General features: G+C 61.4%; 37 protein-coding genes and 2 pseudogenes. 2 read left to right on the forward strand and 37 right to left on the reverse strand.

All coding sequences use genetic code 11. The annotated features are described in order from the left end of the window. The coding region (locus tag H3O04_RS06625; RefSeq protein ID WP_272929878.1) for an ESPR-type extended signal peptide-containing protein at positions 1-4960 on the reverse strand (4960 nt) is incomplete at its 3' end. Between the two features lie 433 nt (positions 4961-5393). Between H3O04_RS06625 and H3O04_RS06630 the strand changes: the two are divergent. After that, positions 5394-5930 (forward strand): annotated as a pseudogene (locus H3O04_RS06630) (DDE-type integrase/transposase/recombinase); the annotation flags it as partial. An 88-nt stretch (positions 5931-6018) separates the two neighbouring features. Here H3O04_RS06630 and H3O04_RS06635 read toward each other — a convergent pair. From H3O04_RS06635 to flgB, 21 genes are all read right to left on the reverse strand, one after another. Continuing rightward, complete coding sequence (locus H3O04_RS06635; RefSeq protein WP_202587356.1) at positions 6019-9381, reverse strand: ATP-binding response regulator; 3363 nt, start codon at positions 9379-9381, stop codon at positions 6019-6021. After that, a complete protein-coding gene (locus H3O04_RS06640) occupies positions 9378-10052 on the reverse strand; it encodes a response regulator transcription factor (protein WP_202587357.1) in 675 nt (224 codons plus the stop codon). Before H3O04_RS06640 ends, H3O04_RS06635 begins: the two co-directional genes overlap by 4 nt. A 1098-nt stretch (positions 10053-11150) precedes the next feature. After that, positions 11151-11927: a fimbrial biogenesis chaperone gene (locus H3O04_RS06645; RefSeq protein ID WP_202587358.1), complete on the reverse strand. Its 777-nt coding sequence runs from the start codon at positions 11925-11927 to the stop codon at positions 11151-11153. Between the two features lie 203 nt (positions 11928-12130). Next, on the reverse strand, positions 12131-13468 hold the full coding sequence (locus H3O04_RS06650) for a hypothetical protein (RefSeq protein WP_202587359.1): 1338 nt from the start codon (positions 13466-13468) through the stop codon (positions 12131-12133). Further along, positions 13431-15932, reverse strand: coding sequence for a TcfC E-set like domain-containing protein (locus H3O04_RS06655; RefSeq protein ID WP_202587360.1), 2502 nt, complete (start codon positions 15930-15932; stop codon positions 13431-13433). Before H3O04_RS06655 ends, H3O04_RS06650 begins: the two co-directional genes overlap by 38 nt. A gap of 466 nt (positions 15933-16398) precedes the next feature. Beyond that, positions 16399-16929 (reverse strand): hypothetical protein, encoded by a 531-nt coding sequence (locus H3O04_RS06660; protein WP_202587361.1) that lies wholly within the window; start codon positions 16927-16929, stop codon positions 16399-16401. Positions 16930-16940: 11 nt separating this feature from the next. Next, positions 16941-17456, reverse strand: a complete 516-nt coding sequence (locus H3O04_RS06665) for a CS1 type fimbrial major subunit (RefSeq protein ID WP_202587362.1) — start codon at positions 17454-17456, stop codon at positions 16941-16943. Between the two features lie 545 nt (positions 17457-18001). After that, complete coding sequence (locus H3O04_RS06670) at positions 18002-18523, reverse strand: hypothetical protein (protein ID WP_202587363.1); 522 nt, start codon at positions 18521-18523, stop codon at positions 18002-18004. Positions 18524-18534: 11 nt separating this feature from the next. Further along, positions 18535-19050, reverse strand: a complete 516-nt coding sequence (locus H3O04_RS06675) for a CS1 type fimbrial major subunit (RefSeq protein ID WP_202587364.1) — start codon at positions 19048-19050, stop codon at positions 18535-18537. A 1061-nt stretch (positions 19051-20111) separates the two neighbouring features. Further along, positions 20112-21191 carry a hypothetical protein gene (locus H3O04_RS06680; RefSeq protein WP_202587365.1) on the reverse strand — a complete coding sequence of 360 codons (1080 nt, stop codon included), beginning with the start codon at positions 21189-21191 and terminating at the stop codon, positions 20112-20114. A gap of 10 nt (positions 21192-21201) precedes the next feature. Beyond that, positions 21202-22116, reverse strand: coding sequence for a flagellar hook-associated protein FlgL (flgL, locus tag H3O04_RS06685; protein ID WP_202587366.1), 915 nt, complete (start codon positions 22114-22116; stop codon positions 21202-21204). 407 nt (positions 22117-22523) lie between these two features. Next, positions 22524-23864 carry a flagellar hook-associated protein FlgK gene (gene flgK, locus H3O04_RS06690; RefSeq protein WP_202587367.1) on the reverse strand — a complete coding sequence of 447 codons (1341 nt, stop codon included), beginning with the start codon at positions 23862-23864 and terminating at the stop codon, positions 22524-22526. A 46-nt stretch (positions 23865-23910) separates the two neighbouring features. Further along, positions 23911-24246 (reverse strand): flagellar biosynthesis protein FlgJ, encoded by a 336-nt coding sequence (locus H3O04_RS06695; RefSeq protein ID WP_202587368.1) that lies wholly within the window; start codon positions 24244-24246, stop codon positions 23911-23913. Between the two features lie 11 nt (positions 24247-24257). After that, positions 24258-25382: a flagellar basal body P-ring protein FlgI gene (locus H3O04_RS06700; protein ID WP_202587369.1), complete on the reverse strand. Its 1125-nt coding sequence runs from the start codon at positions 25380-25382 to the stop codon at positions 24258-24260. A gap of 59 nt (positions 25383-25441) precedes the next feature. Continuing rightward, entirely contained in the window at positions 25442-26107 is a 666-nt protein-coding gene (gene flgH / locus H3O04_RS06705; RefSeq protein WP_201317437.1) for a flagellar basal body L-ring protein FlgH, read from the reverse strand. After that, complete coding sequence (flgG, locus tag H3O04_RS06710) at positions 26107-26892, reverse strand: flagellar basal-body rod protein FlgG (RefSeq protein WP_202587370.1); 786 nt, start codon at positions 26890-26892, stop codon at positions 26107-26109. Before flgG ends, flgH begins: the two co-directional genes overlap by 1 nt. Positions 26893-26943: 51 nt before the next feature. Then, positions 26944-27669, reverse strand: coding sequence for a flagellar basal body rod protein FlgF (locus H3O04_RS06715; RefSeq protein ID WP_202587371.1), 726 nt, complete (start codon positions 27667-27669; stop codon positions 26944-26946). A 4-nt stretch (positions 27670-27673) separates the two neighbouring features. After that, on the reverse strand, positions 27674-28843 hold the full coding sequence (locus H3O04_RS06720; protein WP_202587372.1) for a flagellar hook-basal body complex protein: 1170 nt from the start codon (positions 28841-28843) through the stop codon (positions 27674-27676). Further along, a complete protein-coding gene (locus tag H3O04_RS06725; protein ID WP_202587373.1) occupies positions 28840-29565 on the reverse strand; it encodes a flagellar hook capping FlgD N-terminal domain-containing protein in 726 nt (241 codons plus the stop codon). The genes H3O04_RS06720 and H3O04_RS06725 overlap by 4 nt, the downstream gene beginning before the upstream one ends. A 5-nt stretch (positions 29566-29570) precedes the next feature. Continuing rightward, the gene (flgC, locus tag H3O04_RS06730) at positions 29571-29969 is read right to left on the reverse strand and encodes a flagellar basal body rod protein FlgC (RefSeq protein WP_069620616.1); all 399 of its coding nucleotides are present in this window, start codon (positions 29967-29969) and stop codon (positions 29571-29573) included. Continuing rightward, entirely contained in the window at positions 29969-30337 is a 369-nt protein-coding gene (flgB, locus tag H3O04_RS06735) for a flagellar basal body rod protein FlgB (RefSeq protein WP_050017745.1), read from the reverse strand. Before flgB ends, flgC begins: the two co-directional genes overlap by 1 nt. 238 nt (positions 30338-30575) lie before the next feature. Between flgB and flgA the strand changes: the two genes are divergently transcribed. Then, entirely contained in the window at positions 30576-31292 is a 717-nt protein-coding gene (flgA, locus tag H3O04_RS06740; protein ID WP_202587374.1) for a flagellar basal body P-ring formation chaperone FlgA, read from the forward strand. A gap of 37 nt (positions 31293-31329) precedes the next feature. On the opposite strand, the gene H3O04_RS06745 is transcribed toward flgA, so the two are convergent. From H3O04_RS06745 to H3O04_RS06815, 15 genes and pseudogenes are all read right to left on the reverse strand, one after another. After that, positions 31330-31986 (reverse strand): glucosaminidase domain-containing protein, encoded by a 657-nt coding sequence (locus H3O04_RS06745; protein ID WP_237666202.1) that lies wholly within the window; start codon positions 31984-31986, stop codon positions 31330-31332. A gap of 91 nt (positions 31987-32077) precedes the next feature. Continuing rightward, positions 32078-32503 (reverse strand): hypothetical protein, encoded by a 426-nt coding sequence (locus H3O04_RS06750; protein WP_202587376.1) that lies wholly within the window; start codon positions 32501-32503, stop codon positions 32078-32080. Then, on the reverse strand, positions 32500-32787 hold the full coding sequence (locus tag H3O04_RS06755) for a flagellar biosynthesis anti-sigma factor FlgM (RefSeq protein ID WP_141723481.1): 288 nt from the start codon (positions 32785-32787) through the stop codon (positions 32500-32502). The genes H3O04_RS06750 and H3O04_RS06755 overlap by 4 nt, the downstream gene beginning before the upstream one ends. 79 nt (positions 32788-32866) lie before the next feature. Continuing rightward, entirely contained in the window at positions 32867-33886 is a 1020-nt protein-coding gene (locus H3O04_RS06760) for a flagellar motor protein MotB (RefSeq protein WP_202587377.1), read from the reverse strand. A 2-nt stretch (positions 33887-33888) separates the two neighbouring features. After that, entirely contained in the window at positions 33889-34761 is an 873-nt protein-coding gene (gene motA, locus H3O04_RS06765) for a flagellar motor stator protein MotA (RefSeq protein ID WP_202587378.1), read from the reverse strand. A gap of 55 nt (positions 34762-34816) precedes the next feature. After that, entirely contained in the window at positions 34817-35545 is a 729-nt protein-coding gene (locus H3O04_RS06770) for a FliA/WhiG family RNA polymerase sigma factor (protein ID WP_060312381.1), read from the reverse strand. Positions 35546-35819: 274 nt separating this feature from the next. Beyond that, positions 35820-37067 (reverse strand): flagellar hook-length control protein FliK, encoded by a 1248-nt coding sequence (locus tag H3O04_RS06775; protein WP_202587379.1) that lies wholly within the window; start codon positions 37065-37067, stop codon positions 35820-35822. Then, the gene (locus H3O04_RS06780; RefSeq protein ID WP_202587380.1) at positions 37064-37363 is read right to left on the reverse strand and encodes a hypothetical protein; all 300 of its coding nucleotides are present in this window, start codon (positions 37361-37363) and stop codon (positions 37064-37066) included. Before H3O04_RS06780 ends, H3O04_RS06775 begins: the two co-directional genes overlap by 4 nt. Positions 37364-37369: 6 nt before the next feature. After that, positions 37370-37759, reverse strand: coding sequence for a flagellar export chaperone FliS (fliS, locus tag H3O04_RS06785; protein ID WP_416360852.1), 390 nt, complete (start codon positions 37757-37759; stop codon positions 37370-37372). Next, complete coding sequence (gene fliD, locus H3O04_RS06790) at positions 37756-39093, reverse strand: flagellar filament capping protein FliD (RefSeq protein WP_202587381.1); 1338 nt, start codon at positions 39091-39093, stop codon at positions 37756-37758. The genes fliS and fliD overlap by 4 nt, the downstream gene beginning before the upstream one ends. 39 nt (positions 39094-39132) lie before the next feature. Then, entirely contained in the window at positions 39133-39597 is a 465-nt protein-coding gene (locus H3O04_RS06795; protein WP_202587382.1) for a hypothetical protein, read from the reverse strand. Further along, a complete protein-coding gene (locus H3O04_RS06800) occupies positions 39594-40901 on the reverse strand; it encodes a FliI/YscN family ATPase (protein ID WP_202587383.1) in 1308 nt (435 codons plus the stop codon). Before H3O04_RS06800 ends, H3O04_RS06795 begins: the two co-directional genes overlap by 4 nt. Continuing rightward, on the reverse strand, positions 40898-41575 hold the full coding sequence (locus tag H3O04_RS06805) for a FliH/SctL family protein (protein ID WP_202587384.1): 678 nt from the start codon (positions 41573-41575) through the stop codon (positions 40898-40900). Before H3O04_RS06805 ends, H3O04_RS06800 begins: the two co-directional genes overlap by 4 nt. Continuing rightward, positions 41572-42624 carry a flagellar motor switch protein FliG gene (locus H3O04_RS06810; RefSeq protein ID WP_237666203.1) on the reverse strand — a complete coding sequence of 351 codons (1053 nt, stop codon included), beginning with the start codon at positions 42622-42624 and terminating at the stop codon, positions 41572-41574. Before H3O04_RS06810 ends, H3O04_RS06805 begins: the two co-directional genes overlap by 4 nt. Continuing rightward, positions 42608-42831, reverse strand: a pseudogene (locus H3O04_RS06815) (flagellar basal-body MS-ring/collar protein FliF); the annotation flags it as partial. The gene H3O04_RS06810 and the pseudogene H3O04_RS06815, both read right to left, overlap by 17 nt.

Below are 42831 nucleotides of genomic sequence, written 5' to 3' on the forward strand. Positions count from 1 at the left end.
CGCTTCCGGCGTTACCGACCGAAACAGTATTGGCGCGCGTCGCCTTGGAACCGGTACCCAGTGCGACCGCACTATTCGCGCCTTTTTCGACGCTGGCATTTGCGCCCAGCGCCATCGAGTCGGCCACGTTGCGTGCAACACTCGCAGACGCGCCCAGCGCAATGCCATTGGTCGCCCCTGCTGCGGAGCTGGCCTTGTTACCGATCGCAATGGAATTCGCGCCGATGGCTGCCACGTTGTTATTACCGAGCGCGATCGCGTTGTCGCCGTTTGCCCGCGCCTGCGAACCCACGGCAAGCGCGCTTTCCCCATTGGTCGTCACATTCGACCCGATGGCCACCGCGTTCGCCTGGCCGGCACCCGTTTGGGCCATGTTACCGATGGCCACTGCGCCATCCGAGTACGCGTAGCTACGCACGCCGAGGGCGACCGCATTCGCGCCCGAGGCAATGGAACCTACACCGATCGCGGCGGCAGTGTCGCTCGCCGGATCGCCGCCGACGATGTTCGCGGTATTCTCCTGACTACCGTCCGCTCCCGCACCGGCAACTTGCAAGAATTTCGATGGGTCGGCCGATGCCAAGTCTGTCTTGGCTGCAAGGACGCTAGCCGTCAGCGAGCCATGCCGCGACCTGAGTTCCGACGACAGCTTGTCGGTCCGGTCGGACATCTTTTCGATCGCTTCGGTCAATTGATTCACGTTGACTGCGTCGGTATCTTCCGTACCGTCGGCTACATTCGAAATGCGACGTTCGCGACCGACGTCGCCAACCGATACCTGGTTCGCCTCCGTAGCAACCGAATTGAGACCGATCGCGACCGAGTTGAGCCCATTCGCGCGTGAACCCGTGCCCAAGGCCAGCGAGCCATTGCCGGTCGCGTTTGCGCCCGAGCCGATCGCGACGGTATTGGCTCCCATGGCGTTTGCAGCTTGCCCCGTTGCCTTGACCTTGATGTAGCGCATCGACAGGCTGCCGTCCGACAGCGAATCGCGAATCGACTGCGTTGCATCCGACAATTGGCCGACGTTCACTGCGTCGGTCGCGTCCACGCCGGCTGTGACGTTCTTCAACGTCGTGCCTTTCTCGCCAGCCAGCGTGATCGCGCCTTTGGTCTTGTCGTCATATGAGACCGCGTTCGGATTTGTACCGCCACTGCCGCCGGTTTCCGCCGCGGCCGTGATCGCGTCACCGACGTTGCCGTAGGTCTTGTCACCGACGTGGTATTTCGGTGCCGTCACGCTGCCATCGGCGCCGATGCCTGCGCCACCGCCCAGTACCGTGGTAACGCCTTTCAACTGGCTCACGTTTACTGCATCGGTGTCAGTCGTACCGACTGCAACGTTCTTCAACGCCACCGGCGCTGCCGCGCCCGCACCGCCAAGCGTCACCGAGCCGCGATTCGCCGTGCCGTCTTCCTTGCGGTCATATGTCAGCGCTGCAATCGCCTTGCCCGTGTCCTTGTCCATCAGACCGGATTCGGCTATATCGCCTTGCAGTTTCTCGACGTTCGTCGCGTTCGTCGTCGCACGGCCGTCCAGGTTCGACACCGCGTCGCCAACGTTTTGCGCGGTCGTCTTGCCGCCGTCCAGCGTGTAGGCCGGTGCCGTCAGCTTCCCGGCTGCGTCCGCCGTCGAACCGCCGCCCAGCGCGCTCGCCACACTTTGCGACGTGCCGTACAGCTGCGAACCGTTCATCGCTTCCAGGCTCGTCGCGTTCACCGCGCCGGCCGCGACGTTCTTCAGCGTCGTGCCTTGCTCGCCAGCCAACGTGACCGTGCTCTTCGCCGCATCGTCGTATGCAACCGCGTTCGGATCCGCACCGCCACCGCCGCCGGTTTCCGCCGCAGCCGTGATCGCGTCGCCCACGTTACCGTAGGTCTTGTCACCAACGTGGTACTTCGGCGCCGTCACGCTGCCATTGGCGCCGATGCCTGCACCGCCACCCAGCGCCGTAGTAACGCCTTTCAACTGGCTCACGTTCGCTGCGTCAGTGTCAACCGTACCGACTGCAACGTTCTTCAACGCCACCGGCGCTGCTGCGCCCGCACCGCCAAGCGTCACCGAGCCGCGATCCGCCGTGCCATCTGCCTTGCGGTCGTACGTCACCGCCGCGATTACGTGGTTCTTGTCCTTGTCCCACAGGCCGGAATCGGCGAGATTGTCTTGCAGTTTCTCGACGTTCGTCGCGTTCGTCGTCACGCGGCCGTCCAGGTTCGACACCGCGTCGCCAACGTTGTGCGCGGTCGTCTTGCCGCCGTCCAGCGTATACGCCGGTGCCGTCAGCTTGCCTGCTGCGTCCACCGTCGAACCGCCACCCAGTGCGCTTGCCACGCTCTGCGACGCGCCGTACAGCTGCGAGCCGTTCACCGCTTCCATGCTCGTCGCATTCACCGCGCCGGCCGCAACGTTCTTCAGCGTCGTGCCTTGCTCGCCAGCCAGCGTGACTGTGCTCTTCGCCGCATCGTCGTATGCAACCGCGTTCGGATCCGCACCGCCGCCGGTTTCCGCCGCAGCCGTAATCGCGTCACCCACGTTACCGTAGGTCTTGTCGCCGACGTGATACTGCGGTGCCGTCACGCTGCCATCGGCGCCGATGCCCGCACCGCCGCCCAGCGCAGTCGTTACGCCGCTCAGTTGGGTCACGTTCACCGCGTCGGTGCCTTGCGTGCCTGCTGCAACGTTCACGATCTGGCGCTGATTCTTCTCCGATCCAATTGATACTGTATTCCTGCGGTCTGCCACAGAGCCACTGCCCAGTGCGACACTGTCTATGGACGTGGCACTGGCATTGAAGCCAATGGCAGACGATTTGGCCGCCCAAACGTAGGCACCGTCACCAAGCGCTACCTGGTGCCATTCCGTAGACGTGAATGAGTTTGCGCCGATGGAGATATTGGTATCTCCCCCTTCCCCGGGTCCGTACGAGTATTTTGCGACTGCGTTATCGCCAATAGCAATGCTCCGAGCCCCGGTCGCTTGCGCCGCGGTCGTTCCCCTTGCTTTCATGTACTTATTGGAGTCCGACAGTTCGCCCTTCAAGCTCTCAATGTCGGATGCATTCGTTGTCACGCGGCCGTCAAGGTTCGACAGTGCGTCGCCAACGTTTTGAACAATGGCCTTGCCGCTGTCCAGCGTGTACGCCGGCGACGTCACGCTGCCATCGGCGCCGATGCTCGCACCACCACCCAGCGCCGTCGCTACGCTCTTCAACTGCGTCACGTTCACGACGTCGGTGTCCTGCGTACCCGCTGCAACGTTCACGATCTGACGCTGGGATTTGGCGTTCCCCACGGAGACCGTATCGGCTCGCTCAGCTGCCGAGCCGGTGCCAAGCGCCACTGCCCAAGTGGCATTCGTGCCTACACTGGCTTGGTCCCCTAACGCGACCCCATTACCTGGGCTGGACTGAGCACCGGGTCCAATGGCAACAGAAACCCCCTGCGCCTGCGCGCCTGCTCCGACTGCTACTGCACGCATCCAGCCGCCTTGCGAGCCATCGACCGCGCGCGCGCCGTCGCCAATCGCAATAGCCCCCGAATACCCCGGCCGACCGGCTGCTGCGTTAGCGCCAATAGCAATCACGCCCGCTCCCGCTCCCCCAGTATCCGCCTTCGCGCCCTCGCCTACCGCGACATTGTTACTGGTTGCGTACGCATCCTTCCCGATCGTGACCGGCTCTGTGTCAAGCCGGTCACTACTGGCCTTCGCAATTGCGGCATTCATCTGGTCCGACGTCACCGCCGCAGTCACTTTGCCCGTTTTCGCGTCCAGCAGCCCAGTATCAGCAAAGTTGCCTTGCAGTTTCTCGACGTTCGTCGCGTTCGTCGTCACACGGCCGTCCAGGTTCGACAACGCGTCGCCAACGTTTGTCGCACTAGTCTTGCCGCTGTCCAGCGTATACGTCGGCGCCGTCACGCTGCCGTCGGCGCCGATGCCCGCACCGCCGCCCAGCGCCATAGCTACGCCGTTAAGCTGCGTAATGTTCCCGGCGTCAGTGCCTTGCGTACCCGCCGCAACGTTTACGATCTGCCGCTCGCTGCCGGTATTCCCCACCGAGACGGTATTGGCGCGATTCGCCACCGAGTTTTTACCGAGTGCCACACTACTCCGGGCATTATCGACCTTCGCATGGGAACCGATCGCTACACCACCGTCCGTGTCGGCCGAGGTTACCAAGGCACCATAACCAATCGCCAATCGCCCAGCCCCTGCTTCGGTCCTCGAATTGGCACCAATGGCAATCGCGCCTTCGTCGTTAGGTTCAGAAGCACTAGCCGCATGAAAGATAGCTGCGTTAGAACCAATAGAGATTCCGTTATTGCCATAATTAAGAGCCGACATATTTCCATTTATGTCCAGCATATCGGCGGCGGGAATACCTAAGACACTCCCGACATTCATCTGTTCAAATTTCGTCGCCCCCGCATCCGAGGCACTCGCTGCAAGCAACCCGATCTCCGGCGTTGAAACGCTATCTGACGACAATGCCATGTTATTTACAGCGCCAGCGTCAGCTTGATCGCCTCCGCTTGCCCCGCTGCTATATACAGAGGGCTTGCGTACGCCATCCTCGGAATGGACCATTGCATCGCTGCTCGAACCGCACTTCCCCAATTCCGCACTATCATCGGAAACACAGTAAGCACTCCCACCATCGGCCGCCCCGATGTGCGTTTCAGCGACGGCAGACCCGACCATCCCGGCGCCGATAGAGAGTGCCAACACGACAGGTGCCTTGCGCATCCCAACGGTATTTTCACGCGCTGTCATGCGTACACTTTCGGCCGCATCCAGAATTGGACGATAGATCATCTCCCCAGCAGAAACACCATGAATCCGCTTGAGCTTCATCAGCGATTTTTTCGACGATTTTCCGCCGGCACGAGATTTCGCAATTTCAGAAGCCGCGGTCCATGTACCGCTGGATGCATTCCAAACCACCTTGTACGACTTATTCATATAACACTCTCTATCTCAACACAAAATAGCGTCCGTCCATCAGTGGAGGACCATTGCTATCGAACGAACAGCCGACCGAAATCCAGCGCCACATCGATTCGGGTAATGGCCATGAGACCCACCGGGCTTCATGCGCGCACCGATTGCTTTACGCTCATGGACGCAATGACGATCCGACTCCAAAGTCCATCGAATTATCGGCCCCACCCCGTGCCATGAAATATAGGAAGCGACGCAAAAAAGTCGCCCGATGTCCTATTTTTCGACGGAAACATAGGCCATTTCCTATTCGAGCGCTGGGGGACCACCTAAAGACGAGTCGATTTAATTAAAAAATCGAATTTATATTGGAGACTCTTATTGTTAGGTGAAAATAACGCGCACCTTCACGATCCACTTTTGAAATCGTGGATCAGGCATATCTAATTTTTCAGACGGCAAGGTGGCCGTCGCGCGCAGCAATCACCGATGGTGCTCGGGCGGCTTCGAATTCGGCGGCGACAACGGCGAGCCGCTGTGCGTAACGTTCGCACTGGATTGATGTGATCGTGCGGCGATGGGTTGGGCAGCCACGACGGCAAGCCATAGCCGCGACATCGTGCGAGACGTCATGCTCGCTGCAGTGGAAAATCGGTTCGGCGACGAACTGCATAAGCCATCGAAATCGAGTGGCTGAGCGACAACGGTGAGCTACATGGCCGACGACACGCGCCGGTTCGCGGTGGCCATCGGCCTGAAGCCATTGACCGCACTGGTGTGCAGCCCACAAAGCAATGGGATGGCCGAGCGCTTCGTGAGGACGACGAAACGCAACTACGTCGCCGTCATGCCGAAGCCGGACACAGCGACTGCTACACGCAACTTGGCCATCGCGTTCGAGCATTGCCACGAGAAGCATCCCCATAGCGCGCTGAAATACCGCTCGCCTCGCGAGTCCCGGCGTTCGATGGATTCGGTAACCTTAGCGTAATGCCGTGTCCGGTATTACGGGGTCATCTCCACCGGCGTGGGACCCTTGAAGGCTGTTGAGCGTGTATCTCGACCGCTGGCGCCACCTTTCAGGAATGCTTTTGGGCTGTAACATGCAGCGCCAGCCAAGACTCCACCGCATCGACAAACGATTGGCGATCTGCTTCCTCGACACATTTGGATTCCGCTATCTTCGCGGACCACTCTTCCAAGTGACTTACCAGTTCGCCCCTATCGAGAATCATCAGGGCGCCCTGGATCCGGTGCAATCGTTCCAGCACCTCGGATACGTGACCCGCCTGCACCATCAACCGGAGTGCTTCTTTGTCGGAAATCCACGATTCGATGAACAACGACAGAAGCCGGCTGACACCTGGTGTAGCCCGTGGCAGTTGCTGAACGTCGCCAGGCCCGAGCACGTTTTGCAGCACGAGAGAAAGGTCGCTCAAAGTCGACGGTTTTGTGATGAGCGCGTCGAACGGGGTGTTTGCCACTCCCGCGAGTGTCGCATCGGCAGTACACAAAACGACCGGCCACGATATCCCCGCTGCTCGCAAGTCGGACAACAGCTCCGCTCCGCCCTTGCCCGGCAAATTGGAATCGGTAACGACGAGATCGTAGATCCGGGACTGGCAACGTCGAATGCCATCCTCCGCGCTACCGACGACGTCCACATGTCCGATCCCGAGCATACGCAATTGATCGCACATCAACTGCGCACTGACTCGGTCGTCCTCAACCACCAGAACGCTGGCCTCACTCCACGCACCGCATGTGATCTCGCCGGAACTGTCAGTGCTACCCGCGCGGCCATCATCGTCCGCTCCAGAAAGGACCATTTCGATCGCGTCGAGAAGCAACTGGCCACTGTAGGCGCTAATGACGACAGCATGGCCTGCGGAGATCGGGACAAGCGGCCCGTCCAGGCCGATCGTAATGCGACGGTAGGCACCACTCGTTTTGGGCGAACCGTCATGTTCGAGCCAGTCGCGTGCATCGATGAAAACCGTGGATGCATACGCCTCATCCCGCCCGTCATCCTGACCACTCGTAACTCGGGCGGCCGGATACCACGCGCTAAGCTGGGCCGCCAGTTGCCCACGCCAACTGGGAATATCGCAATTCACGACGAAATCGATGCCATGGCCGGCGTTGCCGTCGATTCGCGCCGCTGAATCGTGACGAAGTGGCAACACGACGGTGAAAATCGATCCGACGCCAACCTCGCTTTCGACCGTGATACTTCCACCCATTCGTTCGGCGATCTTCTGGCAAAGAGACAAGCCGAGCCCGGTACCCGCTCGCGAACTTTTCGGCCCGGCCGAGCCTTGGACGTAAGGCATGAAAACCTTTTCAATCTCGTCCTCGGGAATACCCCTGCCGGAGTCAGCAACGCGAAGCCGCACCTGGCCGTCCTCGGTCGAGCCGAGTGAAACCGTGATCGCCCCGTGAGATGTAAACTTGACGGCGTTGCCAATGAGATTGGTGACTATTTGCGTGAACCGGTACCCGTCGCAAATCCACGTGCCCCGTAGCGCCGGATCGATCAGGCAGAGAAGCCGCACGCCGTTTTTCTGCGCGTCCACCGCAAACGTCCGGCTTGCCTGCTCGACGAGTTGATCAATATGTTGTGGCTGTTCCTGTAGCAGGAACTCGCCTGCCTCAATCCTGGACAGATCGAGCACGCCGTTGATCAACGAAAGGAGTGAGCCAAACGAGTCCTGCGCGATCAATAAGCGCGAGCGCTGCTCCTCGGTCAATCCCATCCGCGAAAGCAATTCAAGATTCCCCAATGCCCCGTGCAACGGTGTCCTGATTTCATGGCTCATCGTCGCCAAAAACATTCCCTTCTCGTGACTTTCGGCCTGAGCACGCGCTCGGGACTCTCGCAGCCGCCGTTCGATTTCCTTTCGCTTCGCCAGATCGACCATCCCGATCACGAAAACGTCGTCTCCGCGATACTTTGCCTGCGCATAGGCAACCTCGAGATCAGGCTCCATCTCAAACCGGCTTACCACGCCGGAGCGCTCAGCACTTCCCGCGTGAAACCGAACCAGTGCGCCGGCACGTGCAAGTACGTTGTCGGGGGTGGCGTCCTTTTCCCCTTGACTGGCAAAGGCCATCTGAAGGCTTTGCGCTTCCGCATTCTGCAACAGGATGGCACCGCTCCTCCTGGCCACGACGGTCAAGCTCACTGGCGCGACCTGGATGATGGACCGACTGAACGCCTCGCCCTCCAAAAGGCTATGCAGCCGCTCGCTGGACGGCCGAATCACCTCGCGATTCATCCAGAACGCGCCTCCGATGACCAGACCGCACCCACTCAGCGTCGCGAGTACAACAAGCAGCAGTTGCTGGGTGATTGCCCCCAGAAGGTCGCTCCAGGTATATGCATATACCGCGACCCACTGCGGGCCTGGCACACGCTGAATAACGAAGAAGCTGCCCTCCCGCCAGATGCGTTGGGGCCGTCCGTTCGCCGCCTGGTATACCCACGGATTTCTCGATATGATTTCCGCCCAATGCGCCTCTTGCGGATTCGTTTCGTCGATACCCAATAGTCGCTGCACCGCGCACGAGACAACAAAAAAATGCGGATCGCCTTCGTTGTGCAGAAAATACTGATTGAATCGATTACACGGAATTGACAATGCGATCGTTGCCTTGCGTTGCTCACCCTCGTAGACGGATGTCGCAAAATACGTGGTCGTCATGTCGTTGAGCGGATCCTTGGACCCGGTCACCCACACAACCTTGCCCCGAACCCCATTCCGGGCATCGCGCTGCATCTCCTCTTCGACAGCCTCCATGCGTTTCCCGATGAAGTCTTCCGCAGCCTTTTCAGTGTTCAGTCGGGCAATCTGGTCCGGTGCGAGTGGCGGAAGTGTTGCCAGAAATCGCTTATCCGGCGTATAGATAAACCCCTCCGATAGCGCTGGCGAGTTGTCCTGATGGGAAAGCGAAAATGTCGACGCATACCTTGCCAGATCGATCAAATTTGTCTGGCGAGCCGCGTCCGAGGGTGAAGTGAGTGTCGACACGACCGAGAATGCGCGGGTCGCCGCAGATCCGGGCACTGTCTGAGCTAACTGGTTCTTTCTAGGCAACAGAACCTTCCGCGCCTGCGAGTCGCCTGACTCCAGGTACTCCTTTGCAATCTGGTACGTCACGACCAACTGGCGAATGCGGGCCTCGCGCCTGTCGACCTCCTCCTTCAATGCCTCTCTCTGCGCGGAAAATTGCTGTGCAAATTCCTCGTGCTGGTGTGATATCAGGAGTTCGGTCACGCCCCCGGCGCATACCAGGATAAGGCACGTCAGCGTTATGGTCGAAACAATTAGCAGGCGCTTAGAGAACGTCAACCTGAGCGGGACGTAAGCTGGGGTTGCCGCCACGATTCCGTCGTCGGCCCCATCCGAAGCTTCCTCTGCGTTGCCGCGAGACTGGCTCATGAGCCGAAATGCTCCGTGTAGATGCGATAGAGGTCAGCTTCGGACCTTGCTCCCAGCTTGTGCATGGCCCTCATTTTCTGGTGGCTGATCGTCTTGATGCTGCGATTCGTATGCATCGCGATTTCCGTCACCGACATCCCGCGCCCAAGCATTCGAAATATTTCGAGCTCGCGCTCGCTGAGCGATTCGATCGAAGTCTGCGCCGCATGTCCGGCCTCGAGCAGGTCGACAGCCACGGCCGGATCAACGAACGTTTGCCCAGCATGCACGCGGCGCACGATTGCAGCCAAGCGTGCGAAATCTTGGCTGGATTTTCTCAGGAAGCCCGCAACGCCCGCATTCATGACGCGAGAGACGAGCAACGCGATATCCTGATGTGCAGTCAGCACAATAATCGCAACGTTCGGATGGCTACGCCTCAACCGCTTGAACAGTGCCACTCCGTCGGGCTCCTGATCGCCACTGAATGAATAATCGCAGATCAGGACATGACAAGGCTGCTGTTGCAACAACAGTAGCAACTCCGAAATTGTCGGTGCCACACCGACCACATTGATATCCATCTCGGCCGCCAGGATCGAGACAACGCCGGCAGAAACGACCGGATGGTCATCGGCCACGACGACATTGATTCCGCCTCGAGCGTTGCCACTATCAGTGGATACATTCATTAATATTTTCCCCAAAAACAGCGGTCTATCCTTCCGATGCTTGGTTACAACCCGAAGGATCGGCCTTCGGTTCGTTTGTCATTCTCAAACAAATTTCTAGTCAGATACCGATCAGGTGGAAATACTCGAACATGTCTCCACGAGGGGCCAGCATGCACATACCGCGATTCATGTTTCCCATGATAGAGCACGGAGTGAGAGCGTACCGCCATGTAACGGCATGCGCCAATCCGGCTTTCTCGACGTCTCGCCTCGAGCATGGATTTTTGCAATGCACAATGGCCGTAAGTCGATTTCAGCCATATGATTTGGCCCCAACTTTTCATGGGAATGGCTCAAAGAACCGGAATCCGGTGCATTCCCTTAAGCATGGCGGCATGTCTTTCACCGATGCCCGACTCAGCGATCGAGTTTCTCCATGTGGTTCAGCATGACGCTCCGGAAGGTGCCACCGTATGCGGACATCAGTCGGAAGCTCGTCAGATTGAGCGTCGACTCGGACATCTTGCTCGCATATTGCAGCCCCACGAAGCATTCGTTGACCTCCGTCGAAACCTAGACCGCGCGCGAATTGGTCGGGCTGACATCGCCGCACCCGACCAATAATTCGTAGAGGTCAAAGTCCTGACACGGAGCCAAAGCGTTCAAAGAGTATACGTGTGTTCTGCATCGCGATAGCGCGACGCGACTGCGTTGGAATACGCGGCGAGGTTGCCGGGGTTGTGGATGCGGACCGTCGAGCAGGCGCTTTGATCGCTCGCGGCACGCGTCGAAGTACGCGCCATCTCCACAGATCCCTGCAACAGTACGCGGCCTTGCCGAGAAACGCCACAAACGAGCGGCAGAGCGCTCCGCCAAGGCGTGTGAGAAGCTGCGCAAGCGGCCAGGGTACAGGCGGTGGCGGCCGTCCACAACCTTGGCACCGGCAAGATGCGCTGCAAAGGAGCACTCATCGAGGCTATCGGGGCCCCTCCTCGTGGAGCGCGCGACGGCCGTCGACTAACTGAGCTACCGCTCGCGAGTTGGCGGGCGGGCCAAGATCACGGCGGCCGTGCCACCAACTTTCCGGTGGAATACGTCAGCAGAGGAAGGTCATCTTCACGTCGCTGACGCGGCTTGCCCGGCCTCGACATGCATCCTCGTTCGCTTTTCGCCTTCGCGCAGTTCGAACTCGCACCGCGAGCCGGCTTCGCATGGCAGCTCCTTCGTTTTCCCCGGCCGGATGTAGTACGCCGTCGGTTCACCGCATGCACCGTTCTTCTCCTTGCACACGCGATAGGCCTCGAGCGTCACCATCGAACTTCCGTTGTTCTCGACGATGCTCTTGCCGCCCTCCACCTTGAACTCCGTCTGATAACGCTCATCGCCCGGATGCACGATCACCATGGCCCCGTATCCGGTCAGGACGTTGATGCCCGCGGACAGCGATTCCTTGTATTGCTCGATTTCGTCGTTGCTCAGCACAAAGTCGTCTTTCGACTTCGGCACCACCGGTACAAAGCGCACGCGATAGTAGCGCTCCGCGTCGCGCTTGCCGCGATAGAGCAGACGCACCGATTGGGCGCCCTCGGCCGGCACGATCAGGCGAGAGGGGCTCGCGATCAGCCCTTGCCCGTCTCGTTGGGTCAACAACGCGGGATCGAGCGGCACCTCTTCCTGCTTGCCGTCATCCTTGAACACCACCTCGCTCACCTCGACCCGTACGAATGCGGTCGCATCCCCCTTGTTCCGGATCCGCTTGAGGATCGATGACTGCTTTCCGCCCATGTACTCGAACATGGGGCCAATGTTGATCGACGGCGAGCCCGCGTGGGCCGAAAGCGAGCACATGGCCAGTAGGCCAGCAAACATACACTTCGCGAGATTGACTTTCATTCGACACTCCTTTTATCGGCACTGAATGCGATCTCGCCCGATGCTTCCGGGGCCCGTCTTTCGCTCATTGCATGTGTGCCAGTTCAAAAATATGCAGCGCTTGCGTGGACCGGCTGCATGTCAGAGATTCCATTTTCCGCACGCCAGGGTGCGGCGAATATCGGAATAGTCTGAAAGCGGCGGCCGCGGCCCTGTTCGCCGCGTCACTCGGCGATCGCATCAAATACAACGGAGGCCCTTCCCGTATAGGTCGTCCCCGGATGCCGGCCCATCTCCGAGACTCCCTGACCGTCAATGGCAACATGGGCGGTTGCCACGGCGTTGTCCAGATACCGGTCGACATCGAGCGCGGCGGGCGCCCGCGTGGTCAGTGGAATCCGACTAAACGGCGCTTGACGGTCAGTGGTCGCACCGGCCACCGTCAACGCAAGATCGACCGGTACGACCGAGCCATGGGTGTTGCGCATGACGCAGCGGCCGGCTGCGTCTTCACCGTCCTCGCACCGCAGGCTCACCCGCAGCGGCTCGCCCGTGGACAGCCCGTACGCGACGTCACGCTCGATCCTGGTAGAGGGCTTGCCTTCGGCTATCCAGTTCAACCAGCCCTGAGCAGGGGCGAGCTTGACATCGTTACCAGCGCCCGAGTCCGTGATCATGAATTTGTGGCGCACCTTCAGCACGAACGCGACATCGACGCTCGATCGCGCCACGTGAGCGTGCGCGCCGAAGTCGAAATCCTTGCCTGGTCCAACCGTGAAGGTGTGCACCCCTTGGTAAGTGCCATTGGGCAGCGATACGGGATCCGGCGCGACGAGTTCGTAGGCCACGGCAAGTGAACTTCCATCGAGGACGACTGCGCCCGCGGGAAGCGGCTGGCGAGGGGTCTTGAAACAGCCCCCACCGTCGCGGGGCAAACGCCAGCCGAACCGGTAGGCATTTGCCGTGGCCATAGGCTGGACGGAGAGCGCCGTACATCCTGCCGGCGGCTGTAGCCAGCCACCTCCATTCCAAAGGGCCGCATGCGCCGTTTCGGCGCTTCCTGCCGGCGTACCGGTCAGCTGGTACACATCGGGCCGGAGCGTGTATTGCCCGAACATGCCCACGACCCGGAACGTGACCGCAGTGACCCGGTTCGTGCGTTCGTCCCTGAGTTCGACACGAATCGGATTGGCCGGCGCCCGAAGATAGACGCCATCCTGCCCAGTCGCACCGCTATCGAGCGCACCGTAACTCACATCGCCCACCGGCAGATCGACAGTCGTCACGCCTGCACAGCCACCCGGATCGGCCGCACAAAAGCCTGCCGGCCTCGTGATATTGCGAAAGCCGTTTTCGCCTTGGGTCTGCGCACCGGGCAGATATTCAGCCTCGATCGACACATCGGCGGCACGCGCGACGGTTGCGCCGGCTAGCACCAACACCGAACCGGCCAGCCATCGCATGAGCACGATGAGCGCTCGGGCGGTGGATGCGCGCGCGCCGCGATTGGCGCTACCCTTCTGATTACCCCTGTTCATCACGGCTTTCCCCTGAATCGGCATTGGTCTGCTCCTGTTCACACTCCAACTCCCCGACAATCAGAGAGTCCCCTTCCATTTGATGGTCCTGCGGCTTCAGGTGAAGCGTGCAGAGCGGCTTGCCCCCTTTCTCGACCTTGACGACCGGCTTCGCGTGACTCACCTCGAGCGCGAAAAATCCGTCGGCCTCGGTGACCGACCGGCCCGCGGGGCTGGACAGATGAGCGGCTCGCACCGGGTTGCCTGCATGGTCGACCAGTCGGCCGATCACCGTCATCGTCTTCATGACGTGCACCTTCTCGTACCCGACGCCGCCCTTGTTCAGGTGGTAATGAGTCGTGCTCGGCTGCAGCGTCGCCGCCGGCGCCTGCGATCGATCGAAGAAATACTGGAGTCGACCTGCGCGATAAGCCGACACGGGAACCAGATTGCGACCCGGGCGCAGTTCAATGCTGCCCCCCGCGGTGTCCTGCGCACGCACCTTCACGCCCTCGAAATCGGATGCCAGGTCCACAATCACCGCGGACTCGCCGTTGAAGGCATTGCTTTTGCCGGATACGGCAGCGGACTTGCCGTTCGTGCCAACGGTACTGAACAGGTTCATCCCGCCGGCAATGCCCCCTTCCTTGGACGAGCGCTGGAGGAACGCATCGCCGCGCGCCACCGAATGTTCGAACTGCGTGGTGGCACCCACGCTCAAGCCATACCGGTCGACGGTTCCGTTGGCCCCCACCGACTTGAAGAAGCCGGCGTCGAGCTCCTGTCGTACGCCCAGCGACGCATACTGATCACGCTGGCCATCCGAGCCGCTTCGCGTTCCGAGGTTCACGTTGTAACTGCGCTTTTCCTTGCCGAGCGCAATACTCAAGCCAAGATCGACGCCTCGGTTGCGGGTTCTCGCCAACGTCCCGGTGGGACGATCGAAGCCGGACAAACGCCAGGTGAGATCGTTGCCGAACAGGCTATGTCGATGCGAAACCGACAAGTCGACACCCAGGCCGCTCGTCGCGCCGCTGGCGTATGAAGCGCGCGACATGATGCTCGTTTGCGGCGTGAAGCGATGGCTCCACGTGATCGCCGAGTCATGCACCTTGCCGCTACGCACGCTCGAGCGCGCATTCCGATGGCGCCGGTCGTTGCGTTGCCAGCGCTGGCTGTGGCTCAGCGATACGCTCCCGTCCCGGTACGGCATCAGGATCTGAACATCGCCGCCCACTCCGTGCTTCGACGAGTGGTACACATTCCAGTAGGTTCGCGCACGGTCGGTAAACTGCCAGTCAAGCGACGCGCCGAATACGTTGGCGTCGGCCACATGCTGCGCCGACGCACCGAGCACCACCCGCGGATGGGCGAGATAGTTGATCGCGCCACCCGCGGTGAACGCGTGCGAGCGATCCTCGCCGATCAGGTTGCGTTCCTGTCCTGCAAAAAATGCGTACTTCCACCGTTGTGTCGGATCGCTCCACGCTGCGGGCTTGTAGATGAGCTCATTCTGCGTGGAGGCAACCTGACCATCCTCGACAAGCCGGATCTCCACTTCATAAATGCCGCTGGGCAGCGGGCGCGTATCGACCACCTGCAGCCCCGGCTGCACCGATTGGCTGTGGATCAATGCGCCATTGCGGTAGATTTCCACCATGCCCTGGCGATTCGCGGTCACATAAACGGGATAGAGGCTCGGGCGCGCGCCTTCAACCTCGCGTGCTTCGGACGTGCCAAACATCACCCCAAGCGTCGTCGCCGCCCCTCCGCCTGGCATGCGCGGAGGCCGAATACCCGTTGCCAGGTCCGGCGTAAAGAAGCCCGCGCGCGCAAATTTGCCCTCGAACTCGCGCTGCGCGTACAGCCGGGGCACCGAGTATTCAATCTCGCTGGCTCGCCGCATGCCGCGGTTCTGCGTCGCCTGCAATCCGCTCGTGATCGACCAGTTTCCCACGCTGCCGATGGCGTCGAACGCATACCGTCCGCCGATTTCACGGCCCTGGCCACCCGTCAGATTCAGGTAGTTGTACGTAATCAGGCCGGTGCTTCCGCTGGCCGGCAGCGGGTGATATTTCTGCTGCTCACCATCCTGTTCCGCGCGGCGCGTCACGATCGATAAAACGGAGTCCTGGAGGTTGTAGTGAAGCGCGAGCACGCCATCGCAGTTGGTCTCGCAGGCGCCAAGCGCACGCGGCTCACGCAGAAATTTTTCGATCAGCTCGCGATCGCCCTGGTCGATGCCGCCGTGCTGCTCATCCGAGAGCGCCACCAACTGAACCTTTCCATCGCGACTCAACGTGATCGTGCCCTCGCCTGCCGAATGACCGTCAAAATCGATGCGCACAATCAGCGGCGAATCGAACAGTTGCTCGAGAAAATCCGCCGGAAGCTGTTCTGCCTGCTCGAACAGGTCCGCCCCGGAGCCGGCCACCTCCGCACGCGCGAACGCACCCTGTTGGCACAGCGCGCCAATGGCAAGAAAAATAGCAACGCTGATCTTGCTCATTTTTGGCATAGCTGCTCCAACATTCGTTAAATTCCGTTAAATGGATAACCCGGCAGGTGCGCGGGACAATCGAGACCGGATACGCCGTATTGGCGAAACGCGCTCCAGAGCCACGCGAGCAGAACCACCGCAACGGGCGCGCGGCAATTTCTCGGTGTGGACGGCCGGGAAGCGCAACGCCGACGGGACGCGGTCGGTGTCGACTGAGGCAATTATGGGAAATTGAATGACCGAAACGAATCAGAGAAATCTGATTTGGGAGACCAGGAGCGGCTTGTTAAATCTTGAGATTATTAAATAATGAAAAGCGGCGCTGGTTTTTTTTGGACGGGCCTGCGTCATGCCGGCACGCAATGGCCATTGAACCCGCGCCTGCGAAAAGACGGACTCGCCCCGACTTATAGGGACGAGTCCGTCGTCGTGCGCTGGCGGGGAGCACCGCACATGCACGAGCGAAAGCACAACCTCAATCCTCGATGCCGGTCTCGAAGACCACTGGAAGCGTTCCACTGTATTCTCCGGGCCGCGGCGCTCCATCAAGCTTTACCCACAGTGCCAACCCGGCCAGCCCCCCTGTCTTGGCTACCTCTGCACCAGCAACGTCGTGCCGAGTCCCCACCCAATAGGGGCCTATCCAGCTCCCTATCCAGTCCCTGTTGTCGACCGTCGAGGCGTTCCAGGCAACCTGCATAGCGTCGCCACTAGCGTTTTTAATATATACGCTCTCACCCTTATTACCGACCCGCATGCGGACTCGACCATAGCTGCTGCGCACCTTCCAGCTCAGCTCAACTTTTGACGAGTTGCCCTTCGTCCACCCATCCGGATGCGTAAAGACAACGTTATCCAAATCTCCGCTGTTCACCGTGACATCAAAGAAATCCTGCGAGGGCACCTCGCCTTTGATCTGAACATTGAGATTGATCGGGTCCGGATTTGCCGCGTACACCGACATAGCCCATGCACTCACTGCCATTGCCAATACCAGCTTTTTCACCCCATTCCTCCTTACCCGTCGACCTTAGTCTCAAACATCAGCGACACCGTGCCCGCATAGTCACCCGCCACCAGGCTATCCTTCATCGCATCGCTCGCTTCCCCCGGCGTGATCTCCACTTCGATCGACTTGCCGTTCTTCGCTTCGTCCTTCGTCACCACCTCGACGGGATCAACGCCGACGTCCTTGCCGCCGACCTTCACACCCAACTTGAAGAACGCGTCATCTTTCTTTTCGTGGCTGAGCTTTGGATCATCGGAGGTCGAGAACTTGACCTGCACGTTGCCTACCCCGCTTTTCGCAAGCACGCTCTTCTTCTTCGAATCGAACTTCTTTTCGGCCTCGTTCCAATCGAGCTTCAGCGGCTCGGCGCTGTTCCAGCCCTCCTCCTTGATCTCGAAGCCGCCCGCCGCCGGCACCTCGGCGCTCAGCTTGATCTCAAAGGACTGCTCCTTGACTTCTGCGTGCGCGGTACCGGCAATTGCGACCGCGCCCAGCAGACACGCACGAACGATTGATTGATGCATACATACTCCACGAATGATTAATAGGGGCAGCGCAATAGGATGCGCACGCCAATCACATTTTCTGCCTCTGGTCAGCCCGTCCCAATCAGACAACTCTTATTTGTGCACTGCCGATGAATATAGGATCACTTAGAGTTTCTAACACAACGGCGACGCAAAGCTTTCAGTGCCATATTGTTGCGGCACGGTCAGACGCAAAATCAGAACTAGTTATGGGCGGCACTAGAGCCGCCGATTCAGGTGTTCACGCCTTCACCCAAAGGTGGCCGCCGACGCACAGTGCATGACGGCGCAGCATTGAACGACATCCTGCATGTCTTGCATCGACATCAGTGACGATGGAGACGGAAAAAACAGACCATCTCTAATTCTTGTGATGGTGACCTCTAACCATCGCGAGACGAAGCCCACAAGACCCATTTTCGAAGATGCGCCAACCCAATTGAGCGACGCAGAGAGTCGCGAGCTTCAGAGAAAATCCCTCTCCACCACCAAATTGGCGCAGAGGGATAAAGGTCTCGTCAGTGCCGAGGCATGGGCCAAAGTCACTCCTCAAACCCGGTCTCGAAGACCACTGGAAACGTTCCGCTGTATGATCCGGGGCGCGGCGCTCCATCAAGCTTTACCCACAGTGCCAACCTGGCCAGTCCGCCCGTCCTCGCTACCTCTGCATCAACAACCTCGCGCCAAGTCCCCACTTTATAGGGGCCTACGAAGCCGTTACTATTGTTGAGCGTCGAGACGTTCCAGCGGATCGGCATGGCGTCGCCAGTAACGTTTTCAATAGATGCCTCCTCATTCAAGTTGCCGGCCAGCATGCGGACTCCACCATAGCTGCTGCGCACCTTCCAGCTCAGCTCAACTTTTGACGAGTTGCCCTTCGTCCACCCGTCCGGATGCGTAAAGACAACGTTATTCAAATCCCCGCTGTTCACCGTAACATCAAAAAAATCCTGCGAGGGCACCTCGCCCTTGATCTGAACATTGAGATTGATCGGATCCGGATTTGCCGCATACACCGACATAGCCCATGCACTCGCTGCAACTGCCAATACCAGCTTTTTCACCGCATTCCTCCTTACCCGTCGACCTTAGTCTCAAACATCAGCGACACCGTGCCCGTATAGTCACCCGCCACCAGGCTATCCTTCATCGCATCGCTCGCTTCCCCCGGCATGATCTCCACTTCGATCGACTTGCCGTTCTTCGCTTCGTCCTTCGTCACCACCTCGACGGGATCAACGCCAACATCCTTGCCGCCGACCTTCACACCCAACTTGAAGAACGCGTCATCTTTCTTTTCGTGGCTGAGCTTTGGATCATCGGAGGTCGAGAACTTGACCTGCACGTTGCCTACCCCGCTTTTCGCAAGCACGCTCTTCTTCTTCGAATCGAACTTCTTTTCGGCCTCGTTCCAATCGAGCTTCAGCGGCTCGGCGCTGTTCCAGCCCTCCTCCTTGATCTCGAAGCCGCCCACCGCCGGCACCTCGGCGCTCAGCTTGATCTCAAAGGACTGCTGCTTGACCTCCGCGTGCGCGGTCCCGGCAATTGCGACCGCGCCCAGCAGACACGCACGAACGATTGATTGATGCATACATACTCCACGAATGATTAATAGGGGCAGCGCAATAGGATGCGCACGCCAATCACATTTTCTGCCTCTGATCAGCCCGGCCCAATCAGACAACTCTTATTTGTGCCCACCTTTTTCACAGTAGGATTGCTAATCGATGTCATTGAAGCCATCCCCGGTCGAGCCCTGTGACCAACAACTAACGGCTACGCATTGCACTTGATGACCGGGATGTCGAGCGAGAGTTACCGCCTGGAGTACAGCTCGACGCCTTGCGTCATCGAGACCAACGGTCAGTGCTCTCGCGCAATGCCGCCGGCGTTCTTAGTGCATCGTCGCCGTTCGCGATGGCGGATGCGACGAGCGAGGCACTCAACATCACAAACTCCGGGGTTCCGTAGCCCAACCTCTCTGCGGCCCGCTCTACATGATGATAGTCACCGGGGTGGACCTCCAGAACGACTACCTTGTTTTCGCATCGATTGTTATTCACCGAAGCCCTCTCCTTTCGTTTCCAGTGGCCAAGATTTTGAACCCTGTCGGCGGAGTCCAATGAAATTGATGGTACCGACAGTGGCAAGCCACATCGATCAGAAATGTCTCAAATGAGTTTCGGGTTGGCCTCGGCACAGGCTTCGAGCCGGCGGCGTTAGAGAAATTCGGGGATGACGTGAGCAGCGCGGCGTGCGTCTTCAATCAGCGCCACGCCGCTCGGTTCCAACTCCTGCCGGAGACATCCGGACTTCCGTATGGGAGGCGCGTTGAGATTCAGCCCCCGATGTTGACTCGATACGGGTAAAGCAGTGCGAAATCGTCATCGCGCTCTTCCAATCGTGTCGGGAAGCCGCAGCGACGTGCGGGGCCGCGATCCGCAACCGGATTGCCGAGCGAGCGCTGCGTGGTATCGCGATCGGGAGGCGCAACAACTCGTTCGTCAGTTCCAAACGTGGCGTCGAACGCGGCAGCGATGGATTGTCTAATCGACACGACGCCATTGAGCGACTTCGATCCCCGAGCATACTTCACGCACGTACGTGCCTGCCCACATCGGGACCGTGAGGCTTTTTCTCGCCCCCACACCGTCAATGCACAAGTAGTGCTTCGACTCTCCTGCGGCTCAGACCGAACAACGTCGACGTGACGACGGACAGCACTTTGAAGTCTGCCGAGTCAGCAAGCGCGTCGGATACCGACTGAATGTCCGTCGTCGCCCGCACGACTGCGGGCCCGTACTTGTCGCCTTGCAGGGCGTGTCCCGCGGTATCGAGTTGGGCGCGCAGCGTGCGGTCCGCTTGCGTCAACCCGTCGAGCGCGCGCACCACCTCGCGCAATGCCGCGCGCTGCGACACGCGGTCGGTGACTTGCCAGCGCGCTGGATCGATGGCTTCCGGCGCCGCGTCGACTTGCGCGCGGCTGGGACGGCCTCCAGGGAACCGCCTGCCGCCGCCCTGCACCATCAGATGATCGCGCACGATGGGCCAGCGCGATTCCGCCACCGTGAAATCAATCTGGCCGTCCGCGGCCAGCGCCGCGCGAACGCCGGTGCAGGCCAGCGCACGGTCCAGCTCGCGCGCAAAGGCGGCTGCGTCGAGCGGCGCCTCTCCAAAGCTGACCGATACCGGCTGCTTGCCCAAGCCGGCCGGGTGGAAAACGAGCGTTTCCGCGCCGCCACTTCGCCATTGCTCGACATCGAGCGCGCGCATGCGGAACGTACATACTGCATCGGCAGCTGGATGCACCACCAACTGCGCATCCAGCACACCGCCCGCCAGCACTGCGCGGTCTCGCCAGAGCGCGCCGAATTTCGCAATAACCGCGGCAGCACCGTCGCCGCTGCGTTCCGCGCCGCTCAAGGCCATGCCGATCGCCCGCTTCAACCCGCGCAACTGCCCGGCGGCCGTCTCGACAAACGCCAGCCCGCGCTGCGCGACCGTCACGTCGGCGTTCAGTTGTGCGTGGCGTGCGGTGAAGGCGACCGACACGTCCGGGAAGCGCGGCGCCACGGCGGAATTTCCCGATGCCGGCAGATGGGCGATCGGCGCCGCGGGCGGTGGGGCGGCCTCCTTCGTACGAGCACCACGCTGCACGCGGCTGGCCACATGCGCATCGTCACGCCGGGAAACCAGCCGACCGCGAACGGGTGGGGTAGATCCCATCTTCATCAGCGGGGCCTCAGATTGCGTCGAACAGCGACAACTGCGTCATGCGCGTATAGATCGCGTACGAACCTTTCACGGCTGCGATGTAGTTGTTCAACTGGTCGATCGCCTCGGCAAAGTCCAGTTCCCCCACCAGACTAACGGCTTGCCCGTTGGCGACGAGCTGCGCCGAATGATTCTCGCTCATCAGATCCAGCGTGTTCTGGGCACCGCCCAGATCGGTAATCTTCACGCTCAGGGCATCGATACCGTTGCGCTTGACCGAATCCAATGCCGCACTCAAGACGCCGCGCACCGCCGGTGCGCTCGGATCGACTTCAGGATTCTCCATGGCCGCAATCGCCGCCTCCAGCTTGTTCATCACGTCGGTCAGAGGCTCGACCGTGACGTTCGCGTTCTGCGTGACACCGTGGCCGATCACCACTTGCTGCAGTTCACCATTGCCGGCGTACGAGTAGCGGCTGCCGACAGGCGCGGTCGCGTCATATGCGATCGGCGCCGTATTCGTTTGCGAGCCGGAGAAAAGAAAGTTGCCGTCGCCATCCTTGGCGTTGGCGGCCTGCTTCAGGTTGTCGAGCCGCATGCGCAGCGGCGCGGCGAGCGCATTCAGGTCGGCCGCGCTACGACTACCGTCGGCGGCAGACAGCAACGAATCGTGCACGGACATCACCGTGTCGAGCATACCGTCGAGATGCACTTCATTCTTTTGCAAGCGCACCGAGAGGGTATCGATGTTGTTCTGATAGCGCTGAAGCAGCGAGGTGTCGCGGTCAATCAGCAGCAACCGCGCGGCCGCAATCGGGTCGTCCGATGCCCGCTGCACTCGCTGGCCCGTGGATATCTTGGACGTGAGATCGGCGGCCTTGCTGTTCGACGCGCGTAGCGTCGCGAGCATGGTGTTGCCGAAGTGTTGACTGGCGATACGCATGGTGCCCTGTACTGAACGCATCCCGACCGCAATAGCTTTCCTGTGGTCGTACCGAGGCTCAGTTGCCCTTCGAAACCCGTAGCGCGATTCCGATTGAGTGAATCGCGGTGCCACCTGGCCTTCAACCACATGCGATTACCTTGCAATCTTTCGACGTTCTCCCTGTGTTAAACGTTAGTCTTCGACGCGCCGTGCCGCCGCTTACGCCGGCGTCACGGTCACGCAGCCTTTCCGGTATGGGCGACCACACGCCGTCGTACCGATCGCACCGGATTTCCCCACTGCATCGACAATTGCGATTGCCGAACCGGGCTCTTTGATGCCGCTCACCTTTGAGAGAACGGCTTCCTGGCGTCCCTTCATTGGCTCACACCGCTCGCAGGTGCGAGCCATCCATTCCATCCCGCTTAGAAAGCGCGCATTGTCGCGTCGAACAATTCCTTTGCGACGGAAATCACTTTCATGTTGGCCGAGTAGACCTGAAGGGCTTCGGAAAGATTGACGGCTTCCTCGTCCATGCTGACTCCCGACAGCGACTGCCACGCTTCTTCCGCTCGCTGGCGAACATTGACGGCAATTGCCAAACTCGACTGGTTCTGCTCACTCTGCGCGCCGAGCTTCCCGACGAACTGCACGTATGCGTCGCCCAACGACGCCTCGCCGAAGCCCGGCAAATCGATACGTCGGGAGCGCAGTTCGATCAGCTTGAGAAGATTGTCGCTGTTGCCAGGGGTCTTTGGATCGCCCGAAAAGCCGAGTTCCTCGGGCTTCATCTCGTTAGCCGTCAGGTGGCCCGTTACCGGATTGAACGTGAACAGCGCCTTGCCCGGCGAACCTCCCATGCCGAAGCCGGCAGTGGCCTGCTCGTTGAAGCTGCCCGCAAGTTCGGCCGCCAGCGAGCGGATTGCCTCCATCTGCGGCAGCAGCGTGTCCTTTGCAAAAGACGACAAGCCGCCCAGTTCACCGCCGACCTTGGCACCGTCCACCGAATACTGCGTGCCGGCCAGTTCCAGCTTGAGTTCGAACGTGCCGCCGGACAGCGCTTCCACCCTCATCTTTGCGACCTGATGGCCCGCAATGAGCGGCGTACCGCCCGCAAGACTCACGTCGACGGTGCCGTCGGGCTGACGAACGGTGCGAATGTCGACCAGCGCCGACAACTGGTCGATGGCCTGGTCGCGCTGATCGATGAGCTCGGACGGTGCGCCACCGTTGGCTTCCGCTTCCGCGACGAGACGGTTCAACTCGGCGGCAGTTCGGGATAGACCGTTGATCTGCTCCACGGTGGCCGTGCTCTGTTGGCGCAGCGTATCGAGCTGGCCACGCATCATCTGCTGCATACTGCTGAAACTCTTCGCCATGCCACCGGCAGCCAGCAGCACCTGCTGCCGCAGCGCTGAGTTGGCCACATCGGCGCTGGCCGCATCCAGCGCGCTGAAGAACTTGCCCATCGAGACTTTGATGCTGCCGTCCTTGAGCCCCATCACTTCCTCGAGCTGACGGAAGTACGATTCCGCCGCCCGGTGCTCGCCGACCGATCCGTGCGACGCCCACTTCTGCTGCGTGTTGGTGTGATCACCGAAACGGATCACCGAACTCGCATCGACGCCACCACTCACGCGCGAGGTTCGCAGCACACCCTGGCGCGTGTAGCCGACGGTCTGCTGGTTTGCCGTGTTGCGCGCCGACCTGTCCATTGCCGCTCGCGCCCCGAGCGCGCCTGACAAACCAATTTGGGTAATATTCATAGTGAGGTTCGAATACAAAAAGTGTGGCGGTGAATGTGTTAATGCATCAGTCTTTCGACGGCGTCGCGTCAGGCGGCAGCATCTGCGCGACCAGCGTGTCCGCGATGCCAAAGCCACGTTGCTTCGCGATGGCATCGGCCACCGCACGGTTCGCGTAGTCAAGCATTGCTTCGCTGGAACGGTCGGCAAAACCATCGTCTCCCTTGAGCTGGTCGGTCGCCTTCTTCATTTCGCTCAACATCTGCGCGATGAAAAGGCCTTCGAATTTCACGGCTGCATCTTCCACGCGTGCGCGGTAAGCTGGATCCGATGCCTTGATGGAGGCGGTCTCAATCGCGGCGTACTGTGCGTGTGGCAGGTATCCGGGTTCAAGCGTCATCATCGAATTCCTCGTTAGATCACCACCAGGTCGCCCGTCAGCGCGCCAGCTTCGGAAAGGGCTTGCAGGATCGCCATCAGGTCATCCGGCGTGGCACCGGTGCGGGTGATCGTGTCGACGATCGCTTGCAGGCTAGCGCCCGATGTCCACTGAAACGCATTGCCGCCCGCCTGCGTCACCCCGATCTCACTCACGGGCGCCGTCACGGTGCTGCCGTTGGCGAATGCGTTCGGCTGGCTGACCATCGTGCCTTCGGCGATCGTCACCTTCAGCGAGCCGTGCGAGACGACCGCCGGTTTGACCGTCACGCCCTGACTGATAACGACCGTACCGGTGCGCGAGTTAAAGACAACGCGCGGCACCTCCGCGCCTTTACTCACCTTCAGCGCGTTCAGGCGGGCAACGAACGCCACGCGCTGGCTCGGTACCTGGGGGGCGACCACATCCACCGAGGTGGCGTCCACCGTGCTGGCGACTTCGCTGCCGAGTGCGTTGTTGATCACGTCGGCGATACTGGAGGCGGTCTGGAAATCCGGACGTTTCAGGTTCAAGCGTACGGTGGGCGTGTCGGCGAAATCGGTGGCAATCTCCCGCTCGATCGTCGCACCCTTGGGAATCCGGCCCGTGGTGGGCGTATTGATGGTGACGCTGGTGCCGCTGCGCCCTTGCACGTTCAGACCTGGAATCACCAGGTTGCCCTGCGCCAGCGCATAGACGTCGCCGTCCGCCGCACGCAAGGGGGTCATCAGCAGTGTGCCGCCGCGCAGGCTCTTCGCATCACCGAGCGATGAAACGGTCACGTCCACTTTCTGGCCGCGGCGATAGCCCGGCGGGAACGTCGCGCTCACTATCACCGCGGCCGCGTTGCGCGAACGCAGATTGATATTTTCCGGCAGTCGCGTGCCGAATTGCTTGAGCATATTCGTCAGCGACTGGGTGGTGTACTTGGCTTGCGTGCCGTCACCCGATCCCGCCAAGCCAACCACGATGCCGTAGCCGACAAGCGCATTCTCACGCACGCCCTCTACGTCGACCAGGTTACCGACGGTCTGTGCGTACGCTTCAATTGTGCTGCTTAGTGCGATGCCGATTACGATAGCCAGGGCGGCGGCGCGGGTGGTGAGTCGGATTGGTTTCATCGTTTCATCCTGCGGTCGATTGGGTATCGACCCGGTTCGGTCTGTTCGTCGTCTTCAACTCAGAACGGCATCCACGGGCTGTTGAAGAATCGGGTCAACAAGCCTGGCTGGTTTGCATCCGCCAGCGACCCGCGGCCCGCGTAGGTAATGCGCGCATTCGCCACGCGTTGAGACGACACACGATTGTTCGAATCGATATCGGCAGCACGCACATAACCCGCCAGACGTACATTCTCTTCGCCCTGGTTGAGCACGAGGCGCTTCTCGCCCCGCACTTGCAGCAGGCCGTTGGGCATCACGCGCAGCACCACCACCGTCACCGAGCCGCGCAGCGTGTTTTGTTGCGAGCTGGAACCCGCGCCGTTGAACCCGCTCTTCGTGCCGAGTTCGGCCTCGACCGGCAGCGCCTTGCCGAACAGTGACGGCTTCTTGGCGCTGAGACTGCTGTCCTTGCCGACCTGCGTGCCGCTCTTCTTGCTCGCCTGGGTCGACTCTTCGAGATCCACCGTCAACACGTCGCCGGCGCGGAAGGCGCGCACGTCCGACGTGAGCGACCACGCCTGATCGGGAACCAGCACGCCGCCCGCGGTGCCTCGGCGGACATCGAAAACGGTATCGGGCATGCCGTCGTCGAAGTCCGGCAGCGAACGATCGAACGGCCCGGTCGCACAGCCGCCCAGCAAGGCCAGCACACCGCCCATGGCAACGAAGCGGGTGACCGTCATCAGCGCGCAGCCTGCGACAGGTACTGCATCATGTTGTCGGCGGCCGACAGCACCTTGGTGTTCATCTCGTAGGTGCGTTGGGCAGCGATCATCTCGACCATTTCTTCCACGGCCAATACGTTGGACCCCTCGAGCGCACCTTGCTTGAGCGTTCCGATGCCATTCTGACCGGGCTCGCTTTCGGTGGGCGCGCCGCTGGCAACGGTTTCTGCGTACAGGTTGCCACCCAATGCGAGCAGGCCGGCCGGATTCACGAATTGGGCAAGCTGGAGTTGACCGACTTCGGCCAGCGTCTTGCCTGCGCCCGTCGAAACCGACACCGTCCCGTTCTCGCTGATGGTGATGCCAACCGCCTCGGGTGGAATGTCGATACCCGGCAAGAGAGGCAGGCCCTGTGCATTGGTCAGCCGGCCCTGGTCGTTCAACCGCAACTGGCCGGCGCGCGTGTAGCCCACTTCACCGTTCGGCATTTCCACCTGCAAAAAGCCATTGCCGACAATGGCCACGTCCAGCGGCTGGCCGGTCTCCTGGAGCGCGCCAGTTGTGAACACCTTTTGCGTGCCGGCAATCCGCGTGCCGTTGCCGAGTTGCACACCCGGCCCCGTTGCGTTGTCCGATACTTGCGCGCCGGGCTGGCGCTCGGCACGGTAGAACATGTCTTCGAACACGGCACGATCGCGTTTGAAACCGACCGTGTTGACGTTCGCAAGGTTGTTGGCAATCGCCTGCAGCTTCGCGTCCTGGGCCTGGATGCCCGTCTTGCTGATCCACATTGCGTGATTCATCGTTGCCCTTCAGGGTTGGTTGATTCGTTAGGCGCCGGTCCAGCCGACCGCTTATCCACGGATGAGCCGGTTGCCGGCATCGGCCATTTCATCGGCTACCTTGTATAGCTTCATCTGCATCTCGAATGAGCGCGTGAGCGACATCGTCTGCATCATTTCCTCGACGGCCGACACGTTGCTGGCTTCCAAGTGGCCGCCCTTGACGGTCACGCTGTCGTCCGCCGCGTAGTCGGTACCGGTGCGCGAAACGATGAGGCCCTGCGCGTTCTTCACCAGGTCGGTCGGCTCCGGGTTCACCAGCAGCAGGCGACCCGCGTCCTGCACATCCTTCTCGCCCGCCGTCACGACGGAGATCGTGCCGTCCGCGCCGATCGTCAACGCGTCGTGCTCGGGCAGCACGATCGGACCGCCTTCTCCCAATACCGCATTGCCGTTCAGGGTCAGTGCGCCATCGCCGTCGAGCGTGAGCGCGCCAGCTCGCGTGTACGCCACGCCCTGAGCGGTTTCCACCGCCAGATAGCCGGCTCCGTCGATGGCCACGTCGAGCGTGCGCCCCGTTTCGCTGATCTTGCCCGGCTCCTGATTCACATGCGTCGACGTGAGCGTTGCGTGGTAACGCGAGTCGTAGCCATAACCCCTGGCTGCCTCGCTTGTCACGCTGGCCAGATCGGCGCGAAAGCCGCTGGTCTGCGCGTTGGCAAGGTTGTTGGCTCGCACGTTGAGCGCGCGCAGCGAATGCTCGGCGCCGGTCATGGCGGTGTAGAGGAAATTGTCCATCGCGTTACAGCGCCTGCATCAACGCGCGCATCATTTCGTTTTCGGTCGACAGCACCTTCGAGTTGGCCTGGTAGTTCTGCTGTGCGCCCATCAGGCTCACGAGTTCTGCGGTCATGTCTACGTTCGACTGCTCGACTGCGCGCACGGCGAGCTTGCCGGCCATGCCGGTACCCGGCTTGCCGACCAGCGGTTCACCGGTAGCGGAACTGGCCTGCCAGGCGGAACCCTCCACCGGCACCAAGCCGTTTTCGTTCTGGAACGTCGCGATGGCCAATTGGCCGGCCGACAGCTTCTTGCCGTTGCTGTACTGCACCTCGATCGAGCCGTCCTCGGCCAGCGACACACCGGTCGCGGTGCCGGCCTTGTAGCCGTCGGCCCGACACCTGTCGGTCGTCTGTTTGCCGCCAAACATCGTCGTGCCGGCGTAGCTGATTGCAATCGACATCGGTGCGGCATCGGTCGGCGTGCCGAGGTCCAGTTGAACGGTGGAGGCCGGCGTTACCAGCTTGCCGGTGTTGTCGAAGCTCAGCTCCACGGGGCTGCCGACATCCTGACCGTCCATCGCGTAATAGACCTGCATCTTGTTGCCCGCATCCTTCACGAAATACTGGGTGACGGTATGCTCGCGACCGAGAGAATCCGTCACGGTGGCGGCCGAGATGCCGTTGTACGACTTCGGATCGTCCTTGTTGAATGGCGAGACCGTCGGCTTGGTCCAGTCGGCAGACATATTGCCGACGTATTCCAGCGAACTGCTCGCCTGTGCGGGAATCGAGCCCCTGGGAATCGTCAGGCTGCCCAGTGCCCCGTCCGCGCCATACCCCTGCACGACGCGGCTCATGAAATCGGTCACGTTGCCGTTCTTGTCAATGTTGAACACACCGGCGCGCGAATACACCATCGAGCCGTCGGTGTCGCGAGAGATGAAGAACCCCTTGCCTGCGATCGCGGCGTCCATGCTGCGACCCGTCGCGGAAAAATTTCCGGTGACGTCCATCGACTGCGAGGTCGAACCGATCGATACGCCCGACGGCATCGCATTGATGTAACTCGACGCGAAGTTGGCGCGGCCTGATTTGAAGCCGAGCGTGCCGCTGTTGGCGATGTTGTTGCTGATCTGGTTGAGCTGCCCGTTGATGGCGTTGATGCCGGCGAGCGCGATGTTGAAACTCATGACTGGAACCTCTTTGAAATGGGGAGACGCTGGGGAGACGCGGTTTCCGAAGACATACGTTGCTGATGTGAACGGCCGAGAAAACGAGTGATGTCCGTGGCTGCCGCATCACCAATGCCCGCGATCGTCAAGATCACGCGACCATCCGTTCCGAGACGCACGCTTTGCAGATTGCCATCGAGCTCGACGGAGGGCTTCTCGCCGGAGTCGGCAACCGCACGGAGTGTGTAATTGCCAGGCGGCAGGCCGTGCTCCGCGGGGTCGATGTTGAAGTCGACGTCGCCCGCCTGTTTTGCGCCGAGCGAGACCCTGTACTCGGTGCCGCCCCCGTCGGTCAGGATCACGCCGACCTCCGACGCCGACGATTCGAGCCTGAAGCCCCCTTTGACCACCGCATCGCCCAACTCGACCTTTTCCGACCGCACGCGCACTTGTGATCCGACTTGCGAGCCGAGCGTCACGACCAGCATGCTTTCCTGCGTTCTGGCGTTGGCGGCGCTCAGGTTGGCAAGCGTTTGCATGGCTTCCACCTGGCTCATCTGCGCGAACTGCGTCACGAACTGGTTGGCTTCCATCGGCGCCAGCGGATCTTGATTCTTGACCTGCGCGACCAACAGCCGGGTGAACATGGCCGACACATCGCCTCCGCCATTGCCTGCTGTCGGCGTGGCGACCGAACCGCCTGTGCCAGTAAGGTTGTTGACATTGTTCTGGATATCCACCGTGTTCAGCCCTCACCCATGCGCAGCAGGTCCTGCTGCATACCCTTGATGCGCGTGAGCACCTCGACGTTGGTGGAAAACGCGCGCGATGCGGCCATCATGTCGGCCATTTCTTCGACGGCGCTGACGTTCGAGTAAAACACCATGCCGTTTTCATCTGCCAGCGGGTTGCCCGGCTCATGTCGAGCAGCGAGCGCATCGTCGGTGGCAATCACGTCCAGCACCTGCACGCGCGCACCGCCGTTCTGGAACACCGATGCGAATACCGGTTTGCGCGCGCGGTACGCGGTTTCCTCGGTGCCGGACGTACCTGCATTGGCAAGGTTGCTGGCGATGGTGTTGAGTCGCACGGCTTGTGCGGACAACGCCGAACCCGCGATCTGCGAAATGTCCTTGAAGCTCATCAGATGTTCCCCGTGATGGCGGATTTCAGACCCTTGATTTTCATGTTGACGAATGTCAGGCTGGCCTGGAAATCCGCCGCGTTTTGCGAGAACGCCGCCTGCTCGACACCGAGTTCGACGGTGTTGCCATCTTGCGAGGGACTGCTGGGCACGCGGTACATCGGTTCATCGCCACCGAATCGCAGCGCGGCATCGAAGGCATCGTTGGCGAGCACATAGCCGAGGCTCGCACGGAAGTCCAGGTCGCGCGCCTGGTAGCCCGGCGTCGATTCGTTGGCCAAGTTCGATGCAAGGAGCTTGGTGCGCTCGGCACGCACTTTGAGTGCGGCCGCATGTACGCCAAGTGCTTGTTCGAGATTCAATCCCATAGTGGCGGCTTGCCTCCGGAAAGTGCCGCGCGGTTGTTACCGGGCAGCGGTTGAGTCATAGACCGGGTGGAGGTTACGGGCTGGCGAACGTGGCCGCGAAGAGGTTTTACAGAACTTGAACACGGCGCTCGAGCGTTCGCTACAGCCGCGCGGCGCCCTATAATCGAGCGACATTCAGTTCAAGAAAAAGGATGCGATGGCTCCGACACACTCCCGCAAGCAACCGCACGAGCATGTGGTGCTGGCAGCAGTCATCGCGGCGTTGGCGATGCCGCTTGCAGCCTTTGCGCAGGCACCCGCCCCCGCCGCGGCGCATCCAGGCGATCCGGCCGTTCCGCAGGTCGAGAAGGCGGCTCTGACGTGGCTTGAGCGCTATGTTGCCGATCGCGCGCTGACCAAACCCCATGCTTCAGTCGCGGTGTCGCCCCCGCGTCGGCCCGCCCCGACGTGCAGCGAGCCCTACGAAATCGCCGCGACTGACACCAAGACGCTGACCCGCATGCGTTTTTCAGTGCGCTGCAAGGGGGACCCGCGCGCCACGACCTATCTGGTGAAGGCTCATATCGACACGCCAGTGCTGGTAGCGGCAACCGCGTTGCGCTCCGGCCACACGCTCAACGAAGCGGATTTCAAGCAGGATGTCCGCGACTTTGCGCTCACCCCCGATGCGCTGACCGATCCCACCCTTGCTGTTGGGCGCATGCTGCGCCGCACGGTAAAAGCCGGCCAGGTGATCCAGGCGCGGCTACTCAACCGCGCGGAAACCATCCGCCGCGGTCAGGCGGTCCAAATCGAGGCTAATTCCGGGCCGATACGCGTATCCGTGCCGGGCACCGCCATACAGAATGGCGCGGTCGACGAGGTTATCCGCGTGAAAAACGCGAGCACCGGCAAAGTAATCTTCGCGCGGGTGATCAGTGCCGACACCGTCGAGCCGGTCGGCGTGACGAAGTAGAGGTGACACGGCCGTCGGCACCCGGCCATAACGAACGTCAGCGAACCATCCGCTTGACCAGCCCTACCATTTCCACAAGCTTGGTCGCGTAGGCAGGATCGGTCGCGTAACCACCATGCTTGAGCGCGCTGGCGAATGCGCTAGCGTCGTCGCCTACGTTGCGCACGCCGGCATAGCGGGGCGAATTGCGCAGCAGCTTGGCGTAATCATGAAAGGCGCCGCCATAGCTTCGGTACGCGCGGAAGTGGTCGACCATCTTCACGGCCGAACCGTTGACATACTCGGTGGTGACGGCAGCAGCCGACTCCCCCGCCCATCCGCCCGTCGATTTGATACCGAACAGGTTATGAGTGGTCTCGCCGCGTACGTTCTTCAGCGGTTTGCTCCCCCAGCCGGATTCAAGCGCCGCGTGCGCGGCGATCAGTTCCGGGGCCGCGCCAATCATCGCACCCGCACGACGAGCGTGCGGCATGATCTCGGCCAGAAAGGCCTGCTGATCCGAATCGGCGAAGTTCGGCCCCGTCGCAGGCGCGCCGCTTCCCAAGACACCCTGCTGCGGCTTCGCGAGCGCTTCCGCGCGGGCTCGCATCATATTGGTCCACGCTGCCGCCTGCGACGAAAGCTGCGGCTCGTTCGAGCGGCCGAACCCGTTACGGATCGTGCCGCGGATATCGCGATTCAGCGATGCGTACAACGAGCCAAAGCCCACCTCCGACTCGCTTGCGGACGCAACGGGAGAGGGAGTGCGGGCAGACGGACCCGGCGCGGCGGGCACGAATGCGACGTCAGGCCGGAACATAGGTGTGGCTTTCCCCGTACACCAGACGCTGCATCACCTCGTACTGCGCGACCAAGAGGCCGCTGTTGCGCCGAGTGAGGGCGTGGCATCGCGCCGCAAGCAGCTTCACTTCCTCACACCGCTCGACGAACGATGCGCGTTGCATTGCGTGCCTGTCGTCGGCCAGCAGACGCCGACCAAGTTCCAGCACCGCACCCGGCACCTGACCGAGCCGCTCAATGCGGTAGCGGCGCCGCATGTCAATCGCATCGGCCTCAGCTGCGATCACGCCAGCGAGCACGCCAAGCCTCACGGTATCGAGTTGCCGCGCCGCAGCAAACTGATCTTCCAGCAATTGTACAAGCTTGCGGTAGCCAACGCAGTCGGCGATAACATCCACGAGCAGTTGGTGCGGGGAACCCGTGCCCGTCATTCGCTACCTCCGTGATAACGTTGAATCGTGCCCGCAAGCTTGCAGGCATCGAACCGGATTTTGCCGGCGGCCAGCGCGGCCTGAACGCGAGCCACCCGAACCATGTCGATTTCCGGTGTCTCGTCCAGCACGGCGCGTGCCGCATCCAGCACCAGGCGATCACGGGTCTTTTCGTGCACCACTTCGGTTGACGCCACAGTACGCTTGTGGCGCACGCCCTCGGAACGCTGTACGCCTTCCGCTCCATTGACTGCGGCGTGTGCCGCCAGATTAGCAATTCGCATGATGTCACCCTAAGGCCCCGCGGCCCTCAAAATTGTTACCCGTTCACACTCCTTCAGAACGAGCAAGCGGATCGATCTGTTAAGTCCTTTTTTTGTCGAGCTTCACACCGACCTCCGCACCGACTCGGCCCGCGTCAGGATCGCCGGCCGACGTGGCGTTAATGCCGGGCGTCAGCGGCACGACTTGGTCGACCGGGCCGAACATGGAGCAGATAGCGCGGGCGCGTTCCGGCGTCAGCACCAGAAATTCAATGCGTCGATTGATTGCGGCGCGAGGATTGTTCACCAGCGGCGCCCGGTCGGCCATGCCGATCACTTGCATCACTTGCTCGGCGTTCACGCCGCCTCGCAGCAGCCACGACCGGGCGGACATCGCGCGATCCACCGACAGATCCCAGTTCGAACGCGAGCCGGCGTCCGAGTTGCGATACGGCACCGAATCGGTGTGCCCCAGTACGAACAGTGGATTGCCGATCGAGCCCATGAGCGCGCCCAGCTTGATCAGCATCGGTCGAAACGGCTCGGAAGGTACCGCACCACCACTGACGAACACGCCGCGCTCTTCGGTATCGTGCAGCATGACCCGCAAGCCCATTGGCGTGACGATCGCTTGAACGTTGTCGAGCACCCCCGCGTCCTTGCCGAGCTTGCGCACACGCTCGGCAAGCGCGTCCATCGCCTCGCGGCTATCCGCCATCGACTGGCTGCGCTTCACGTCGCCAGCTCCATCGTCAGCGACGTGCGACGCCAACGTGTCCTGCAACGCGCGAGTAGTCGGCCCCAACGGCGCACTGGCCGGCATGTCCCAGTCGTCGTCGTACAGTGCACTGTCGACCATTGCGTCCATTTTGCGGCGCGTCTCCTCGTCGCGTGCACTGAGCGCCCACAACAACATGAACACACACAGCAGCGCGAGGCAGAAATCGGCGAACGCGACTTTCCAGCCACCGCCATGATCGTCGTCGTAATCGCGCCGAACCGGGCGTTTGACGATCAAGCCGACGGGGGCCGCCCGGCGTTCACCTCGCTTGGCAGGAGTGGCCGTCGCGGGCGCGACGGGCGCATCTTCGGTTGCGACGCTTTCGTGGGTGCTATCCAAGCTCATTCACGCCCCGCGTCCAATTGGCCGATCCAGCCCTCGAGCTGCGCGAAGCTCGGCTTGCAGGCCGGTTGCATCATGCGACGGCCCGCATCGATCGCCAGCAGCGGTGGCTTGCCGCCAGCAAAGGCCACCAGTATCACTTTCATGCATTCCATTTCCGACATCTCGGCCTTCATCGCCTGCTTGACCAGGTTCGACACCGGATCCAAAACGCCGTAACAGAAGAAAATGCCGATAAGCGTGCCAATCATGGCGGCCGCGACATTCTCGGCCAGTTCGGCCGCGCTCGCGCCGTCTCCAAGTCTGCCCATGGCAATCACCACGCCCAATACCGCAGCCACAATGCCAAAGCCGGGCATGGCTTCCGAAATCTTTTTGAGCGAGCGCGATGGCAACTCGATGTTCTCTTGAATGGCAACCAGCTCCTGCTCGAGCACGCTTTCCAGCTCGTGTGAACTGATCTTGCCCATCGCCATCAAGCGAAGGTTGTCGACAATGAAGGTAAGCAGCTCGGGGCCCTGGAGCACCAGCGGGTAGCGCTGGAACAGCCGGCTTTCGTGCGGGTTCTCGACGTGGTTGTCGAGCGCCTTGAGGTCTCTGCCGATGTTCAATAGCTCATACATCAGCAGCAGTTGCTGACGCTGGAGTTCCTTGTTGGCCGTGCGCTTGCGCCTGCCCATCACCTTACGCAATTGCTTGCCCATGTCGACGAGCACGTGGCGCGAATTGCCAAGCACCAGCGCACCAACGGCCGAGCCGACGACGATCAACAATTCGACAGGCTGCCAGAGCTTGCGAAAATCGCCCCCCATGAATACGAAGCCGCCGAAGACGCAGCCAAGCACGATCAAAATTCCAAATATCTGTTGCATGATTCCTTCCCGACCTGTGCGCCGTCCGACGGGAGCGGCGCAATATTCTTCACTGTCAATGCTGAGCGAGGCGCTTGCGCATCTTGACCAGCGCGCTCTTGTTGATCTGACAGACTCGAGCCCGCGTCAGGCCCAGCACCGCCCCGATCTCCGCTTGACTCAGATCGAATTCGTAATAGAGCTGGATGATCTGCTGCTCGCGCGCATCGAGCACGCCCAGCGCCTGTTCAAGCGAGTGGCGCAGCATGGCGCGGTGTTCGATGCCGTCGCTGCCGCCGCACTCGTACCGTTCCGCGTCCTCTTCCAGCAAGGCGTCAAAACTGACGAACTCTTGTGCGCAGTCGTCCAGTTGCAACTGCTCGTATTCGTCGTCGCCGATTTCCAGCGCGTTGCACACTTCTTCTTTCGTAGGATCGCGGCGCAGTTCCCGGCGCAGTGCCCGCTCAGTGCTGCGCAGACGGTGAGCACCTTGGCGTGCCGAGCGCGGCCGCCAGTCCTGGCGGCGCAGTTCGTCCAGAATCGCGCCCCGCACGCGAAATAGCGCAAAATGCTCGAATTCGTCATCGGGCTCACCGTAGCGACGCAGCGCTTCGAGCAGACCCATCAACCCGAGTTGCTCGAGGTCGCAGGCCTCCATGGCCCCACCCGCCTGCGACGCGAGCTTGCGCACGATGCGCTTCACCAGCGGCGCATACCGCGCCATCCAGCGCGCCTCATCGGCGGGGGACAACGCCTGGTTCTCGCGCTGTACACTTTGGTATTCGGTGTAGATCGTTGCAGTCATCGTATTCGGTCCATCATGGCCTTCGTTACCGTCACGTTACGAGAGCGTGCGATTGGTGCCGCAGCACAATGTTCGTATTCCAAATTGAGCAATGCTGCTGATTCGAGCTATTCCATGCACTGCACATCGACCAGCGTGCGCGTGGCCGGTACGCTTCCGACCCTCTCGCTCAGCGCCGGCAGCCCTTCGCGCAATTCGTTTCGTTAGCCGAAAGCAGCAGATCCGGCATCAGATTGCACGGCCGCGTGTTGCCCTTGTTGCCGTGCGTTCCGGATCACGTCGTCGCCCTCTTCACGTACGCGAATTCGCGAGGCGCCAATTCGAATATCGAATCGCCGCCTGCGGAGGCCAAACCGCCACCAGGCCCTCGCGTGGGCGGCTCATCGCGTGGATGGTGCTCGCGGCCGCCCGAGCCGCCTGCCTCGCCATGGCTTTGCCGACCTGCCGAGACTTGCACGGTCACGTCGCCACCATGTCGCGCGCCCAGATCCTGGCGCAAGCTTTCTCCGATCGCCTGCAACTGGAGAACGACCTCGGGATGAGTGGCCGACAAATGAACTGCCATGCCGTTGACGTTCTGGCGTAGTTCGATGCGTATCGATCCGTTCGAACCCGGCTCGAGTCGGATCACGGCTTGACGCACGCCCTGAGCCATCTGCACGCTCAGGCGCTCTCCCAACGCGTCGATCAGCTTCTGCTGACGCGCGGTCGGCGCACTCGTAGCCGTTGCCGGCACCATTGCCGCTTCCGGCACCTTTGCCGCTTCCGGCACCTTTGCCGCTTCCGGTGCCTTTGCCACTTCCGGTACCCTTGCCGCTTCCGTCGACAGTTCGGCTTGTGTTGCGCGGGTGCCTACCTCGCAGTCGGGCGTGACCGGAGATGGCTCTGTCGAAGCGATTGCGTCACCGAACGCGAGCGGGCCGAAGATCGGCGACACGTGCGTCGTCGCGAGATTCATGCTTTGGTTCAACAGCGCCCCAGGTACCGCACTCGATCGATGGTCGAACAGGCGCGCGGCCAGCATGGGCGCGACCGGTTCCTTCGCATCAACTTGCGGCAAAGCCGCTTGCTCGATCGTGCCGCGCCGGTACAAGTCCACTGGTTGCGCTGTCCCCTGCGTGTGTGCCGGCAACGAAACGATGGTGGAAAGGCGTTGCATTGCGACGGTATCGACCGGTGCGCCGCTTGTCGTCCGGTCCGGTGCGACAGTGTCGACTGCACGTGCTTCCAGCGCCTGCATAAGGCCCGGTGCGGCCACCGCGCCGTCCTGCAACGATGGCATGTCGCCGGCCGGCGGTTCGGTTTCAGGCGCTCGCGCCAGTGCCAACCACGGATCCGGCACCGACACCGGATCCGCCGTGGCGTCCGTGCCGTCGTCCAGTCCGGAGCCTTCCACCAGCAAGGCCTCGAAATCATCGGTCAACACGGATGGCTGCACGCCGAGCACTGCAGCCAGCACGGCGCTACCGTCGGCTGCCGTTGCCGGCGCAAGGTCGGCCGTTGCCGAAAGACCGCTCATCATTGCTGGCTCCCTTGAACTGCATAGGCCTGCCAGACTTCGCGGCGATCATTGAGATCGCTCATCGCCTCGATCAGCCGTTCGGATTCAATTTCCAATAACGAAATAGCGACGCGGTGCGCGATCGTCAGAAGTCTCAGTGCTTCCAGCTCGGCAGCGGTCAACGCCGTTCCGGTTGCCATGTTGCTCACGATATCGTGTACTTCGACGCTCAGGCACACCAGCGCGTCGAAATCGCACTTCACAATCGCTTGTCGGACGCGCATTGCAAGTCGTAGCACGTAGTCGCTCTGGTCCATGGTCGATCATCCGAATCGTTGATCGACGCCTTCCCACGCCGCGCGCAGCGTGCGAATCAGCATCGAGACTTCATCGATGAGGACCGGATCCAGAGTGAGCCCGGCTTCATTCAGGCGCACCGTGCAGTACTCGTACAGCCGGGCAAGATTGACGACGACCTCGTTGCTGGCGTCGAAATCGAGTGCACTGGTCAGACCATGCAGCATGCCGATGCACTTGTTCAGGCTGTTGCCCTTCTCTTCGTAGCGTCCAGCTTCGATATGGGCGCGCGCGCGCGCCATCTCGTCGAGCAGGCCATCCATCAGCACAATCACCAACCGTACCGGCGACGCGCTTGCCGCCTGACTCGCCAGGTTCGTCGTCTGGTAATTGCCGTAACCATGTCCGGTCATCATTTCTTGTTTCCGCTAACGAGGTCGTCGAGCAACTGCTTCGTGTATTCCATCCGCTTTTGCAGTTCCGCCACGCGCGTGAACTGGGTCAGATATCGGTCATAGACCTGACGGTATTGCACTTCGAGCGAACGCTCCTTTTTCTTTAACGATTGCTGAATAAGCTCGGCCGACTCCTGACGACGCTTGACCTGACCGTCGACGGAGGAGGTCCATGTCTTCAGGTAGGCGTCCATGCGCGCGACGATGCCCTTCTCAGGATCGGCAAACAAGGCGGCGAGACCATTTGGATTCTTGTCCAGCGAGGCTTTCAGCTTGTCCGTATCGAGCGACAGCTTGCCGGTACGGTCCGCTGAGATGCCGTAGTCCAACATCCGCCTTTCGCCCACTGTGGCGCGCGACAGCGCGTTCATTCGCTGTTGCAGATTGCGCACACCGGCATCGCCGACGAACGGCCCTGCGTTGGATGGATTGTCAGGGTTGACCTTGGTCAGCTCGGCCAGCACGCCCATTGCTTTGTTATATGCATCGACAAACGCCTGCACGGCGTCGGCCGTGCCGCCGTGGTCAAGCTTGATATCGAGCAACAATGACGCGTCGCTTTCGACCATCGACTGCTTGAACGTGACGGACACGCCCTGAATGCCAGTGAAAGTATTGCTGCCCTGCTTGATTTCGACGCCGCTCTTTCCGCCAAGCTTGAATATGGCGTCTCGTGCCACCGACAGTTTGTCCGGCGTACCCGACAGGGCAGCTGACAGCGCTGTATCGCTGATGCCGCTGGTGTCGAGCGAAATGGCACCGGCCTCGCCGGTCTCGCCCGAGGTCAGCACGAGACGCTGCTCACCCTCGATCGTGACGATCGAGGCAGATACCTTGCCCTTGTTGCCGGCGGCGTGGTTGATCGCGCGAGCCAGTTCGGCCGGCGACACGTTGCCGCTCGCGTCGGCGTTGGCTGCCGATAGGTCCACCTTGAACGATTCTCCGTTCGCGAGTGCGATCCCGAGTGTGCCCGCGTCCTTGGCACCGTATGACGAGAGGCCCTTGAAGGCCACCTGATGCGCCGACGCGAGTTGCTTGACGAAGAACGCGTAACGACCGGGCTGCGCACTGGCCGCCGCCGTGGCTTCGCCTAGCGCCTGGTTCGACAGCGAAGCCTTTTGTTTGACGATGCCACCAACACCGGACAAGCCCTTCAACGCGGTCTGAAACGAACTCAACGCGCCTTGTAACCGGGTAAGCCCGGCCTGGGCAACCGCGTTGCCCGCTTGCTGGCTTTTCAGGCGCTGAACTGCATTCTGCATGTACTTTTCGGTAAGCGCCTTGGCGCTTGCCACTGGGTCTCCAATACTGCCGAACATGGCGTCCTCGCTTGATCAGAATGGGTTGGATATCGAACGTTGCTGCGACAGCCGCCTGCGCAGCCATGCCTGGGAAGCCTGCTGGTCTTCGAGCTTGCGATCGCGTGCGCGCTTCTCGAGTTCGAGCGCGCCAAGCTTCTTGCTGCGAACTCGATCGATCTGCTCGTACCGTAGGCGTGCGCGGCACAAATCCGCGCGCAAGCCCGCGACCAATGCCTCGTGCTTTGCCAATTGACGCTGGTGCAGATGAATCAGATTGGCGATCGCAGAGCGATAGCGCGCACCGTTCATCGCATGCTCGGGATGTACTTGCGTACCGGTGTCGACGCTTTGCATCAGCAAAGTCATTTGCGAAATATGATGGCGATAGCGAGCGCCTTCCGCGTCGCGCGCGGCAACATCGACTTCCAGCCGATCCACTTCCTTCGCACGCATCGCAACGAGTTGCGAAAGTCCGGCAACGACATGTCGGGCGTTCATGCGGCAATCTCCGCCAGAATATCCAGCGTCGCCTGGCGCGGCGCGACCTCGTCCTGCGCCTGACACAGGAAGGCTTCGATCCGGTCGTGCATCTTCACGGCGTGATCGGTAACGAGATCCGCGCCGGCCACGTAGCCGCCCAGCGGGATCAGATCGCGAACATTGGCGTAGCGAGACATCATTTGCTTGACCTTGCGTACCGCGTCGATCTGCTCGCGCGGCGCCACGAGCGACATGCAGCGGCTGACCGAGCGCAGCACGTCGATCGCCGGGTAATGCCCCTGGGAGGCGAGATCGCGCGACAGCATGATGTGACCATCGAGAATCGCACGCGCCGTGTCGACCACCGGGTCCTGTTCGTCGTCGCCTTCAGCTAACACTGTGTAGATGGCACTCATGCTGCCAGCACCTTCGCCGTTGCCCGCACGCTCCACCAGGCGTGGCAACATGCCGAACACCGAGGGCGGATAGCCGCGTGTGGCAGGCGGCTCCCCCAGCGCCAGCGCGATTTCCCGCTGCGCCATCGCGTAACGCGTGAGGGAATCGACCATCAGCAGCACATCGTTACCGGCATCGCGAAAGTGTGTGGCAATGGCGTGGCACAACTCAGTCGCCATCAAACGCATCAGCGGGGATTCATCCGCCGGTGCGACCACGACGATGGCTTTGGACAAGCCTTCGGGGCCAAGCGAATGCTCGATGAACTCTCGCACCTCGCGGCCACGCTCGCCGATCATGCCGACCACCACCACATCGGCCGCGGCCTGGCGCGCGATCATGCCGAGCAGCACGCTCTTGCCAACGCCACTGCCAGCAAAAAGGCCAACGCGCTGCCCGCGGCCCAACGTCAGCATGCCGTCGATCGCGCGCACGCCTACGTCCATCACACCGTTCACCGGCTGCTTGCGCAGCGGGTTCACGCGCGGGGGAGCCAGATCCAGCGCCGCGTCGCCGACAAGCGGACCACGGTCGTCGATCGGTTCACCGAGGCCATCGACGATGCGGCCCCGCCATGCAGCGCCGATCGACAGCGTGCGCGCACCTTCATCGCCAAACACGCGCGCGCCCGCGGTCAAACCTTCTGCGGGCCTGAAAGGCATCAGATACGACACGCCCTCCCGAAAGCCGACCACGCGCGCATCGAGCCAGTCATTCGATGCGGTTTCGATACGTGCGAGCTGACCGGTTTCGAATGCATAGCCGGTCACTTCAAGCAGGAGGCCCGAGACGGCGGACAAGCGCCCTACCGGCCTTGCGACAGGCACATCGCCAAGGTCGAGCTTGCCGAGTACGGAATGGTTCATGCCGGCACTCCGTCCGAGTCATCGGCATGGGCATGCGCAAGCTGCGAGGTAATCCGCTCGATACAGGCGACAAGGCGCTGACCACAGCCCGCGTCCATTTCGATGTCATCGGCCCGCACGCGGCATTCGCCGGGCTCGAGCCGGTCGTCCGGCACCAGTTGCCAGCCCTGCGCTCGGTCGGGTGCCGCTTCAGCCAGGCGCGCGTAATCGGCCGGGTTCAGTCGCACGCTGACGGATTCGGGCGGTTTCGTCAGCGTGCCGACGGCTTCATCCACAAACGCGAGGATCCGCTCAGGACGAGTTTCAAGCTCCGCACGCACAACCTGCCGGGCAACGTCGCCAACGAGCTCAGCCACTTCGCTGCGCACCTTGGCTCGATACGCTTCCTGCACGCGCTGGAAGCCACGAACCAGCGCGTCGACCGGTGCTACCAGCGCATCGAACCCAGAACGCACATCGCGGCGTGCGCCTTCGGCGCCGACTCGTTCGCCGGCGGCAAAGCCGTCCGCATAACCCGCTTGCCGCGCTTCTTCAAGTAATTCTCCGGCCGGAGGTACATGCAGTTGCTCAGAGAGCAGGCCTGCCTCGTCGGGCGCGGTGAATCCGCCAAGCTGCTCGCTTGCCGCGCGAATGCGTGCCAGCGAGGGAAATGCATAGCGTCGGTACGTCCTCATCGAAGTGCTTCCTCCGCCACGAGCCGAAGTTCGATGTCGCCGTCGTCGGCAAGTCTTCGTACGATGTCCATGATTTCGCGGCGCGCCGACTCGACTTTGCTGGGGAGTGCGGGCTCCGCCCGGCGCAACATCTCCTCGAAGGCCTGCACCGCGCGCCGCGGCATCGAGCGCAACAATGCGTCGCGCACGGCTGGGTCGGCGCCCTTAAGCGCCACGCCCCACAGCGCCGTGTCGACATGTTCGAGAATGACGGAGATCACCTCATCATCCTGGTTCGCGATCACCGCGAAATCGTAGATGAGCTCTTCCACCGCCGCGACCAACTCCGGATCCCGAGCACGCAGAATTTCCACCATGTGGGTGCGGTCGCCCGGCATACGGTTAATGATGTCGGCGGCCTGCCGCACACCTTCGACGGCCGTGCTTTGTGTGCCAAGGTTGGCGATGCAACAGTCGACCACGTCTTCCAGGTCCCGCAGCAGGTCATGATCGATCTCGGTCAAACGTGCGATATCGAGCAGCACTTGCTCGCGCCGCGCTTCGGGCAGCGCCTGAATCACGCGGCTCGCCTGCTCCGGCGGCAAGAAGACGAGGAACATGGCTTGCATGCGCACGTGCTCGTCGCGCAGGCGATCGGCAAGCCATTGTGGCTGCGCCCACTGCAGGCGCGCCATTTTCGGGCCGATCGCGTCACCGTAAATCTTGTTGAGCACGCTGTTGGCCACCACACCGCCGAGCGCCATCTCCAGCGAGCGTTGCAAGAACGAGCGCGAAGCACCCCGTACGCCGCTCTGCTCGCGAAAATTCGTGAAGAAGTGCTCGATGGTGTTCTGCACAGCCTCCACCTTGACGCCCTGCATGCGTGACATGGCGAGTGTCACGTCCAGCAACTCCTCGCGCGAAAGGCATCGCAGCACGCCCGCCGCAGCTTCCTCACCGATGCTGAGCAGGATGATGGCAGCACGCTCCACCGCGGCAAGATTCTGGGTTGGCAGGCCTGCCGTTACGGCGGTGTCCACGGTCGCAGGTACGTCAGTTGGTGTGCTCATCGTCTCGAATCCAGGGTTTGATGACTTCGGCAACGCGCTCAGGGTCCTGAGCGGCCAGATGCTTCAGGTGTGCGATCAGCACGTCGGCACCGGAGCCAATCGGCGGGAGATTCGCGTCGGCCAGCAGCAGCGGCTGCGTGTCGGCTTCGGCGGCTGCCGCAAGCGCCGGGGTTTCCGGACCGCCGGATACGGCGTGGGCGCCCTGCG

This window comes from Burkholderia sp. KCJ3K979, assembly GCF_016759955.1.
Taxonomy (GTDB): Bacteria; Pseudomonadota; Gammaproteobacteria; order Burkholderiales; family Burkholderiaceae; genus Burkholderia; species Burkholderia orbicola.

Bases quoted from the DNA above. Each gene is read 5' to 3' on its own strand.
- H3O04_RS06810 (WP_237666203.1), bottom strand. From the start codon at position 42,624: ATGAGCACACCAACTGACGTACCTGCGACCGTGGACACCGCCGTAACG.
- H3O04_RS06770 (WP_060312381.1), bottom strand. From the start codon at position 35,545: ATGACTGCAACGATCTACACCGAATACCAAAGTGTACAGCGCGAGAAC.
- H3O04_RS06695 (WP_202587368.1), bottom strand. From the start codon at position 24,246: ATGATGACGCTTGAACCCGGATACCTGCCACACGCACAGTACGCCGCG.
- H3O04_RS06750 (WP_202587376.1), bottom strand. From the start codon at position 32,503: ATGACGGGCACGGGTTCCCCGCACCAACTGCTCGTGGATGTTATCGCC.
- H3O04_RS06780 (WP_202587380.1), bottom strand. From the start codon at position 37,363: ATGGACCAGAGCGACTACGTGCTACGACTTGCAATGCGCGTCCGACAA.
- H3O04_RS06700 (WP_202587369.1), bottom strand. From the start codon at position 25,382: ATGAAACCAATCCGACTCACCACCCGCGCCGCCGCCCTGGCTATCGTA.
- H3O04_RS06715 (WP_202587371.1), bottom strand. From the start codon at position 27,669: ATGGACAATTTCCTCTACACCGCCATGACCGGCGCCGAGCATTCGCTG.
- H3O04_RS06720 (WP_202587372.1), bottom strand. From the start codon at position 28,843: ATGAGTTTCAACATCGCGCTCGCCGGCATCAACGCCATCAACGGGCAG.
- H3O04_RS06675 (WP_202587364.1), bottom strand. From the start codon at position 19,050: ATGCATCAATCAATCGTTCGTGCGTGTCTGCTGGGCGCGGTCGCAATT.
- H3O04_RS06665 (WP_202587362.1), bottom strand. From the start codon at position 17,456: ATGCATCAATCAATCGTTCGTGCGTGTCTGCTGGGCGCGGTCGCAATT.
- H3O04_RS06640 (WP_202587357.1), bottom strand. From the start codon at position 10,052: ATGAATGTATCCACTGATAGTGGCAACGCTCGAGGCGGAATCAATGTC.
- H3O04_RS06755 (WP_141723481.1), bottom strand. From the start codon at position 32,787: ATGCGAATTGCTAATCTGGCGGCACACGCCGCAGTCAATGGAGCGGAA.
- H3O04_RS06650 (WP_202587359.1), bottom strand. From the start codon at position 13,468: ATGCCGATTCAGGGGAAAGCCGTGATGAACAGGGGTAATCAGAAGGGT.
- flgG (WP_202587370.1), bottom strand. From the start codon at position 26,892: ATGAATCACGCAATGTGGATCAGCAAGACGGGCATCCAGGCCCAGGAC.
- motA (WP_202587378.1), bottom strand. From the start codon at position 34,761: ATGCAACAGATATTTGGAATTTTGATCGTGCTTGGCTGCGTCTTCGGC.
- fliS (WP_416360852.1), bottom strand. From the start codon at position 37,759: ATGATGACCGGACATGGTTACGGCAATTACCAGACGACGAACCTGGCG.
- flgK (WP_202587367.1), bottom strand. From the start codon at position 23,864: ATGAATATTACCCAAATTGGTTTGTCAGGCGCGCTCGGGGCGCGAGCG.
- flgL (WP_202587366.1), bottom strand. From the start codon at position 22,116: ATGCGTATCGCCAGTCAACACTTCGGCAACACCATGCTCGCGACGCTA.
- flgC (WP_069620616.1), bottom strand. From the start codon at position 29,969: ATGAGCTTCAAGGACATTTCGCAGATCGCGGGTTCGGCGTTGTCCGCA.
- flgH (WP_201317437.1), bottom strand. From the start codon at position 26,107: ATGACGGTCACCCGCTTCGTTGCCATGGGCGGTGTGCTGGCCTTGCTG.
- H3O04_RS06655 (WP_202587360.1), bottom strand. From the start codon at position 15,932: ATGAGCAAGATCAGCGTTGCTATTTTTCTTGCCATTGGCGCGCTGTGC.
- H3O04_RS06805 (WP_202587384.1), bottom strand. From the start codon at position 41,575: ATGAGGACGTACCGACGCTATGCATTTCCCTCGCTGGCACGCATTCGC.
- flgB (WP_050017745.1), bottom strand. From the start codon at position 30,337: ATGGGATTGAATCTCGAACAAGCACTTGGCGTACATGCGGCCGCACTC.
- H3O04_RS06635 (WP_202587356.1), bottom strand. From the start codon at position 9,381: ATGAGCCAGTCTCGCGGCAACGCAGAGGAAGCTTCGGATGGGGCCGAC.
- H3O04_RS06645 (WP_202587358.1), bottom strand. From the start codon at position 11,927: ATGAAAGTCAATCTCGCGAAGTGTATGTTTGCTGGCCTACTGGCCATG.
- H3O04_RS06800 (WP_202587383.1), bottom strand. From the start codon at position 40,901: ATGAACCATTCCGTACTCGGCAAGCTCGACCTTGGCGATGTGCCTGTC.
- H3O04_RS06775 (WP_202587379.1), bottom strand. From the start codon at position 37,067: ATGATGAGCGGTCTTTCGGCAACGGCCGACCTTGCGCCGGCAACGGCA.
- H3O04_RS06795 (WP_202587382.1), bottom strand. From the start codon at position 39,597: ATGAACGCCCGACATGTCGTTGCCGGACTTTCGCAACTCGTTGCGATG.
- H3O04_RS06680 (WP_202587365.1), bottom strand. From the start codon at position 21,191: ATGAAGATGGGATCTACCCCACCCGTTCGCGGTCGGCTGGTTTCCCGG.